The organism is Spirosoma jeollabukense, assembly GCF_054777855.1.
Genome location: NZ_BAAHAD010000014.1, coordinates 1 through 57,671 on the forward strand (window position 1 = coordinate 1; position 57,671 = coordinate 57,671).

General features: G+C 49.5%; 50 protein-coding genes, 2 tRNA genes and 1 other RNA gene (1 of these 53 running past the window's edge). 12 read left to right on the forward strand and 41 right to left on the reverse strand.

Features of this window, described 5'->3' with window-relative positions:
- On the forward strand, nt 1-200 hold a 200-nt coding region (locus ACYVEA_RS30335), incomplete at its 5' end, for a hypothetical protein (protein WP_461117128.1).
- Between the two features lie 472 nt (nt 201-672).
- Here the strand turns inward: ACYVEA_RS30335 and ssrA are convergent.
- Nucleotides 673-1,046: a transfer-messenger RNA gene (gene ssrA / locus ACYVEA_RS30340) on the reverse strand.
- Nucleotides 1,047-1,220: 174 nt separating this feature from the next.
- Between ssrA and ACYVEA_RS30345 the strand changes: the two genes are divergently transcribed.
- Nucleotides 1,221-1,862, forward strand: a complete 642-nt coding sequence (locus tag ACYVEA_RS30345) for a hypothetical protein (RefSeq protein WP_461117129.1) — start codon at nt 1,221-1,223, stop codon at nt 1,860-1,862.
- A 68-nt stretch (nt 1,863-1,930) separates the two neighbouring features.
- Here ACYVEA_RS30345 and ACYVEA_RS30350 read toward each other — a convergent pair whose 3' ends face one another.
- The 7 genes from ACYVEA_RS30350 to ACYVEA_RS30380 all read right to left on the reverse strand — a co-directional run bounded on the left by ACYVEA_RS30350 (nt 1,931) and on the right by ACYVEA_RS30380 (nt 9,308).
- Entirely contained in the window at nt 1,931-2,908 is a 978-nt protein-coding gene (locus ACYVEA_RS30350; protein WP_461117130.1) for an alpha/beta hydrolase family protein, read from the reverse strand.
- 83 nt (nt 2,909-2,991) lie between these two features.
- Entirely contained in the window at nt 2,992-3,957 is a 966-nt protein-coding gene (locus tag ACYVEA_RS30355; RefSeq protein WP_461117131.1) for an alpha/beta hydrolase family protein, read from the reverse strand.
- Nucleotides 3,958-3,976: 19 nt separating this feature from the next.
- Nucleotides 3,977-4,639 (reverse strand): SdpI family protein, encoded by a 663-nt coding sequence (locus ACYVEA_RS30360; RefSeq protein ID WP_461117132.1) that lies wholly within the window; start codon nt 4,637-4,639, stop codon nt 3,977-3,979.
- Nucleotides 4,640-4,654: 15 nt separating this feature from the next.
- Nucleotides 4,655-4,954 carry an autorepressor SdpR family transcription factor gene (locus ACYVEA_RS30365; protein WP_461117133.1) on the reverse strand — a complete coding sequence of 100 codons (300 nt, stop codon included), beginning with the start codon at nt 4,952-4,954 and terminating at the stop codon, nt 4,655-4,657.
- A gap of 125 nt (nt 4,955-5,079) precedes the next feature.
- Nucleotides 5,080-5,577, reverse strand: coding sequence for a DUF421 domain-containing protein (locus ACYVEA_RS30370; protein WP_461117134.1), 498 nt, complete (start codon nt 5,575-5,577; stop codon nt 5,080-5,082).
- A 205-nt stretch (nt 5,578-5,782) separates the two neighbouring features.
- Nucleotides 5,783-8,416 carry an MGH1-like glycoside hydrolase domain-containing protein gene (locus ACYVEA_RS30375; protein WP_461117135.1) on the reverse strand — a complete coding sequence of 878 codons (2,634 nt, stop codon included), beginning with the start codon at nt 8,414-8,416 and terminating at the stop codon, nt 5,783-5,785.
- 82 nt (nt 8,417-8,498) lie between these two features.
- The gene (locus ACYVEA_RS30380) at nt 8,499-9,308 is read right to left on the reverse strand and encodes an SDR family oxidoreductase (protein WP_461117136.1); all 810 of its coding nucleotides are present in this window, start codon (nt 9,306-9,308) and stop codon (nt 8,499-8,501) included.
- 317 nt (nt 9,309-9,625) lie between these two features.
- Here ACYVEA_RS30380 and ACYVEA_RS30385 point away from each other — a divergent pair, with 317 nt between their 5' ends.
- Together ACYVEA_RS30385 and ACYVEA_RS30390 are read left to right on the forward strand one after the other, a co-directional pair.
- A complete protein-coding gene (locus ACYVEA_RS30385) occupies nt 9,626-10,639 on the forward strand; it encodes a bestrophin family protein (RefSeq protein WP_461117137.1) in 1,014 nt (337 codons plus the stop codon).
- A 442-nt stretch (nt 10,640-11,081) separates the two neighbouring features.
- On the forward strand, nt 11,082-11,687 hold the full coding sequence (locus tag ACYVEA_RS30390) for a T9SS C-terminal target domain-containing protein (protein ID WP_461117138.1): 606 nt from the start codon (nt 11,082-11,084) through the stop codon (nt 11,685-11,687).
- A 263-nt stretch (nt 11,688-11,950) separates the two neighbouring features.
- Here the strand turns inward: ACYVEA_RS30390 and ACYVEA_RS30395 are convergent, their stop codons facing one another.
- Both ACYVEA_RS30395 and ACYVEA_RS30400 read right to left on the reverse strand, forming a co-directional pair.
- Nucleotides 11,951-12,364, reverse strand: coding sequence for a LytR/AlgR family response regulator transcription factor (locus tag ACYVEA_RS30395; RefSeq protein WP_461117139.1), 414 nt, complete (start codon nt 12,362-12,364; stop codon nt 11,951-11,953).
- Nucleotides 12,365-12,510: 146 nt separating this feature from the next.
- Nucleotides 12,511-14,046, reverse strand: coding sequence for a TolB family protein (locus ACYVEA_RS30400; RefSeq protein ID WP_461117140.1), 1,536 nt, complete (start codon nt 14,044-14,046; stop codon nt 12,511-12,513).
- A gap of 270 nt (nt 14,047-14,316) precedes the next feature.
- Here ACYVEA_RS30400 and ACYVEA_RS30405 point away from each other — a divergent pair, with 270 nt between their 5' ends.
- From ACYVEA_RS30405 to ACYVEA_RS30415, 3 genes are all read left to right on the forward strand, one after another.
- Nucleotides 14,317-15,099, forward strand: a complete 783-nt coding sequence (locus ACYVEA_RS30405; protein ID WP_461117141.1) for a hypothetical protein — start codon at nt 14,317-14,319, stop codon at nt 15,097-15,099.
- 135 nt (nt 15,100-15,234) lie between these two features.
- Nucleotides 15,235-15,849, forward strand: coding sequence for a cysteine hydrolase family protein (locus ACYVEA_RS30410; RefSeq protein ID WP_461117142.1), 615 nt, complete (start codon nt 15,235-15,237; stop codon nt 15,847-15,849).
- A 30-nt stretch (nt 15,850-15,879) separates the two neighbouring features.
- Nucleotides 15,880-18,072, forward strand: a complete 2,193-nt coding sequence (locus ACYVEA_RS30415) for an alpha-galactosidase (protein WP_461117143.1) — start codon at nt 15,880-15,882, stop codon at nt 18,070-18,072.
- A gap of 147 nt (nt 18,073-18,219) precedes the next feature.
- Here the strand turns inward: ACYVEA_RS30415 and ACYVEA_RS30420 are convergent, their stop codons facing one another.
- Nucleotides 18,220-20,976, reverse strand: coding sequence for a PQQ-dependent sugar dehydrogenase (locus ACYVEA_RS30420; RefSeq protein ID WP_461117144.1), 2,757 nt, complete (start codon nt 20,974-20,976; stop codon nt 18,220-18,222).
- A 132-nt stretch (nt 20,977-21,108) separates the two neighbouring features.
- Complete coding sequence (locus ACYVEA_RS30425) at nt 21,109-21,987, reverse strand: TraB/GumN family protein (protein ID WP_461117145.1); 879 nt, start codon at nt 21,985-21,987, stop codon at nt 21,109-21,111.
- Between the two features lie 155 nt (nt 21,988-22,142).
- On the opposite strand from ACYVEA_RS30425, the gene ACYVEA_RS30430 reads away from it, so the two are divergent.
- Nucleotides 22,143-25,571 carry a methylmalonyl-CoA mutase family protein gene (locus ACYVEA_RS30430; RefSeq protein ID WP_461117146.1) on the forward strand — a complete coding sequence of 1,143 codons (3,429 nt, stop codon included), beginning with the start codon at nt 22,143-22,145 and terminating at the stop codon, nt 25,569-25,571.
- A gap of 191 nt (nt 25,572-25,762) precedes the next feature.
- Entirely contained in the window at nt 25,763-26,770 is a 1,008-nt protein-coding gene (locus ACYVEA_RS30435; RefSeq protein ID WP_461117147.1) for an SDR family oxidoreductase, read from the forward strand.
- 275 nt (nt 26,771-27,045) lie between these two features.
- On the opposite strand, the gene ACYVEA_RS30440 is transcribed toward ACYVEA_RS30435, so the two are convergent.
- The 4 genes from ACYVEA_RS30440 to dnaK form a co-directional block, all read right to left on the reverse strand.
- The gene (locus tag ACYVEA_RS30440) at nt 27,046-28,191 is read right to left on the reverse strand and encodes an LLM class flavin-dependent oxidoreductase (protein WP_461117148.1); all 1,146 of its coding nucleotides are present in this window, start codon (nt 28,189-28,191) and stop codon (nt 27,046-27,048) included.
- A gap of 73 nt (nt 28,192-28,264) precedes the next feature.
- Nucleotides 28,265-29,575 (reverse strand): APC family permease, encoded by a 1,311-nt coding sequence (locus tag ACYVEA_RS30445; protein ID WP_461117149.1) that lies wholly within the window; start codon nt 29,573-29,575, stop codon nt 28,265-28,267.
- A 97-nt stretch (nt 29,576-29,672) separates the two neighbouring features.
- Nucleotides 29,673-30,110 carry an RrF2 family transcriptional regulator gene (locus ACYVEA_RS30450; RefSeq protein WP_461117150.1) on the reverse strand — a complete coding sequence of 146 codons (438 nt, stop codon included), beginning with the start codon at nt 30,108-30,110 and terminating at the stop codon, nt 29,673-29,675.
- Between the two features lie 190 nt (nt 30,111-30,300).
- The gene (gene dnaK / locus ACYVEA_RS30455; RefSeq protein WP_461117151.1) at nt 30,301-32,238 is read right to left on the reverse strand and encodes a molecular chaperone DnaK; all 1,938 of its coding nucleotides are present in this window, start codon (nt 32,236-32,238) and stop codon (nt 30,301-30,303) included.
- A 164-nt stretch (nt 32,239-32,402) separates the two neighbouring features.
- Here dnaK and ACYVEA_RS30460 point away from each other — a divergent pair, with 164 nt between their 5' ends.
- Nucleotides 32,403-32,597, forward strand: coding sequence for a hypothetical protein (locus tag ACYVEA_RS30460; RefSeq protein ID WP_461117152.1), 195 nt, complete (start codon nt 32,403-32,405; stop codon nt 32,595-32,597).
- A gap of 11 nt (nt 32,598-32,608) precedes the next feature.
- On the opposite strand, the gene ACYVEA_RS30465 is transcribed toward ACYVEA_RS30460, so the two are convergent.
- Nucleotides 32,609-33,148 carry a hypothetical protein gene (locus ACYVEA_RS30465; protein WP_461117153.1) on the reverse strand — a complete coding sequence of 180 codons (540 nt, stop codon included), beginning with the start codon at nt 33,146-33,148 and terminating at the stop codon, nt 32,609-32,611.
- 118 nt (nt 33,149-33,266) lie between these two features.
- Between ACYVEA_RS30465 and ACYVEA_RS30470 the strand changes: the two genes are divergently transcribed.
- Nucleotides 33,267-33,707, forward strand: coding sequence for a nuclease A inhibitor family protein (locus ACYVEA_RS30470; RefSeq protein ID WP_461117154.1), 441 nt, complete (start codon nt 33,267-33,269; stop codon nt 33,705-33,707).
- Between the two features lie 79 nt (nt 33,708-33,786).
- Here ACYVEA_RS30470 and rplT read toward each other — a convergent pair whose 3' ends face one another.
- From rplT to ACYVEA_RS30590, 24 genes are all read right to left on the reverse strand, one after another.
- Entirely contained in the window at nt 33,787-34,131 is a 345-nt protein-coding gene (gene rplT, locus ACYVEA_RS30475; RefSeq protein WP_461117155.1) for a 50S ribosomal protein L20, read from the reverse strand.
- Nucleotides 34,132-34,344: 213 nt separating this feature from the next.
- Nucleotides 34,345-34,539 carry a 50S ribosomal protein L35 gene (rpmI, locus tag ACYVEA_RS30480; protein WP_093832769.1) on the reverse strand — a complete coding sequence of 65 codons (195 nt, stop codon included), beginning with the start codon at nt 34,537-34,539 and terminating at the stop codon, nt 34,345-34,347.
- A 249-nt stretch (nt 34,540-34,788) separates the two neighbouring features.
- The gene (gene infC, locus ACYVEA_RS30485; protein ID WP_093832765.1) at nt 34,789-35,346 is read right to left on the reverse strand and encodes a translation initiation factor IF-3; all 558 of its coding nucleotides are present in this window, start codon (nt 35,344-35,346) and stop codon (nt 34,789-34,791) included.
- 184 nt (nt 35,347-35,530) lie between these two features.
- Nucleotides 35,531-37,474: a threonine--tRNA ligase gene (gene thrS, locus ACYVEA_RS30490; protein ID WP_461117156.1), complete on the reverse strand. Its 1,944-nt coding sequence runs from the start codon at nt 37,472-37,474 to the stop codon at nt 35,531-35,533.
- Nucleotides 37,475-37,586: 112 nt separating this feature from the next.
- Nucleotides 37,587-38,912 carry a tetratricopeptide repeat protein gene (locus tag ACYVEA_RS30495; RefSeq protein WP_461117157.1) on the reverse strand — a complete coding sequence of 442 codons (1,326 nt, stop codon included), beginning with the start codon at nt 38,910-38,912 and terminating at the stop codon, nt 37,587-37,589.
- Nucleotides 38,831-39,730, reverse strand: a complete 900-nt coding sequence (locus ACYVEA_RS30500) for a class I SAM-dependent methyltransferase (RefSeq protein ID WP_461117158.1) — start codon at nt 39,728-39,730, stop codon at nt 38,831-38,833. Before ACYVEA_RS30500 ends, ACYVEA_RS30495 begins: the two co-directional genes overlap by 82 nt.
- Before the next feature lie 65 nt (nt 39,731-39,795).
- Nucleotides 39,796-40,236, reverse strand: a complete 441-nt coding sequence (locus ACYVEA_RS30505; RefSeq protein WP_461117159.1) for an EVE domain-containing protein — start codon at nt 40,234-40,236, stop codon at nt 39,796-39,798.
- Nucleotides 40,237-40,322: 86 nt separating this feature from the next.
- On the reverse strand, nt 40,323-40,895 hold the full coding sequence (locus tag ACYVEA_RS30510; RefSeq protein WP_461117160.1) for a DinB family protein: 573 nt from the start codon (nt 40,893-40,895) through the stop codon (nt 40,323-40,325).
- A 198-nt stretch (nt 40,896-41,093) separates the two neighbouring features.
- On the reverse strand, nt 41,094-41,789 hold the full coding sequence (locus tag ACYVEA_RS30515) for a SanA/YdcF family protein (RefSeq protein WP_461117161.1): 696 nt from the start codon (nt 41,787-41,789) through the stop codon (nt 41,094-41,096).
- A 4-nt stretch (nt 41,790-41,793) separates the two neighbouring features.
- Nucleotides 41,794-42,156 (reverse strand): VOC family protein, encoded by a 363-nt coding sequence (locus ACYVEA_RS30520; RefSeq protein ID WP_461117162.1) that lies wholly within the window; start codon nt 42,154-42,156, stop codon nt 41,794-41,796.
- A gap of 31 nt (nt 42,157-42,187) precedes the next feature.
- A complete protein-coding gene (locus tag ACYVEA_RS30525) occupies nt 42,188-44,902 on the reverse strand; it encodes a DNA gyrase/topoisomerase IV subunit A (protein WP_461117163.1) in 2,715 nt (904 codons plus the stop codon).
- Nucleotides 44,903-45,057: 155 nt separating this feature from the next.
- Nucleotides 45,058-46,005, reverse strand: coding sequence for a D-2-hydroxyacid dehydrogenase (locus tag ACYVEA_RS30530; protein WP_461117164.1), 948 nt, complete (start codon nt 46,003-46,005; stop codon nt 45,058-45,060).
- Between the two features lie 194 nt (nt 46,006-46,199).
- Nucleotides 46,200-47,495: an acetylxylan esterase gene (locus ACYVEA_RS30535; RefSeq protein WP_461117165.1), complete on the reverse strand. Its 1,296-nt coding sequence runs from the start codon at nt 47,493-47,495 to the stop codon at nt 46,200-46,202.
- A 121-nt stretch (nt 47,496-47,616) separates the two neighbouring features.
- Nucleotides 47,617-48,915 carry an Lnb N-terminal periplasmic domain-containing protein gene (locus ACYVEA_RS30540; RefSeq protein ID WP_461117166.1) on the reverse strand — a complete coding sequence of 433 codons (1,299 nt, stop codon included), beginning with the start codon at nt 48,913-48,915 and terminating at the stop codon, nt 47,617-47,619.
- Nucleotides 48,878-49,609 (reverse strand): 16S rRNA (cytidine(1402)-2'-O)-methyltransferase, encoded by a 732-nt coding sequence (gene rsmI / locus ACYVEA_RS30545; protein ID WP_461117167.1) that lies wholly within the window; start codon nt 49,607-49,609, stop codon nt 48,878-48,880. Before rsmI ends, ACYVEA_RS30540 begins: the two co-directional genes overlap by 38 nt.
- Nucleotides 49,610-49,685: 76 nt before the next feature.
- Nucleotides 49,686-49,919 (reverse strand): 4a-hydroxytetrahydrobiopterin dehydratase, encoded by a 234-nt coding sequence (locus ACYVEA_RS30550; protein WP_461117168.1) that lies wholly within the window; start codon nt 49,917-49,919, stop codon nt 49,686-49,688.
- 115 nt (nt 49,920-50,034) lie between these two features.
- Nucleotides 50,035-50,124 (reverse strand) — tRNA-Ser (locus tag ACYVEA_RS30555).
- Between the two features lie 34 nt (nt 50,125-50,158).
- A tRNA-Ser gene (locus ACYVEA_RS30560) sits at nt 50,159-50,245 on the reverse strand.
- Between the two features lie 1,076 nt (nt 50,246-51,321).
- The gene (locus tag ACYVEA_RS30565; protein WP_461117169.1) at nt 51,322-52,434 is read right to left on the reverse strand and encodes an asparaginase; all 1,113 of its coding nucleotides are present in this window, start codon (nt 52,432-52,434) and stop codon (nt 51,322-51,324) included.
- Nucleotides 52,435-52,516: 82 nt separating this feature from the next.
- The gene (locus tag ACYVEA_RS30570; RefSeq protein ID WP_461117170.1) at nt 52,517-53,323 is read right to left on the reverse strand and encodes a TatD family hydrolase; all 807 of its coding nucleotides are present in this window, start codon (nt 53,321-53,323) and stop codon (nt 52,517-52,519) included.
- Nucleotides 53,324-53,533: 210 nt separating this feature from the next.
- The gene (locus ACYVEA_RS30575; protein ID WP_461117171.1) at nt 53,534-54,565 is read right to left on the reverse strand and encodes a glycosyltransferase family 2 protein; all 1,032 of its coding nucleotides are present in this window, start codon (nt 54,563-54,565) and stop codon (nt 53,534-53,536) included.
- Nucleotides 54,552-55,199, reverse strand: coding sequence for a polysaccharide deacetylase family protein (locus ACYVEA_RS30580; protein ID WP_461117172.1), 648 nt, complete (start codon nt 55,197-55,199; stop codon nt 54,552-54,554). The genes ACYVEA_RS30575 and ACYVEA_RS30580 overlap by 14 nt, the downstream gene beginning before the upstream one ends.
- A gap of 79 nt (nt 55,200-55,278) precedes the next feature.
- Complete coding sequence (locus ACYVEA_RS30585) at nt 55,279-56,400, reverse strand: glycosyltransferase (RefSeq protein ID WP_461117173.1); 1,122 nt, start codon at nt 56,398-56,400, stop codon at nt 55,279-55,281.
- A 76-nt stretch (nt 56,401-56,476) separates the two neighbouring features.
- Nucleotides 56,477-57,436 carry a lysylphosphatidylglycerol synthase transmembrane domain-containing protein gene (locus tag ACYVEA_RS30590; protein ID WP_461117174.1) on the reverse strand — a complete coding sequence of 320 codons (960 nt, stop codon included), beginning with the start codon at nt 57,434-57,436 and terminating at the stop codon, nt 56,477-56,479.
- A 52-nt stretch (nt 57,437-57,488) separates the two neighbouring features.
- Between ACYVEA_RS30590 and ruvC the strand changes: the two genes are divergently transcribed.
- On the forward strand, nt 57,489-57,671 hold the 5' end (the start) of the coding sequence (ruvC, locus tag ACYVEA_RS30595; RefSeq protein WP_461117175.1) for a crossover junction endodeoxyribonuclease RuvC. The gene runs 408 nt beyond the window's last position; 183 of the gene's 591 nt are visible here — the first part of the coding sequence; the start codon lies at nt 57,489-57,491; its stop codon lies beyond the right edge, outside the window.

A 57,671-nucleotide genomic window follows, 5' to 3' on the forward strand; every position in this document is an offset into this window, starting at 1 on the left:
CAGCAGAAGTTGAGGAGTGGTCCGCTGAACGTTTTGGTTGGGATTTGACTGATTTGGACATAACTAAGGTGGTTTGGGTGAAACAATTTAGAAAATTGTCTCTTCCCATTTTCACCCTATTTGTCCACTTTTACTTGACGACGTACAGTTTAAAGTGCGAAGACAATCTGCTTGGGCTCTCCCGGCTGCTTTTTTTCTAGTACTTGCTTTTGAAGTGGTCAGGTTCAGAGACACGGATGACCTTGCAAGACTTGTTTTCCTCTCTTTCATTTTTCTACTTTTTCTTCTTATCGTTTCCTTATTTTCCGTCTTTACATATTTGAAGCTTACTCGTGTTGTAACAACCTATTTTTATGATCAAAATTTCAATTGTTGGCATTTCACTACTTATTTAGGAACAAGTATTGTAGCCAATAATGATGTAGTAGAAAGACAAGGAGAGTTATCATATATAAACACTCGATTCAAATCTAAATTATTCATAATCAAAGGAAAAGAATTTTATTTCCCACTGGAAAAATTAGAATAGTCGAATAATACAAGTTTAGAGATATAGTACCTCTGGAAATAGATAATTCACTGACTATCAAATATTTTCACCAAAATTAGTAGCCTTAATTTTTTAGTGGTACCAAAAAAAATCCCCATAAGTGATTGACTTACAGGGATTTATAGTGGAGACGGAGAGATTCGAACTCTCGTCCAGTCAAGGAAACCAACGCGCTTTCTACATGCTTAGGTACACTTGGGATTGTCGGGAATCGGCCCGGTGTATACCAGACCAAGCGTCATCCGTAGGTGCTTGTGTCTCACTCAGCCGTTAACACCATAAACTGAGCCAGCGCTGCGAGTCGATGCCTCCTGATCCAGCCAGCAGCACGTAGGCCGGGGAGACAATGGCTATTGCTTAATCCTCCGGATTAGGCAGCCATGGCGTAGTTATATTCGCCAGTTATTGTTTTGACGATTTGTTTGGGCGGGAAATTCCGTCAACTCCCGGCATGCTTACACGCGACCTCAGCAAGCTGTCAATTCCGGTCGTCCCCAAATTAACGGCCCCGTTTCCGGGCGTGTATTGTAACTAACCTCGCCAAACCACATTTAGTTCGACAAGTATGGCTCATTAATTATAATTTTTCAATGAATTTTAATAACTTATTTACCCTGAAATTAGTTATGCGTTATATAGAACGCGGCCTATAGATTAGCTTGACTCAGCAATGACCATAACCCCTTTTGAAACAAATCTGTATCAGCAATTAACGCCGTTTTTTACGGGGCATCAGTTCCTGTTGCTTCCCGAAAAGAAACAGTTCCGGCGTGTCATTGACAACGGGTTCCAGAACATCATTCTGTCGTCGGTATTCTATAGTGAAGACACGAAACTGGAGGTTAATTTTGGGTGTCGGAACGATCAGGTTGAGCAGGTTGCCCAGCAGTTTCTAAATAATCTGCCCGATTACCGACCCGATGCGAATACGCTTATCGTTTCCATCGGTCGGTTTAGCGGTTTTCAATACTTCCGCTACAGAATTCATTCGCCAGACGAACTAGCCGATGTTTGTGCACAAATTGAGCAGTTCTTCGAGACACAGGGGTTCAATTTTCTGAACGCAGCTTCTACTTTACCAACGCTCGACCGACTGCTGAATGAACATCCCGGCCAGCCTTGCCAATACGTTTATAACCAGACCCATCGGTGCTACAAAGGCCTGATTGCGGCTCGCTTGAACCATAATCCTCACTTCGACGGGCTGGTGGACAGTTACCGACATATGCTCATTCGGATGACGCAGAATCCCTACGAGCAACTTCATTTCGAGCGACTGATTTCGTATTTGCAGCACTACTCAGCCAATTAACGTATCGTCGGCCTAAGTATGTTGATACGTGTTACTCTTGCTATCCGGCCTGAAGGCCGACGGTACGTTTACTGCTTCACAAATTGCGCAATGGCAGTGGCCAGTCCAGGCGTAAGCGGCAAATCCGGGTTAACGTAGGTTTTCAGATTCGCCAGTTGATCGTCGGAGGCTACATCTTTCAATACGTGGGTCATATTCTCGAACAGCATCATTTTGTCTTTCGGCCGTTCAGCTTTCAGTTTTTCAGCATCCGTTACCGTTACCTGCAAATCCCGTTTTCCCTGTATAATGAGCACCGGTACGTTCAGCAATGCAATTTGATCGGTTGGATCGTAGCGCATCCAGGAAATCATGTAAGGCTGCACGCTGGGCCGGAACAGTTGCTGAACGGAAGGTATTTTTGTCGGCAACGTACCTAACGTATTGCCGGCCCGCAACGTATCGAGCGAAGCAAAAACGGCCTGACGATCGGCTTCAGCCAGTTGTGGTCCCAATTGCGCCCGCAACGTATTGGCAATGTCCTCACCCGGCCCGGCCAGCGACACAAACGCGTCGGCGTCGGCCTGTCGGGCGGCAATCATGCCAATTAGCGATCCTTCGCTGTGCCCTACTACGACAACTTTCGAGAAACGTGGATCAGCCTTAAGTTCTTTGATGTACCCGACCGCATCGGCAATGTAGGTTTCAAAACGCAGGTCTATTTCCTTCGCCGTTACATCAATGCTTTTGCCCGAAAACCGTTTATCATACCGTAGCACAGCGATTCCCTGCTTCACCAGGCTGTCGCTAAGCATCCGCAACGAAGCGGCTTTCGGCGTGCCCAGGGCACCTACAGGCACGGGGCTGTTTCCATCCCGATCCGTCGGACCAGACCCGGCAATCAACAACACGACCGGCAGTGGACCCGTGGTATTGCCGGGCAACGTCAAGGTACCATCGAGAGTCAGTGCATCTGAAACGAGCAACATGGGCTCCTCTGTCTGTGCCCGTGAAACCAGCGGAATTGATGTTAGCAACAAGGCGGAGAATAAAACGCTACGTATCATATCGATGGGGCAGAAAACGGAATGAACGGTTGATGATGGACTGGGTTTGGAACCCTGCTTTAATCCAGTGGCAGTTGGGTTGGTCAATGTGGGGTAGGCTTCACAAATTGCGCAATGGCAGGCGCCAGCCCTGGGCTAAGGGACTGCGTAACAGCGGTATATGTTTTTGCATTTTCATTTTGCTCCTTTCCTTCATAGGTTCTGAGCATGTGTGTCATGTTAGGAATAAGAACGAGTCGGGCGTCGGGTCGGGCAGCGTTTAAGAGCTCTGCTTCCTTTACGGCTACTTGAAAATCATTGGTTCCCTGAATAATAAGCACCGGCCCGCGATAAGCTTTTATATCAGTGACCGGGTCGTGTTTCATCCACGAAATCAGGTACGTTTGCGAACTGGGCCTGAATACTTTCATCAGGGCTGGACTGGTCGTGGAAACGGCATGGCCCGCTTTTAGCGATTCCAGGATCCGGTATGATTCGGGTTTAAGCGAATCGGGCATCGCATAGGCAAACTGACTTTTCATAACATCAGCAATGTTACGGCCAATGCCCGCAATCGAAACAAAACCCGAAGCATTGGCTGCCTGTGCCGCAATCATGCCTACCTGTGATCCCTCGCTATGGCCCACCACGAAAACTTTCGAGAACCGTTTGTCGCCCTGCAACAGGCGAATGAAACCAACGGCATCCTCAATTACTGCATCAAACAACCGATCGGCTGGCGTTACTTTTTTAACGTCTGTTGCTTTACTTTTCCCGGCGCCCCGTTTATCGTAGCGCGCTACTGCCATGCCGCGACTGACTAAACTATCAGCCAGCATCTTGTGCACGTTCGTGATCAGGCCAAGCCCACTGTTCCCATCCCGATCGGTGGGACCAGAACCCGCTAACAACAACACTGCAGGTATGGGTCCTGTTGTATTAACAGGCAATGTCAACGTACCATCCAACAGGAAGGCGTCCGTCTTAAGTTGGATCGGCTCGTCCGTTTGAGCCAATACAGCCGGGCACATAGCCAGCAGAAAAAAGGTGAAGAGAATAATGCGGTTCATCGGCGTAGAAGGCTAACCCTTAATTAAGTTGATGTGCTTTTTCCTGCTGGAAATAGATGTAGGAGTAAACGACCGGAACGAGCGATGTGAGTAAAATAACACCGACCACACTAACTTCAGTATACGGCGTCGGCACAACCAGGGCTAACACCGCACTCAACAGGCCACCCACTACCATCAACCGGCCGCCCATGCGGTGCGTTTTGCGCCAGACGGTTTCGTTTTGCAGCGTCCAGGGCGTGCGAATGCCTATAAACCAGTTTGGCTTTACGGTAGTCATGTAGTTTCCGATACCAGCCAGCAGTAGCCCAATAATGGCTAACATAACAGCATACGATTGCCGCTCATTGGCCTGATGGCCAGCCATGTACCACATCCAGCCCAGTATGGCGGCAAAGCCAAGCGTAATGACGAAACGAAGTTTTTGATAATTCGACGACTGCAAACGGCCTTTGGGATCAATGCTGGGCAGGTAACGTAGCACCAGATACAGAATAACCGACGCAATGCCTACGAGTAAAGTGGCTTCCCCTTTTGGCATCCATCCGTCAGCATGACCATGCACATCAAAGTGCGTTGCGATCTCTGCTGGCAGTTGGTGCCAGAGCAATCCCACGTACACAAAAGGAGCTATCAGCACTGTAACTATCAGAATTTCGGCAGATGTGTTCGTTGTTTTCATAAGTGTTAAGGAAGTTTAACGGGTTGGTTGGGAGGTTTTTGTTTCGGCAGATGGGTCTTCGGTTTTCTGGAAACTCAAGAGCCAGGCAAGCAGCTCATCGAGGACGGTGGTATTGAGCGAGTAGTTGATAAACTGTCCCTGCTTCACCGACTCAACCAGGCCAGCCTGACGTAGCAAATCGAGATGGTGCGAAATGCTGGGCTTTGTCATATCGAATCGCTCGGCAATATCACCGGCGTTCAAATCACCCCCGCGCAGCAGGTCCAGTATCTGCCGACGGGTCGGATCGTTCAGGGCTTTAAAGAGGTTGTTCATCACCAGATCATTAAACGGTTAGACAAATATCTAATTAATCATTTAGACAATTATCTAATTAATAGGAATGGTCATTTTTAAGGATGATCGGCAATATAGGTTGATGGATGGAAGTTTGAACCAGATTATTTTTGAACGACACTGATATTACCACTTCCTTCAATATAGCAAGTCTTAACATCGCCTATTTGATCGATGCCCTGTTGTCGCAACATACCCATCAATTCTGAGGTTGTAATCAGCTCCTTTTTCATGTTTTGCCGCTGTAGAACCCCGTTTTTGATGAGCAGCACGGGATCGGGCTCCCCTATTTTGCTGAAGAATACCGACCGAAAGCCCAGCCAATTGATGGCATAATCCCAGAATACCAGCACACCCACAAGCAGGCAACCTTCTGTCACCGACGTATACTCACCCGCCATGGCATTTTGCGCGGCATCTGAAATCAACGTAATGAGCAGCAAATCCCCGATGCCTAATTGCCCGGCCCCGCGCCTGAAAAACCGGATATAAAGAAAACAAAACCAGTACGTTAATGAACCCCGAATCATAACTTCCCAGAGCGACATGCTGGGAACAAACATTTTATGCCAATCGATATCGGCAAGCAGCAAGGCATTCATAGACATTCAGGTTAACGTAACAGGTAGGTATGAACCAAATTCAGCCGGTATAATTTGGGATTCACTACTTCTTATTAGGAACGTATCGACAAGCCTCGTAACTCCTATATCCCCTGAAGGGGACTTTAGTCGAGCGTAGGCAAAATCCATTCAGGGGCGGTCCGACGGTTCGGTTCAGGAATATAGCTTCCAATTGCTTTTTTTATTACACAAAGCTATCGTATTTCCGATCGATCAACTCCGCCACTAATCCTGTCCAGCCGGTCTGGTGGCTGGCACCCACTCCCCTCCCATTGTCGCCATCAAAGTACTCGTAGAAAAGCACATAATCTTTGAAATGTGGGTCCTGATACTTTGGATGCTCACCAAATACGGGCCGCTTCCCAGTTGCATCGCGTGTAAAGATACTTATCAGGCGATTCGTGAGTTCGTGCGCAACGGCCTTAAGCGTAATCTGCTTACCCGATCCAATGGGGTATTCAACCGTAAACTCATCGCCAAAGTAGTCGTAGAACCGATCCAGGCTTTCGATCAGCAAATAATTAATGGGCATCCAGACGGGACCACGCCAGTTGCTGTTTCCCCCAAACATATCGCTATCACTTTCAGCCGGGGTATAAGCCAGTTGGAACGTAGTGTTTTCCAGGGTAAAATCATATGGGTGATCCTGATACACTTTCGATACCCCCCGGATACCATGCGGACTCAGGAACTCGGTTTCGTCCAGCACTTTACTGAGCAACGCTTTTAGCCGAAACCCACGCAGTAAACTTAGCAGCCGCTTTTCGCCGACGCCTTTTTCGGTGTAGCGCGACACCTGGTTGTATAAATCAGGCCGGTGTCCCTGAAACCAGATCATCCGTTGCAGAAACGGCGTATTGGCCTTGAGTAATTCATTGTCCAGAATCTCCACGGCAAACATCGGAATTAAGCCTACAATCGTCCGCACGCGCAACCGCAGCACGTTCCCATCATCAAGACGTAGCTGATCGTAGAAGAACGCATCCTCCTCGTCCCACAAGCCAATATTGGTTTGCCCAATGTTGGTGATGGCCCCGGCGATGTATAGAAAATGGTCGAAAAACTTGGTGGCCATTTCGTCATACACACAGTCGTGCTGCGCCAACTCAAGCGCAATACGCATCATATTCAGCGCGTACATGGCCATCCAGCTCGTCCCGTCGGCCTGCTCCAGATGACTACCATCGGGAAATAACGTGTTCCGGTCAAAGACGCCAATGTTGTCTAAACCCAGAAAACCGCCCTCAAAAATATTATTCCCCGATTGATCTTTGCGGTTCACCCACCAGGTGAAGTTGAGCATGAGCTTATGAAAAATACCCCGTAAAAAGGTCAGATCTTCTTCGCCGGGCGGTTTTCGCTCCAGTTCCAGGTGATATATCCGCCACGCGGCCCACGCCTGAACCGGCGGATTCACATCGCTGAACGCCCACTCATAAGCAGGCAGTTGCCCGTTGGGGTGCATAAACCATTCATTCGTGAGCAGCATCAGTTGCTGCTTGGCAAAATCGGGGTCAATGACCGCCAGGGCCACGCAGTGAAAGGCCCAGTCCCAGGCCGCATACCAGGGATATTCCCATTTATCGGGCATGGAAATAACACCCGCGTTAATGAGTTGCAGCCATGTATGGTTGCGCCCCTGCAATCGTTCGGGTGGTGGCGGTGGACTATTCGGATCACCCGCCAGCCAGCGCGATACGTCATAGTAATAGTATTGCTTGCTCCACAGCATCCCGGCAAACGCCTGCCGTTGCACGAGTTTTTCGTCGGCAGTCGCTTTTTTAGGCTGGAGGTGTTTATAGAATTCGTCGGCTTCCCCTTTTCGCTGCGCGACAATCGCATCGAAATCGTCCATGGGCTTCGCCAGTCCAGCCGATTCAAGCCGCACCCGAATTGTAGACGACGCTCCGGCGTCAATGTTGAGGACGTAGTGGGCGGCTGCCTTCGTACCCGTCTGGGCAGGGTTGACGGTAGCCGCGCCATGAATCACATGATCGTTGATACCGTCTTTAGGATACCGTGACCCGTTATGCGTATTGTACAGCCGGGCCAGGTTCGATTCGTTTTCGCAGAACAGCCATTCCGGGCTCCCGTCGGCACTCAATACGTAGTGGCCTACATCCGAATCCTCAACGGAGACCGTTTTATTGGGCTGTAAAACAAGCTGGGGATAATAGTTGGGCACGCCATCGGTATCGTCGCCAAACCCCCACGTATTCCTGAACCAGAGCGTGGGCAACACATGAAGGCTGGCAGCTTCGGGACCGCGATTATGGACGGTTATGGTCATCAGGATATCCTTGGGACCTGCTTTAGCGTATTCAACAAAGACATCGAAATAGCGATCGTCATCAAACAGGCCCGTGTCGAGCAGCTCAAACTCCGGATCATGGCGCGTCCGACGGCCGTTTTCGTCAATGAGCCACTGGTACGGGTAGGCGGTTTGCGGGTATTTATACAGCATTCGCTGGTACGAATGCGTTGGCGTGTTATCTATGTAATAATAGAGTTCTTTAACATCTTCGCCGTGATTGCCCTGGTGGTTAGTCAAGCCAAAATAGCGCTCCTTCAAAATAGGATCCTGACCGTTCCAGAGCGACAGGGCCAGGCAAAGCTGCTGTTTCTCGTCGCAGAAGCCCGCAATGCCCTCTTCGCCCCAGCGGTACGTATAGCTACGCGCCATGTCGTGCGTTGTGTAGTTCCAGGCATCGCCATTTGAGCTATAATCTTCCCGCACAGTTCCCCACTGGCGATCAGAAACATAAGGCCCCCACCTCCGCCAGGCAGGGTCGTCTAATCGTTGTTGTTCGGCAGTCATACTTATGTACGATACAGGATGTAGGAAGTAGGATATACAACTGAATTCGCCTATATCATACACCATACATCCTATATCTTTCTCATCCGTTTGTAGAAAATCCTTCGAACACCGTCATGCCGCCGTCGATGAAGATGCTGGCGCCCGTAATGTAGTCTGACTGGTCGGAGGATAAGAAAACGGCGAGATTACCAATGTCCTGAGGCTGACCGATGCGGTTGTAGGGCACAAGCGTCATCAGGCTGTTCAAGGCTTCGGGGGTTTCCCAGGCGGCCCGGTTGATGGGTGTTTGAATAGCACCCGGACATATGCTGTTAACGCGAATCTTACGGTCGCCGTATTCCTGCGCCAGCGACTGCATCAGCATTTTGATGCCCCCTTTGGACGTAGCATAGTTGACATGGCCGCCCCAGGGGATCAGTTCGTGGACTGAACTCATGCAAATTATTTTTCCGGTAGCTGCCGATACGTCCGGACGCGGTCCCCGGCGCAAAAACTCCCGAATGGCTTCGCGGGCACACAGAAACTGCCCTGTCAAATTAACGCTAATGACCGTGTTCCATTGGTCGAGGGTCATTTCGTGAAATTTGGAATCACGTTGCAGGCCCGCATTGTTGATCAGAATATCGACCGTACCGTAAGCCGCCACTACGTCGGCAAACATCTTGATCACCTCATCTTCCTTGCTGACGTCGCACTGGGCTACCATACCCGCACCACCGGCATCCGTAATTTCTTTCAATACAGCATCGGCCGCTGGCTTTGTCCCCTCAACCGGGTAGTTTATTACTACGGTAGCACCGGCAGCCGCCAGCGACTTTGCGACACCCGCACCAATGCCACTACTGGCCCCGGTGATCAGTGCAATTTGTCCTTTCAATAGTTGATCCATAAAGTTTACGAAGCGTTTTTTTAGTGGCATGGCCTTTACCAAATCTGTAAATGAGCCATTATTCCTTTGTTTGTTGCTGCAAAGTACAGACTCCCCATCGGTCGCACAATAAATTAACCAACTGTTAATTTTCTGGACTTTCACCTGGAGCCGTGCCACCGGTTGTCTTGAACGTACTTAGGAACCGTGGCACGGCGCTAAGCCAAAGTCCAGACTGTTGAAAAAGTCTATAGATAACGCATCAGGCTTTTTCTAAAATTTATCGGCTATTTTAGGGCTTCTGCCTTCAAATCTTTCCACTAGTATACAACTTCCTCATGTTCACTACAAAACGTGTTCCGTTCCACATAATTTTTCCCTTTGCCTGGCGATCTGTCCTAATCTTCTTCGGGTATTCAACCCTTATTTGTATAGGTTACAAGGTCCTGGACTGGACATTTCTTGCCATTCCTTTCGTTCCGATTGCCACAATTGGAACAGCCGTTGCTTTTTATGTCGGCTTTAAAAATAACTCTTCCTATGACCGGCTTTGGGAGGCCCGCCGGATTTGGGGAAGTATCACCAACGCCAGTCGGTCATGGGCCATTATGGTACTCGACTACGTGAAAGAACATCCAGCGACTCAACCGCTTCCTGATACAGACTTAGCGCACATTCGACAGCAGCTACTTTACCGGCATCTGGCCTACATAACCGCTCTGCGCGTACAGCTTCGGCAAAAACTCGTCTGGGAACAACATTTCAACACGGCACATGAGCTTGTTGAACGTATTGATGCGTTCCGGCAATGCAGTCTGGATGTTGAGTTAAGCCGTTTTTTGCCTAAAGACGAAGTAGAAGCAATTATAAAGCACCCGAATCCAGCCACGAATCTGCTCCGGGAGCAGTCGGCGCTACTGGCCCAGCTACGCGACAGCGGGTACATGAGTGATTATTACCACGTAGAACTGGAACGAATGCTAGCCGAATTTTATAATCAGCAGGGAGCCTGTGAGCGCATAAAATCGTTTCCGTTCCCGCGTCAGTACGCCTATTTCAGCTTTGTCTTCACCTGGCTGTTTATCATTGTACTACCCTATGGCCTACTAACCGAAATGGCCCGTGTCAGTGGCTGGCATGTCTGGTTAACTATTCCGTTCTATACGGTTATTGCCTGGATTTTCAATACGATGGAAGTGATTGGCGACACCAGCGAAAATCCGTTTGAGAATAGTATCAACGACGTACCCATGACAGCAATCTGCCGCACTATTGAAATCGACCTGCGTGATATGCTGGGGGAATCAGAACTTCCCAAACGTGTGCAGGCTGTAGATAATATTTTGATGTAGTTAGGACGATTTTGCCGCACGTGACGCCTGATCAATGTGTAGAAAAGTAATTTGACAAACCGGCTTGACCCGTTACAAAGTCCTTACTAATCAACTGGAAACTTAAGCGAGATCGCGCAAATACGTCCCTAATGAGTACATATAGCTGGCCATTTACACTGATCCGTAAATGGCCATTTTTTATAGAATTGGATTATTAGCATGAAAACTAGGTGTATAAAAAAATAAAGTCCTAAAAATTAGGATTATTAGAAAAATACAATTCATAAGTCAAAAATAGGGACTTGCTGTACTTTTCCAATAATCACCCCATTATACTGATAGCGAATTGTCTTTTTAGAAGAATATTCATCGAAACGAGGCCATATGAGCCTTATGGTGTTGCATTAAACCGAGTTTAGGCCACACCTTTGTCCCGGTAAAACATAAATTTCAATCCAACATGAAACAGTTCCGTTTATCAATCGCCGTACTATTATCAGTATGGAGTCTGGCAGGCACAGGAGTGGTCATCGCCGACAATGGTGCAGGAGCGAATGGGGTGAAAGTTGAGAAGTCCGAACAAAAGAAAGTACGCATTTATACACAGCCGGGCGCAGCGGTTGACGTGGCACTTATTGATGCCGACGGCAACGTACTCTACCGGGGAGTCATTTCCAAAAACAGCAAAAAGGCGACTGCATTCAATCTGAATAATCTACCCGATGGTCAGTATTATCTGACAGCCGGCAACAATGCCTGGTGGATGTCGCAGGGAATTTCGATCAAAGCAAACGCACTCAGCATCGATGATCGTAACATTCAACAAGTGATGGAACCAACGTTGACGGCCTACGAAAAGAACAAAATCGAAGTGTCGCTTCCTAATAAGAACCTCGCTGAAGCGAACGTAGCGATCTATGATGCTCAGAACGTACTGGTTCAAACCGACTCGTTCAAAGGCTCGACCCGCCGGTTCGATTTATCGGGCCTTCCCGATGGCGCCTACACGTTTGTGGTTGGCCCAAACCAGAAGCAATTTACAACACGCGTAAACATTCGGCACTAGGTTGCTGTACTGTGATTCGCTAGCCTTCGGGCGTGTTTAATTACACATTCTCAACTCAATGCGGTTAGGCTTTTCGGACAAGCCCTGCCGCCCATTCAACTCCCAGCCTGCTGCGTTCTTACGATCGCAGCAGGCTTTTTTTAGGTGTTTTACAGAAAACGGCGTGCCACGGTTTAAAACCGTGGCACGCCGTTTTTACGTATCTACGGGCTTTAGCCCGTGTTTGAGTTGATATGAAACACGGGCTAAAGCCCGTAGATACCTTAGTTTGCCATCACTTTCTGATGCTGGTTGTATTGAGTACGTGTAGGAGTCAGTCGTCGGCGGGCAATGGTGAGTGTCTTGCCGCCAGCCAATTCAATGAAGGCATTCATCCCAAAAGCAATACGCTTTACATACGCCAGATTCACTACGTGTGATTTATGGATACGGGCAAAGGGCGCATTGCTCAATTCCATTTCAAAACTTTTCAGCGTTTTTGCCATCAGGTACCGCCGTTTGTCACGGGTATGGATAAACGTGTAGTTCCCTGAACCTTCCAGCCAGACAATGTCTTCACTGGCAATCACGATGGATCGATTTTGACAGAAAAGCGTAATGCGATGCGTTGCTGGTGAATAGACAGCTGAGTCGGGTGCATGAACCGGGCTTACGGGTAGTGGTGCTAAAGTAGTCATTGGAAGAGGGGGTAAGATTGCCGTGCTTAATATTGAGAACAAACCTAGCTGTCACGCCCCCTCCGTTCAATTATAAGTGCGTCAAACGGTACAGAAGACCGTATGAATCGTATAAAAGAGCACTTAAACTGTTTTGCTAATTTTAACTATTTGTCTACCGGGCTAATGCTGCTCTCGACCGAATTGCTGATGAAGGCGACTCGCTTGCTATCGGGCGACCAGGAAGGCGTATTGATCGTACCCTGACCCCCGTAGATATAGGCTACCACTTTAGGTTGCCCAACACCCGAGATGGGGAGCATCCGCAGGTAAACGTGCTTGTAAAACGGGTGATCGTCGGGCTTCACCTCTTCTTTCAAAAAGGAAATGAACAGCAGCCACTTCCCATCGGGCGAAATGTGCGGAAACCAGTCGTGAAACTCGCCGGTCGTTGTGACGGCTTCCTGCTGACTGCCATCGGGTTTCATTCGCCAGATTTGCATGGTTCCGGTTCGGTTGGAGTTAAAATAAATGTACTGGCCATCGGGTGTGAATTCCGGACCGTCATCCAGGCCTTTGGCATCGGTTAACCGAACCTCTTCTCCACCGGCGGCAGGCACGCTGTAAATGTCGAATTCATTATTCCGCTGTCCCGTAAAGATCAATGTCTTCTTATCCACCGACCAGCTGTGCAGGTACGAGGGACCTTTGGGCGTAATCTGTTTCGGATTCCCACCCGTTACCGGAACGGTGTAAATAATGGAGCCGCCTAACTCTTTGACACCACTGCTCAGACCCAGCATCTTTCCATCGAAAGACAGTACGTGGTCATTATTATTGTTTTTTACCTCACCCGTATTCAGTACTGTAGGCTTACGTTTGGCCAGGTTGAAGATATACATCAGCCCATCGCTGTTGTATAGCAGGGTTTTACCATCGGGCGTCCAGTTGGGTGCCTGAATTGACTTGGGCGAATTGAAAATCACCTGCCGGTCCCCGGTTGTTACGTCCAGAATCTCCAGATTGCTGGCCAGATATTCGCGGTAAGGCACCAGTCCGTCGGGCGCGGGCGCACTGATCCGTACATCGCGGAAGACGCCCCGTTCTACTACGTCTTTGTTGTGCGAGCCAACAAATAAACCAACATACACCTCCTCGCCAAGCGGAAGGTCAGCCACCTGTTCGGTTACAAAAGGCTCCCCGAACTTGGCCACGCGCATCGTGTAGGTATTCCCTTTCCGTTCCAGTTGGATAACGTCGGCACCCGTTATTTTTGATTTAATCTCCTCTGTATTAGCCCCGGCAGTACGCCGAAATTGCAATGACGTCAACCCATCACCATGTTCAACGGCATTAATGTGGGGCGATTTACCATCCAGACTGCTCCGAACCATCCAGCCCACTTTCCGATGCGGATCAACGCCTTTTCCTACTAACGCAGCCCGGGTATAAAGGATAAAATCACCTTTCAGGCGTTTCCACATAAAATGAAACTCGTCGTGATCGAACCAGACGTTGTAGCCCGAACCGGATAGTTCATAAGTACGCGTCCTGGGATTATAACTGGCAGAACCGGGTTTCAGCACGGCACCAACGTCACCATGTCCCTCAAAGATGCCTATCTTTTGCGCCTGAACGGTAACGTTGGTTGTCAAAAATAAACTGCCTAAACAGGCAAAAAAGATCAATTTAAGGTTTTTCATCAGGGTCTTACTTTGTGTAATCAGATTGGAAGTTGCTATTTCGTAGCAAGGCGTTAGTCTTGACATTCTACCGATTAAGGGATCATTAAATATCTAATCTAACACAGCGAACTCGCGGAGAACACAGGCCCGCTGTCGTTTATGTCCGTTAATCCTTCCTGTTCTTTGTGTTAGAAAAAGCCTTTTTGGTTAGATTCCTGCATAAAATCCCTTACCTGGCTGTATCTATACGATGCTTCATACAAATCTGTCTCAAACACTATCTTTTTCATGGTCCTCTTCTTGCCATCGTCCCTTCGTAAAATAGCCTTGCTGAGTCTTTTTATGGCTTACGCTTTTAACACATTGGCTCAGACAAAACCTAAAACCTTTACGTTTCTCATTTACCACAAACTGAATCCCGGACTCACCGTTCAGGACGCGCTGTCTGTTGAACGGGAATGGCGCAAAGTCAATCAGGCCGCCGTTGACGAGGGTAAGCTCGAAGGCTGGTATATGACCGTCAAGCAGTTTACGTCGAACCCAAACCAGACGGAGTATGACTACGTAACGAAAATTGTTACGTCGGAAATGGCCATCAAAGGAGCTTCACCGGAGGCTATGGCCCGAATGTATGGCGACAGTGTAAAAACAAAAATGGCGGATCTGGGACGCCGTGACCGCGCCACAGCACCCGTTGTTAAAATGGAAATCTGGGAAAATACGGATGCCTCGTTTGACCCCAAATTTGCCCCCGACGGCACACAGCTCATGGTGGTTGACCGGCTTCAACGACGAAACCCACTGGCCACTGTTGACCTGGGCCCGTTGAAACGCCTGAGTGATGAACGTATCAGGAAAAACACGCTTCTCGGCTGGGACTTCTCGGCGTTGGCGGTTCCCAACGGCAGCGAGAAGGGCTATGAGTATACTAGCACGCAATACGTATCGAACATGAGCGCCCTGGCCGATCCGGCCTATAAGCAGTTCCGTACCCAAATTAATCAGACGTTCGACGTAGTGCGGCAGGAAATTTACCGGTTTCAGGAGTTTACGGTTAAACCTGGCAAATAAAAAATGAGTACCACAGAGGTCATGGAGTAAACATAGAGATTCACGGAGTAAGAGATAAATGAAGTTCTCTGTGAATCTCCGTGTTTACTCCATGACCTCTGTGGTATAACTTTAAATAACTTTCTCAACCACGTTATGAACGGAAAGAGTGACGATTTACACGGTAATGCTCCCGATAAATCTCCGGTAGCCCTGCTGATTATTGATATGATCAACGATCTGGAGTTTCCCGGAGGAGATCTGTTAGAAGAAACAGCCCGCGCGGCAGCCGACCGCATTGCGACCCTAAAAGGCAAAGCCAAAACGCTGAACATTCCGGTTGTGTATGTCAATGATAACTTTGGCCGCTGGCAATCCAATTTCAATGACGTACTGGAACACGTACTGACGGATGGCGTTCGGGGCCAGCCATTGGCCGAAATCCTCAAGCCCGACCCTGATGATTATTTTGTGCTTAAGCCAAAAAACTCGGCCTTCTATGCCACCACGCTCGATACGCTGCTAACCTACCTGAACGCAAAACACCTGATTCTAACCGGACTCAGTACTGATTCGTGCGTGTTGTTTACGGCCAACGATGCCTATATGCGCGACTTAAAACTCAGCGTTCCCTCCGACTGCGTTGCGTCCATTAAACCTACGCACACGACGGATGCGCTGGCTTATATGAAGCGGGTTCTGAATGCCGACACAACGCCATCCACCCAGATTGACCTGGCGGCCATGAGCCGGAATCTGTCTCTGGCTTAGCCAATTACCCCCATTTTTTACTACTTACGAATGAAACGATTCTGCCTGTACCTACCTCTTTTTCTATTGATACCCTTTCTAACCAAAGCCGCACCGGGCGATGTGCATATTGCGATTGAGACCCAGCAGACAGCCCTGGTAATCAGGGTCGACAAAGAACAAACGCCTACCATTGTCCACCTGGGTCCGAAGCTACGTAACGCGGCCGAATATGCCGCCATTCCGGGGAATGGCAAGCGGGGGGAGGATTATACAGGCATCTACAATTCGGCCTATACCCCCGCCGGTAGCCGCAATTTGCTGGAACCCGCCATTCAGGTTACCCATGCCGACGGCAACCCGTCACTTGATCTCAAATACGTTCGGCATGAAACGCAACATGTGGCGGATGGCGTCGTGCTAACGAAGGTATATTTGAAAGACCCGCAGTACCCGTTTGAGGTGACGCTGTATTACAAAGCGTACCGGAATGAAGATGTAATAGAGCAGTGGTCATCGATTCGGCACACCGAAAAAAAGCCGGTCGTATTGCAGAAATATGCATCGGCGAACCTCTATCTTCCGGCTCAGCAGTACTACCTAACGCATTTTCACGGCGACTGGGCCAATGAAATGAATCCTTCTGAAATACCGCTCACAGAAGGCATCAAAATCCTGGATTCCAAGTTGGGCACACGCGCCGATTTATTTCAGCCACCGTCGTTTCTGGTATCCCTCAATCAACCCGCCGACGAAGACAAGGGCGAAGTTATTGCCGGTACGCTGGCCTGGTCGGGCAATTACCAACTGGCGTTTGAGGTTGATCCGCTGCACAACCTACGTATCATTCCCGGCATCAATCCATACGCGTCAGCTTATTCCCTGGCGCCCAACACTGACTTTACTACGCCTGCTTTTCTGTTCACCTACTCGCAGCAAGGCACGGGTGGCGCCAGCCGGAGTTTGCACCGCTGGGCGCGAAAACACCGCATTCCGCAGGGGCAGGGCAATCGGCTGACGCTACTGAACAACTGGGAAGCTACGTATTTCGATTTCAACGAGGAAAAACTGTCGACGCTCATTAAAGACGGCAAAAAACTTGGCGTCGATCTGTTTCTCCTCGACGATGGCTGGTTTGGCAATAAATATCCCCGCAACGACGATCATACCTCACTGGGCGACTGGCAGGAGAATACCAAAAAGTTACCGCATGGGCTGGGTTATCTGGTGAAAGAAGCCGAGAGCGCAGGGATTAAATTCGGCATCTGGCTGGAGCCCGAAATGGTCAGCCCCAAAAGTGAACTCTACGAAAAACACCCCGACTGGGTTATCAAGCTGCCAAACCGTCAGGAGTATTATTTCCGAAATCAACTGGTGCTGGACCTGTCGAATCCTAAAGTGCAGGATTTTGTCTATGAGGTCGTGAACGGCATCATGACGAAGAACCCAACGCTGAGCTACATCAAATGGGATTGCAATGCCGTCATTTACAATGCGTACTCAGCCACCAACCCGAACCAGTCGAACCTCTTTGTCGACTACGTTCAGGGTCTATACAACGTAGTGGAACGGATCCGGACCAAGTACCCAACGCTGCCCATGATGCTGTGTTCAGGGGGCGGTGGGCGCGTCGATTATGGAGCGCTACGGTACTTCACCGAATACTGGCCCAGCGACAACACCGATGCCCTGGAACGAGTGTTTATTCAGTGGAATTACTCGTATTTCTTCCCATCCATCGCGAGTTGCAACCACGTAACGGACTGGGGCAAACAGTCCATCAAGTTCCGCACCGACGTAGCGATGATGGGCAAACTAGGGTACGATATTGTCGTCAGCAAACTCACCGAACCCGAACTGCAATTCAGCCAACAGGCGCTGAAGGATTACGAACGTATCAAACCCGTCATCTGGCAGGGTGACCAGTTTCGACTATCATCTCCCTACACAAACGATGTAGCGTCGGTGCTCTACGTGAGTGAAGCCAAAGACAGGGCAATGTGGTTTACGTACCTGGCCAGGAACCGCTACAAAACGGGCAGCCTAACGCCTATCAAACTGAAAGGGCTCGACCCCGACAAAAAATATACGATTCAAGAGCTTAACGTCTATCCGGGCACCAAATCAGCAATCAACACATCCACCGCGACCTATTCGGGTAACTACCTGATGACCATCGGCTTCAACCCCCAGGTGAGCACCCGTCAGGAAAGCGTGGTGCTGGAAGTGAGTGCAGCCAAGTAAACGTTCGTTTTTTGTCCCGTTGTTCGGCGTAGTCTCTGACTACGTCGCAGTGTTATCCGGTCTCCGACCGGTATGCATAACGCTGGTCAGAGACCAAATAACGCAACGGCGTAGTCAGAGACTACGCCGAACAACGGAGCACTTCAACTACTTCCCATCGGCCTTCGCATTCATCGTGTTGGCAGCGTCCTTGCGTTGGAACGCTACCCATTCCAGGGCAAGCAGATTCTTGCCGTCGGGTTTGACGAACACGAAATATAGATCGTGTTTGCCACCGGGATTCTGAACTGACGTGCTCACATCCGTAAACTTCCGCCGGTCGCCGGTTGGCGTGGTATTCGCTGTGCTGATCACGGGTCCCGTTGGTGAGTCGGTATGCACTTCGATGGTGGCAGTCTGGTCCAGCGACGCATAATGATATGTTAACTGGTCGATGCTTTTCAGATCTATCGCCTTCAGCACGAAGTAGGATTGATTATTGATGTTGCCTAACCGTCTCCCCTGCTTCGCCATCTCATGGATTTCGTCGGCATCGCCCGCCAGCACCCTGGTCGTCCGAAGCACCAAGGCATCGCTTTTCATTAACGCCAGTTTGGGTTGTGATCCGCCAACGCTTCCCTTGTCGGTATACGTAGCGGTCAGGATGTAGCGGCTCTGCTCATCGGTACCAACATGATCTTTCAGCACCAGACTCCCCTGTTGCGGCAGATGATTGTCGGCAGGTTGCATGCCTAACGAGAAAATGTATTTCACCATTTCGGTCGTTTCCTCCCGCGAGAGCTGCGGGTGCGCACTCATGGCATGTTCGCCCCAGACACCCCCACCCCCAATGATGATCTTGTTCGCCAGCTTGGCCGTAGCGGTCTTGTCACTCTGGTATTTTTTGGCGATTTCGGTGAACGACGGCCCAACGGATTTGGCCGCAACCTGGTGACAGGCTTTGCAATCGCTGCCCGCAATCAGCGATTTTCCTAAATTGTACGAGGCTGAGATTCGCTGGTGGCCAATCTGTTGATCATTACCGGCTACTTTCGGGATGAAGGTCAGCGCCACTTTCACTTTATTTTTATCAATCACTTTATCTTCCTTATCGCTCACGGCCACCGAATACCGGAAAGGCGTCTCATTCGGAAAGAAAAACGTGCTGTTGTCAGTGGTGGCAATCGCTACCGAAGGGGTGGTGTTCCCCACCTTGATGGTCAGCGTGTCGGTAGTTGCCTGACCCGCCGGGTCCGTTACGGTCAGCGTCGCTTTGTAAATCCCATTTTTACGGAACGTATGGGTTGGCTTGGCCTCGGTTGATGCAACCTGACTCCCTTCAAATCGCCACTGGTAGTTTAACTGATCCGACTTGTCATAATCGTAACTCGTGTTGCCAAAAGCCACCGTCAGCGGAGCCAGACCGATGGTATCTTTTGCCGTTATCTGCGCCACTGGTGCGCGGTTACCCGGGTTGAAGTCGATACGTACCAAACGGGCGTCATCGTTGTCGATGCCATAGACCGAACCATATTCGAGCATGTAAATAGACCCTTCCGGTCCAATTTCCATATCCACCGGACGCCGAAAATCGCCCGTAACAGGCATGAACCGTTCCATGTACTGATAATTCTGCTGGTCATCCAAACGTACCGCAAAGACCCAGTTCCGCATCCAGTCATACATAAATAGCGCCTTATCGTAGTAAGCCGGCATTTTGGTTTTCGACTGAAGCGATGCGTTGTAATGATACACGGGTCCACCCATTGCACACCGGCCACCAACGCCCAGTTCCGGAAATTCGTCGGACTTATTGTACGGATACCAGACCATTGGCTTGTTGGTCGGCGGCAATTGTTTTGCGCCCGTATTATTGGGTGAGTTGTTGATTGGCGCATTCGGGTCAAACAACGTACCAACAGCTTTGGTGGCAAAATCGTATTGGTGATACGGCTTGCTGTCGCCTACAAAGAAAGGCCAGCCATAATTGCCTGCTTTTTTTGCCTGATTGAATTCATCGTAACCACGCGGCCCCTGCGGTCCGTCGGTGCCCGAATCTGGCCCAATTTCACCCCAATACACAATCGACGTAGCGGGATCAACCGAAATACGATACGGATTTCGGCACCCCATTACATAAATTTCGGGTCGTGTTCCACCCGTGCCTTTTGGAAAAAGATTACCATCGGGAATGGTGTAGGAGCCATCCGGTTCAACATGAATACGTAGTATTTTACCCCGCAAATCATTCGGGTTGCCTGCCGACCGAGCCGCATCGAATGTCAGCCGACCTTCGCGCCAATCGGTCGGCGAAAACCCGCTCGACTCAAATGGAACTGTATTATCACCGGTCGAAATGAAGAGGTTGCCATGTGTGTCCCAGGCCATCGAACCGCCTGTATGCGCACTCACTTCCAGATCGATCGGAAATTCGATAATGGACTTTTCACTGGCTAAATCCAGCGTATTGTCTTTCGTGATGACAAAGCGGGCAATACGTTGTCTGGTCTGTTCTTTGTCCTGAATCGTGTAGAAAAAGTAGAGGTAATGGTTCTGATTGAAATTCGGGTCGATGGTCATGCCCAGCAGCCCATTCAGGTATTTCTCGACGGCTTTCACCGGAAAATCGTGCAGCAATCGGGTTTTCTTCTGCACCGGATCGTACATGTAAAACTTACCATGACGTTCCACAAAAAATACGCGGCCATCGGGCGCAACGGCCAGCTCCATCGGCTCGTTGAGGTCATTCGACAGCACCGTTTTCGTAAACCGATTTTCGGCAGGCCGGTTGGTGGTGTCTATCGTAGCTTCGGCCGTTAATGATTTTATGGGCGTCTCATCGTGATGAACCGTGCCAGTCAACGTAGCAAGCGTACCCAGCAGGGCGCTACCCAGCGACAAATAAGTAAACAGGGAGAAGGACATGGTTTTAAGGATGATATGTTTCTATGGATTAGGAAAATCTGAACCTCTACCCATACTATCACCAAAGCATGACCAACTCCTTGTCTAACCATACATGACCGGCTAAACTAACTGAAACATAGTCTTTTCCACCTACTCCACGGCCTTCACGGTATAGCCTTTTTTGCGCAACATATTGATGATACCTTTTTCGTTACCCAAGTGCCCGGCTCCGAAGGCAAAAAACGTCGGCTTTTCTTTGGCAGCTTTCTCGATCACCGGAATCCAGCTGGTGTTACGTTCGGTCAGTAAACTTTCTTCGTACTGCGAAAAGTCGCCCCCACTGAACTCGCTGGCTTCCATTGCACTCATCAGTTTATTAATGTCGTGGGTTTTATACAAGGCAATGAAATCTGAAAACTCCTTTTTTGCAGCTTCAGGCTTTCTGGCTATATCGACCAATCCTTTCAGCTGATCCTGCATGGGTATTTTGTCCATCGCATTCAGTTGCGTCGATAAGTTTTCCAGGCCCAGTACTTCTTTTTTTTCGCTGGCCGCCATCTCAGAAAATTTCAGATCATACGACACAGGCTGGCACGGCAGAATCGTCATATACATCATCGAAAGCAGGGCAATGGGTTTAAGCATTCCCATCTGCGCCAGTCCAACGTGCATTTTCTCATTCAGGTACTTATCCAGTATCGTATACTCCTCAGGTTTAAGTAGTTCCTTTACAGTCTTACCGGCTGGCATCATCATCGCTTTCTGCATGTCGGCCATCATCGTGGGGTCGTCCATATCAAGTTCCAGATACACTTGCTGGCTTTCACCCACGGCTTTTTTCATAGCATCGGTAATGATCAAATCCGTTGGACAAACGAGGTGGAATGTACCGTAGAGGTACGACGGTTTCGCCAGACCCGGACCCGTTACTTCGTATAGCAACGCTTTATCCTGCGCCTGCGTGGTGAGCAGCGCACCCGCGGCCAATAAGCCAGTCAGTACGTATTGGATGGCCTTTATTTTCTTCATAATTGTCATTAGTTGGGTAGTATAATTTACTCTTCGCCGGGTTTAAAACTAAGCAGAATGGTCGACAAATCTACAACTTTGTGTCCCAAAGTCACATTCGGTTTTGCTTCGTAACTTTGATTTTGCCGATCCTGCTTAACAGACGCCCTGACCCCATGATTGCACAACAACTCAAACCCGAACGCCCCCAGACAAAGGCTTTTACGAACAAGATTCGCCTTGTTACGGCGGCTTCACTGTTCGACGGCCATGATGCGGCTATCAACCTGATGCGTCGGCTGATGCAGGCGTCGGGTGCGGAAGTGATTCACCTGGGACACAACCGTTCAGTAGCCGAAATCGTGGATTGTGCCATTCAGGAAGATGTCCAGGGCATTGCCGTAACGAGCTATCAGGGTGGGCATCTGGAGTTTTTCAAATACATGTATGACCTGCTTCAGGAGCGTGGGGCGGGCCATATCAAAATCTTTGGGGGCGGTGGCGGTACGATTCTCCCCGCCGAGATCGATCAACTTCACGCCTACGGCATCGCACGGATTTATTCGCCCGACGATGGCCGTTCGATGGGCTTGCAGGGTATGATTGACGATTTGCTACGTCAATGCGATTTTACCTTACCCCCAGCCCCCCGCATCGGCGGACCGCCCCTGTTTTCAGGGGCGGGGGGAAATATGTCCCCGGACGATGTCGATGTAATCGCCCGGCTCATCACCACCGCCGAAAATCACCCGGATCAATACCATGCTCCTGCCTCCACACACCACGTTCCCGTCCTTGGTATTACCGGGACGGGGGGTGCGGGTAAATCATCGCTGGTGGATGAACTGGTGCTACGTTTCCTGCGAACGTATCCGGATAAAACACTGGCCATCATCTCGGTAGACCCATCGAAGCGCAAGACGGGCGGAGCGTTGTTAGGGGATCGCATTCGCATGAACGCGATCAATTCTCCGCGTGTATACATGCGGTCACTGGCGACACGGCAGTCGAATCTGGCCCTGAGTCGCCATGTTCAGGATGCGATCGATATTTGTAAAGCCGCTCAGTTCGATCTGATTATCGTCGAAACATCGGGCATTGGTCAGTCGGATACGGAAATTACCGAACATGCCGATCAAACGCTCTATGTGATGACGGCCGAATATGGCGCAGCCACGCAGTTAGAAAAAATCGACATGCTCGATTTCGCCGATGTCATTGCCATCAACAAATTTGATAAACGAGGCTCGCTGGACGCCCTGCGCGATGTCAGGAAACAGTACCGGCGCAATTACAATCTCTGGGACGTAGCGGATGATGAATTACCCATTTTGGGAACCGTTGCCGCCCAGTTCAACGATCCGGGCATGAACGCGCTGTTCGAGCGACTGATGTCAGTATTCGGTTTACGGTTTTCAGTGGCTGACGCACGCCAATCCGAATACCGTAAACCGAATACCGTAAACCCCACACCCATTATCCCCCCAGACCGAGTGCGGTATCTGGCCGAAATTGTGGAAGAAAGCCGACGTTATGATACGTTCGTTCAGGAGCAAACAACGCTGGCAAGGCAGCTTTATCAACTCGATGGAACACTGAAGTTGCTATCCCAATCCCTCCCCTTAAACCAAAGGGAGGGGGGCAATCCACTGCAGGAAGAGTTAAAAGCCCTTTACGCTACCTTCAACGTTCAGCTCCACCCAATTTGCCGAACCCTGCTCCAACAGTGGCCTGAGATGCAGAAACGCTACGTAGCAGACTTTTACGAGTTTAACGTTCGGGGTAAAGTTATCCGGCAGCCGTTGTATTCTGAAACCCTTTCCCATCTAAAAATCCCCAAAGTCAGTCTGCCGAAGTACCACGATTGGGGTGATGTTCTGCGCTGGCTCCTGACGGAGAACGTACCGGGAGAGTTTCCATATACGGCTGGTGTTTTCCCCCTAAAACGAGAGGGCGAAGATCCAACACGCATGTTTGCGGGCGAAGGTGGACCTGAACGGACCAATCGCCGGTTTCACTACGTATCAAAGGGCTTACCCGCCAAGCGCCTGTCAACCGCCTTTGACTCCGTGACACTCTATGGGGAAGACCCGGCGCTACGTCCCGATATTTTCGGAAAAGTCGGCAACTCCGGGGTGAGCATCTGCACACTCGATGATGCCAAGAAACTCTATTCCGGCTTCGACCTCTGCGACCCTGCGACGTCGGTATCCATGACCATCAACGGGCCCGCGCCCATGCTCCTTGGCTATTTCCTGAACGCAGCCATTGATCAGCAGTGCGAAAAATGGCTACGCCAGCAGGGGGCAGGGAGCGAGGAGCAGGGAGCTGCTGATACGCTCTTTTCCCTTCCTCCGAGCCCCGTGCCCCCTGCTCTGCGCTACCAAGGGCCTCTGCCCGATGGCAATGATGGGCTGGGCTTGCTGCTGCTTGGGACAACGGGCGATAAAGTACTGCCACCAGAAATTTACGAGCAAATCAAAGCCGATACGTTGCGTAAGGTGCGCGGAACGGTGCAGGCGGATATTTTAAAAGAAGATCAGGCCCAGAATACCTGCATTTTCTCGACGGAGTTTGCCCTCAAAATGATGGGTGATATCCAGCAGTATTTCACCAACAACCGGGTGCAGAATTTTTACTCGGTGTCGATTTCAGGCTATCACATCGCCGAAGCTGGCGCCAACCCGATTTCGCAACTGGCCTTTACGCTGTCCAATGGGTTTACATTCGTGGAATATTACCTCAGCCGGGGTATGCACGTAGATGACTTTGCCCCAAACCTCTCGTTCTTTTTTTCGAACGGAATGGACCCGGAATACACCGTTCTGGGGCGGGTGGCCCGACGTATCTGGGCGAAGGCGATGCGCAACAAATACAACGCCAACGACCGATCCCAGAAACTCAAATACCATATTCAAACCTCTGGCCGAAGTCTCCACGCCCAGGAAATCGGGTTCAACGACATTCGCACTACGTTACAAGCCTTGCTGGCCATCTATGACAACTGCAACTCGCTTCATACCAACGCCTACGACGAAGCTATTACGACACCAACCGAAGAATCTGTCCGGCGGGCGATGGCCATTCAGCTTATTATCAACCGGGAGTTTGGCCTGACGAAAAACGAGAATCCGTTGCAGGGTGCTTTCGTTGTGGAAGAGTTAACTGATCTGGTAGAAGAAGCGGTATATCAGGAATTTATGGCCCTCAACGAGCGCGGGGGTGTCCTGGGCGCGATGGAACGCATGTACCAACGCAGCAAAATTCAGGAAGAATCGATGCAGTACGAAACGATGAAACACAACGGTGATTTGCCGATTGTTGGCGTCAATACGTTCCTCGATCCGGCTGGTTCGCCAACCATCGTTCCCACCGAAGTCATCCGCTCAACCGACGACGAAAAACGCTACGCGGTTGAATCCTGTCAGGCATTTCAGGCGGCTCACCACGATGAAGCCGCAATAGCCCTGGCAAACCTACAGGCTACAGCCCTGGCCAATGGCAATATTTTCGAGAGTTTGATGGAAGCAACCAAAGTGTGTTCACTTGGCCAACTAGCCAACGCGCTCTACGAAGTGGGCGGGCAGTACCGGCGAAACATGTGAGGAGATTGCCCAACATCAGGTTCAGCCAGGTTTTTCAACGTTGTTCCTGCGGATTAGTCTTGTTCCCTACTCGTACCGCATTAAATCTTAAGAAAATCTAACCTTAACACTACACCGTTCGTTAAGGGGAGTATCCTATGGATATAGTATAGTACAAACAAACACGTACTCAACGCCAGCATACAACCATTATGAATGAAAATCAATTAAACAGACGCCAGGTTATTGGCGGCCTTGGTAGTGGTCTTGCCGCTACCCTAATGGCATCTCCAGTGTTTGCAGATTCGGACCCTCAACTTACCGAGGGAGCTGCTCCGGCAGCACTTGTCGATCCGACCACAAAATATCCCAAGCCTCCTTTTAAGCCCCAGCCTCAACCCTGGCCAGGCCTGGCCAGTAAAATGGACCCCCGGCCCGATCATGGCGAGACCAGCTACAAAGGATCGGGACGTTTACAGGGTCGTAAAGCCTTGATTACCGGCGGTGATTCAGGGATGGGTCGAGCGGCCGCAATCGCCTATGCGCGTGAAGGAGCTGATGTAGCCATTAACTACCTGCCCGCTGAGGAACCCGATGCCAAAGAAGTAATTGACCTGATCAAAAAAGAAGGCCGAAAAGCGATTGCCATTCCCGGCGATATCCGCGACGAAGCTTTTTGCAAACGACTGGTCGATGAAGCGGTGAAAGGATTAGGTGGCCTGGATATTCTGGTCAGCAATGCCGCCCGCCAGCAAAGCCGTGAATCCATTCTCGACGTATCTTCGGAGGATTTCGACGCGACCATGAAGACGAACATTTATGCGCCTTTCTGGATTATTAAAGCCGCTTTGCCGCATATGCCAGCCGGATCGTCCATCATTGGTACGACATCGGAACAGGCCTATGACCCTTCACCCAATTTATATGACTATGCCCAAACCAAAGCAGCCACGATGAATTTTGTCAAGTCGCTGGCAAAACAGCTTGGTCCCAAAGGCATACGGGTGAATGGCGTAGCGCCGGGGCCTATCTGGACGCCCTTGCAACCCAGTGGTGGTGCCACGCAGGAAAAACTAAAAACCTTTGGGGGAAATACGCCCCTGGGTCGACCTGGCCAACCCGCCGAACTAGCGTCTATTTACGTTCAACTGGCTGCCAACGATGGTAGTTATGCCACGGGACAGGTGTATGGAGCCGCTGGTGGGGGTGGACAGCCTTAGTGGCGTTATTATGCGAAAAATGAGGTAAGGTTACCCTGAAGCCATACGTATCGAAGCGCACAAAATGGAGCTTTTGCTACCATGTTTAGGCTGATATAGAGACCTGGATGGCTGAAAATTATTTGACAGGCTAAGTTGCTGTTGGTCAAGGCTTGTATGTTCACTTTGGCAATATAAGCCCTGATTAACAGTAACTTATCTTAACCGCTACGGGACAATGTTATTAGCCTGTGCCGTGAAGTGGATAAGCTAATGTCCCGGACCACAGAAAAATTCTATACTGGTAAAGAAGGCTTCGCTGGAATTCGTTCCTGCAACCGGGCTAGGGAAGCATTCGGCAATCTAGACAGAACTAAGCGTGCAAACCACTCAGCCTCTTCTATCAGGGGATACCCCGAGAAAATAAAGGCTCGTATGCCCATGTCCATATACCGATTAATTTTTTCTACGATCTGATCGGCGCTACCGACTAGAGCACCACCCGCTCCCGAACGGGCTTTCCCAATATCGGTCCATAGCAATGGCTCCACAAAGCCATCGTTATCGGCACCTTTACGCAGTTCATTTTGCCGCTGAACACCCAATGACCACGAACTTTGGGAGGCATTTTTCAGCGCTGCACCCCGTACCGGATCAAACTTCGACATGATGTGCCGGGACCAGGCCCTGGCTTCATCCTCCGTTTCCCGCACGATTATGTGAATACGCAACCCGAAATCGATCTGTCGACCGTAGCGGGCTGCCCGTTCTGCTACGTCCTGCATGTTGCCATACAACAACTCCTCGGTTTCGGGCCACATCAGAAAGACATCGCAGTAACGGGCGCATACGTCCCGCGCGCCATCCGACATACCGCCGAAATAGAGCAGTGGTCCGCCGTTTTGCTGATAGGGTTTTACCGGCTCAGTCGCTAAACTGATTTTACCATATACAGGGCCATTGTGTTCAATTCGGTCCTGTGTCCAGGCCTGTTTCAGAATCTGAATGGTTTCGGCGCAGCGCTGGTAACGCAGGTGAGCGTCTTCACGATAACCGGGTAAGTCAGAGTTGATAATGTTGATCGTCAATCGCCCCTCCAGCATCTGATCGAGGGAGGCCAACGTACGAGCCAGCATTGGTGGGTGCATTTCTCCACAGCGGATGGCCGTTAGTAAACTAATTCTCTGTAAGTCAGGAGCCACTCCCGCTGCAAAGGGAATCACCTCCTGACCCGTCATGTATGACGTGGGCAATAATAAATTACTGAATCCCAGCCGTTCGGCAGCCAGAGCGACGTTCCGGCAATGGGCAAATGTACTGCGGGCGGGATCGCGAACGCTCAGAAATTCGGTATCCTCTCCGCAGAGGTCAGAAAACCAGGACACTTCGCAAACGCGCCCGGTTGTTCGTACAGGGACAGACTCAATTGGCTGTTGAAGCATGGACAATCTGATTGGTAGCCATAAGCAAACTTGATAGACTAGAACATATTACCTTCATTCCGGGCGGAGTTAGTCATCCGTTATGGGCGGTCTTAGCCCGTCGATACCGATTGACACCAAAAATGACTAACCCCACTCCCCCGGCAATCGCTACGTCGCGGGCTTCCCGTCCAGCGCTGTTGCTGAGCAACCAGGCACAAAGTAACACCGCCAATGCCGAAACGACCAGCCCACCTGCTACCTGAAACTGCGCCATTGGCACGTCAGTACGAAGACGCAGTATGGGGACAGCCGCACAAGTCAGGGCAAAATAGGCGAGTCGAATCAGCGTACTGAGCGTCAGCGCGTATAGAAACGTACCTGTTATAGCCAGTAGGAGTTGCAACGCAGCCGTTAGGAGAATCGCTACGTAGGGCGTTCGAAAACGGGGATGTGTCTGGGCTAACCAGTCCGGCAATTGTTTTTGTTCGGCCATTGCAAACAGCAGGCGAGGCCCCGTCAGCATCAGCGCATGAAGCGTGCCCATCGCCGTAATCAACGCTACTATCGTGATAAACAAAGCCCCACCCGGTCCAATAAAGTGACCGGCGGCATCGGCGAGTGGACGTTCGGAATGGGTTAGATCGGGTAATGTGCCAATGCAGACAAGCTGTACAGCGATAAACAGCACAGCTACGGTTCCGATGGAAACCAGCAACGACAAGGGTACTGTCCGCTGGGGTTGCTGGACCTCCCCCGCCGGTATGGCCGCGACATCGAAACCCGAAAATGTGAAAATAAGGAGCAATACCGCCTGTGAAAAGGAGGTATACCCAGGAAATTCGGGAAACGTAAAGGCAGCCGTATCGATAAAAAATAAGCCCACAATGGCGAAAAGACCAATCGTCAGTAATTTGCTGACGGTAAACACGGTATTCACCCGCGCCGACCGCTGCACACCCACGTAGTTTATACCGGTTACACCAACAATAAGCCCCGTTATCAGACTTGCCCGCTCCCAGCCGCCCGCCAATTGGGGTCTGAAAAGGGCTGCGTAACTAACGAACAGGTTGCAAATAGACGCAAAGGCCGCCATGCGCGATAGCCAGAACAACCAGCCGACCTCAAAGCCAACCAGCGGTCCGAAGGCAACCCGAGCATACAGATACGGACCGCCCGTAGCACTGAATCGACTGCTCACCTCGGCAAAACAAAGGATAATCAGGATCACGACCGTCGCACTGACAACGTAAGCGAGTAAACTCCAGACACCAATCAGCGCATATAGTTTCGCAGGCAACCCCAGGATACCCGCGCCAATGGTGATGTTGATAATGAGCGCGATGAAATCGAACCGGTTGATACCCCGGAGTAGTCGGGAAGATGAATCCGTCGTGTGTGCCACCCCTATGTTGATTTAATCGATTGGTTCATCTACCGGAACTCTGCTGCTTCATTGAACAAAAGCACTCCAGGTTTTGTGGCTAACCTACGAAAAAGTCTTATAAAGTCGGTTTGGCATACACGCTATGTTCAATCAACATAGGTAACGTCGTGTTCTCATACACCGATAAATTCGCATCGCGAACCTGTAACATAATGGGTCGGATGGTACACGTTTCTTCATCTGCACAATCATCGCAGCGAACGTAGAAATTCAGCGAGACGCAGGCTGTTGGCGCAATCGGTCCATCGATAATGCGCACGACCTGTGCCAAATTAACCCGTCCCGGATCAACACGTAGCAGATACCCGCCCCCTTTTCCCTTCTGACTCTGGAGGATACCATGATTACGCAGTTCCAGCAGGATAGCCTCTAAAAACTTTTTAGGTATATTTTCTTTGGCTGAAATGAAGGAAATCAACACTGGCCCTTTCCCATATTCTTCGGTAAGAACTTTTAAGGCTTTAATCGCGTATTTAGCTTTTTTCGAAATCATAGTATTGATCTAGCTTCCAGATGCAGTAGATGGGACGTAAAAGGCCAAATATAAGCTACTTTTCTATAACTCTCCTACTTCTATAGATATTATTCTCATAAAGACTATCCACTCTCTAAATACGAAAGCCCCTACCGTTTCCGACAGGGGCTTTCATATATAAATTAAAGTATTCCGGTAAATCCCGGTCTTACTTCACTTCTTCGTACGGTACATCCGATACGTTGTCACCGGCTGGCTGGCCCTGGCCGTTGGCCGAACCATTGCCGTTGCCGCCAAAACCAGCTCCGTCCGTTGGGTTGGCACTGGCGCCATCTGCGGCACCGGCGCTATACATTTCGGTCGAGGCCGTTGCCCAGGCAGCGTTCAACGCTTCGAGGGCTGTGTCGATGGCAGTTATATCGCGGGCACCGTGTGCCGTGCGAAGTTTAGCCAGCGCATCTTCAATCGCCGTCTTGTTACCAGCCGACAGTTTATCGCCGTATTCTTTCAGCTGCTTCTCGGTCTGGAACACCATTGAGTCGGCCGCGTTGACTTTCTCAACCGTTTCGCGTTCCTTCTTATCCGCTTCTTCGTTGGCTTTGGCTTCTTCGCGCATCCGGGTGATTTCAGCGTCGGTCAAGCCGCTCGATGCTTCGATCCGGATTTTCTGCTCTTTACCCGTGCCTTTATCTTTGGCCGTTACGTGCAGAATACCGTTGGCATCTACGTCGAACGTTACTTCAATCTGAGGAACACCTCGTGGTGCTGGTGGAATATCGGACAGGATAAACCGACCTAATTGACGGTTCTGAGCTGCCATTGGGCGCTCACCCTGCAGGATGTTAATTTCCACGCTTGGCTGATTGTCCGAAGCTGTTGAATAAACTTCAACTTTCTTGCTTGGGATCGTCGTGTTAGCGTCCACCATTTTGGTAAATACGCCACCCATCGTTTCGATACCCAGCGATAGCGGAATCACGTCGAGCAACAGTACGTCCTTCACTTCACCCGTCAGTACACCACCTTGAATAGCAGCACCAATGGCTACGGCTTCATCAGGGTTAACGGCTTTCGAAGGCTTCCGGCCGAACAGTTTTTCAACTTCTTCCTGCACTTTCGGAATCCGGGTCGAACCACCCACTAGAATAACTTCGTCGATCTGGCTAGCCGACAGACCGGCGTTTTTCAGGGCACGACGGCAAGGTTCCAGGCTCCGCTGAATCAGCGAATCGGCTAATTGCTCGAACTTGGCCCGGCTCAATGTCCGTACTAAGTGCTTGGGAATACCATTCACCGGCATGATATACGGCAGGTTGATTTCCGTCGAGTTCGAGCTCGATAGTTCAACTTTTGCCTTTTCAGCGGCTTCTTTTAAGCGTTGCAGGGCCATTGGGTCCTGACGCAAATCTATTGCTTCGTCTTTCTTGAACTCATCGGCAAGCCAGTCGATGATCACCTGGTCGAAGTCATCACCGCCGAGGTGCGTATCACCATCGGTCGATTTTACTTCAAACACCCCATCACCCAATTCTAGAATCGAAATATCAAACGTACCGCCACCAAGGTCAAATACGGCAATTTTCTGATCGTGGTTGGTTTTATCCAGACCATAGGCTAAAGCAGCAGCGGTTGGCTCATTGATGATCCGTTTTACATCCAGACCGGCAATCGCACCCGCTTCTTTAGTAGCCTGACGCTCCGCATCATTAAAGTAGGCAGGAACCGTGATAACGGCTTCTGTAACCGTTTGGCCAAGGTAGTCTTCAGCCGTCTGCTTCATCTTTTGCAGAATCAGCGCGGAAATCTCCTGGGGTGTATATTGACGATCACCGATACGTACACGGGGTGTACTGTTCGGACCGTTTTCTACGTCGTAAGCGACATTTTTAATTTCGTTCGTTACTTCACTATAGCGTTTACCCATGAAACGCTTAATCGAAGAAATCGTATTTTTTGGGTTGGTGATGGCCTGGCGTTTGGCGGGTGCACCGACTTTACGTTCGCCGTTGCCGTTGTCCATAAACGCGACCACAGACGGTGTAGTCCGGGCTCCTTCGGAGTTGGGGATTACAACCGGCTCGTTGCCTTCCATCACGGCCACGCACGAGTTCGTGGTGCCTAAGTCAATACCAATAATCTTTCCCATAACTTGGTTTAGTTTCTTGTATGCTGTGGTTAAAACTGACAGACATGTTCTATCTAACAATACAGATGCCAGCCCGAAAAATTGATTGATTTGCTGTCAGATTGGCAGAAGATACGTTACAAAGGGCCATATTGGCGCGTAATGTAAACTTATAGCACAAATACATGACAAATCTCGCCGACTGGCATTCATTATGGAAAGGCCAGGCAACGAGACGCCATACTATTACGGCAATCAACTCTTTATGTTCGTCCCTGAACGATAAGCGTGGCGAACGGAAAAGTCCCGTCGTAATCACCTACCTACTACTGGGTGATTACGACGGGACTACGTACTATTTCTACAAAGAATTTATTTGACGTGTGCGGGATTACTTGCCAAACAAGCCACCCAGCATACCGCCAAGACCACCTCCGCCACCAGTCTGTTGACCAGCAACCCGCATCAGGTCGTTCATATCCAGTTTGCCATCTGCCATAGCAGAACCGGCCATACCCATCCAGTCAACGCCTTGCTGACCCGTTGCGGCTCCCATAATCGAATTACCATCGACACTGGAATCATTCGGATCAGCCGCTTTGTGCATCAGTTTACTCAATACCATCGGCACCACGGCACTTGCGACCGACATAGCTACCTGGGGCGAAATACCCAGTTTCTCCATTAGGTTTTGTTCAACATGCTGCTGAACGCCCTGTGTTACGGAGCTTTGCTGCACATTGCCACCATTAACGACCATCCCAAGCAAATTACCAAGACCACCACCCTGCGCCTGTTGCCCCAGGCCACTCATGATGCTGCTGGCAACCGTTTGCATGACACTGTCATTTTGTGCATTAGGAATAGCGGGATTATTGATTACCGCCTGGCCCGCGTGTTGCTTGACCAGATTCATTAAGGTTTCTAACATGATAATAAAGGTTTGTATTGAGTTTAACGGATAAGAATTGTAACAATCCGCACTAAAATGATATTGATTACATACTTAACCCATAATTGGTTAATTTGTCTTGAATCTGCCGGTATATATGACGAACGAAGAACCTAGAAGTAGCGATCCTATTGCAGATACTACGTCCTTTAGCGAACAAATCAGCCCCTTTCTAACGGGATTACTCTACCCAAGTGAATCCGACGAACCCCTGGCACCCATAACCTGCTATCTCAAACAGGCTGAGCCCTTGACGGTTAGCCAAATTAAAGATTGGCAGATGCTGCCGCCTTCCATATACGTGGAAGAAATGCCAGAAAATGACTTTTGGGAGCCAGTTACCAATGAACAGGATTGGTATACGGATGAGGAGAAAACCCGAACGGCCAAATTCCAACAACTCAAGCAGTTTTTAGAAAAAGAATTGACCGTGCGGCAGGTGTTCCTGGTGGGCGAGACGGAACTGGACGCCTATTTGCTGGGCCGCCAGGCTGATGGCGAACGGGTAGGGATCAAGACAAAAATCGTGCAGACGTAGTGCGGTTTTCCGTATACGGTACTGCTTTAAAACAACAAAACCCCGGCTCATCACCGGGGTTTTATATAGTCAGTTCTGTTTACTTCACTTGTTCAACAACAGCGGCAAAGGCTTCCGGGTGGTTCATGGCTAGATCGGCCAATACTTTCCGGTTTAGTTCGATGCCTGATTTATTCAGTGCACCCATAAATGCCGAATACGATAGACCGTGAATCCGGGCACCAGCGTTGATTCGTTGAATCCAGAGACCCCGGAAATCACGCTTTTTGGCTTTTCGGTCACGATAAGCGTATCCTAAGCCTTTTTCGACGGCGTTCTTGGCAACCGTCCAAACATTTTTACGCCGACCAAAGTAGCCCTTGGCCAACTTCATTACTTTTTTTCTACGTGCCCGTGAGGCTACGTGATTGACTGAACGTGGCATTGTTTGTTACTTGTTTTTTGACGACGGGCGGAAGAAGAACGTAGCGTGTAGAATAAATAGTGACGAGTAATCTTTTCGTTAACTACCATTCATCATGCATCATTCATCAGTCTCTTTTTAGCCCGGCCTCGGGTGAAACGTGAAACCAGGACGCAACTGCGTCCTTTGCGATGCTACACAACAAGTTTCATTGTGCTCATCTTTTAATGCTGACTAGATGTTCAACAGCGCTTTGATACGACGCTCATCAGGGGCAGCAACCAGCGTGTCGTGCACTAAATTGCGCTTCTGCTTGGTTCCTTTTTTCGTCAGGATGTGACTGTGGAAGGCGTGCTTCCGTTTGATTTTTCCGGTGCCAGTCAGCTTGAAACGCTTCTTGGCAGCCGAGTTTGTTTTTACTTTTGGCATTGCAGTAACCCGCTTTGTACGGAAATTTAAGTAAACAGGGCGCAAAGATACAAAAAAAAGCTCATAATCAGCAGATCATTGTTATTCGTATAAAATGTTACAGATACCTAGTTGGGCTGATGACAAAGGCTATAAACCAACGTCAAAAACCCTGTTCCGATTTTCGCTGGAACGAATCGAAACAGGGTTATAAAATGAGGTAGTCGAGCAGAAGCAACGCTTGTTTTAGCGCTGCCAGTGGCTCATAGGTTATTTTTTAGGAACAACCACTTTCGGCGACAGGAACATACTCATGCGCTTGCCTTCGAGTTTGGGTTCGGCTTCAATCTTGCCGTAGTCTTCCAGTCCTTTAGAGAAGCGCTCCAGCAGTTGAAAGCCCCGGTCTTTAAAGACAATGGCCCGGCCAACAAACTGAACGTAGGCTTTCACCTTCGCCCCTTCTTTAAGGAAGTTAATAGCATGTTTAAGCTTAAAATCGAAGTCGTGATCGTCGGTGTTGGGACCGAAACGAATCTCTTTAATAACAACCTTTGTGGCGTTAGCCTTGATCTCTTTCTGCTTTTTCTTCTGCTCATATTTGAACTTGGAGTAGTCCACAATACGACAGACGGGCGGAACAGCATTGGGCGACACCTCAACCAAGTCGAGGTTTTGCGCTTTGGCCATTGCCTGCGCCTTACTTATTTCGTAGATTCCCTGCTCTACATTTTCACCGACCACCCGCACTTCGCGGGCCAGTATGCGCTCATTGACTTTGTAGGGTTCTTCAACCACGCGACGGGGTGGTCTGCGCTGGGGTAATGCCATAAATTGTGTTTAGCGTAACAAATGTTTGAAACTGACGTTTTAAGGTCGTTTGGATAACGTACCCACGTCTAAAAAGTTCGGAAAACTATTTAAAATACTGGTTATAATCAATAGTAATCCGCCGATAGTTGATCGAATGAATACGTCATAATCAACTATCGACGGACGACTGATAATTAAATCCTTACATCTTCACTTCAGCTTTGAACGTATTGATAAACTCATCTACGCTCATACTTCCCAAATCGCCCTGGCCTTTTCGCCGGATCGATACTTTGCCATCGGCGGCTTCCTTCTCACCAACAATCAACATATAAGGCACTTTATTCACTTCGGCATCGCGGATTTTACGACCAATTTTCTCGTCGCGCAAATCGACAAACCCGCGAATGTCCTGCTCCTGTAAGGTAAAAAACAGATCATTTGCGTAGCTTTCATATTTTTCCGAAATCGGCAGGATGGCAATTTGATCCGGTGAAAGCCAGAGGGGGAAATTACCGCCCGAATTCTCAATCAAAATCGCGATGAACCGCTCCATCGAACCAAAAGGTGCCCGGTGAATCATTACAGGGCGATGCTTTTGATTATCAGCACCAATATATTCTAACTCAAAGCGATTCGGCAGGTTATAATCCACCTGTATCGTACCCAACTGCCATTTCCGGCCCAGGGCATCACGAACCATGAAATCAAGCTTGGGACCATAGAAAGCCGCTTCGCCCAACTCCGTTACCGTGCGCAGGCCTTTTTCAGCGGCTGCTTCAATAATAGCCGACTCCGCTTTTTCCCACAACTCATCGGAACCGATGTACTTCGTGTTATTCTCCGGGTCACGTAGCGAAATCTGAGCGCTGTAGTCATCAAATCCAAGTGATTTAAAGACATAAAGCACCAGGTCGATCACCTTCATGAACTCGTCTTTAACCTGATCGGGGCGACAGAATATGTGCGCGTCATCCTGGGTGAAGCCCCGTACGCGCGTTAACCCATGCAATTCACCCGACTGCTCATAACGATATACAGTCCCAAACTCAGCCAGCCGCAACGGCAGATCACGATACGAACGCGGCTTGGTTTTGTAGATCTCGCAGTGATGCGGGCAATTCATGGGTTTCAGCAAAAACTCCTCGTTCGGATCGGGCGTTTTGATTGGCTGGAACGAATCTTCGCCATATTTTTCCCAGTGACCCGATGTGACATACAGTTGTTTACTACCAATGTGGGGTGTAACAACCTGCAAATAACCCGCCCGCGATTGTGCTTTTCGCAGAAAATTCTCCAGCCGCTCACGCAACATTGTGCCTTTCGGTAGCCATAAAGGAAGCCCGGCTCCTACTTTCTCCGAAAACGCGAACAGTTCCAGCTCTTTACCCAACTTACGGTGGTCCCGCTTTTTAGCTTCTTCGAGCAGGTACAGGTATTCGTCGAGTTCTTTTTGTTTAGGATACGTAACGGCGTAAATCCGGGTCAGCTGCTTATTTTTTTCATTACCGCGCCAATAAGCGCCGGCTACGTTCATCAGCTTAGCGGCCTTGATAAAACCCGTGTTTGGGATGTGTGGCCCGCGGCATAAATCGGTAAAGTCGCCCTGGGTGTAGAACGTAATGGTTCCATCGTCCAGACCTTCGAGCAGGTCGAGTTTATAGGGATCGCCTTTCTCCTCAAAATAGGCGACCGCATCGGCTTTGCTCATTGGCTTGCGGATGTATTGCTGTTTCTGACGGGCCAGTTCGAGCATTTTGTCCTCTACTTTCTTGAAGTCTTCCTGCGAAAATGGCTGTCCGCCGAGGTCGACATCGTAGTAAAAGCCCGTTTCAATAGCCGGTCCAATACCGAACTTCGTGCCGGGGTACAAGGCTTCGAGCGCTTCAGCCAACAAGTGAGCTGATGAATGCCAGAAGGTGGCTTTCCCTTCGGCATCATTCCACGTCAGAAGCTGCACATTGGCGTCCTCATCAATGGGTCGAGTAGCATCCTGGACGACGCCGTTCACTTTGGCAGCCAGTACGTTACGAGCCAGCCCTTCGCTAATTTGGGTAGCAATATCCAACCCGGTACTACCTTTGGGATATTGCCGAACGCTACCGTCGGGCAGCGTCACGCGGATTTGTTCGTCCTGCGCAATCATACTTGTACTTATTTATTTGTGGGCACCCGCAGCTTACCTACAACTGTAAGCCACTTACTTTTTGATATATAATGTAATGAATAGACATACATCATGTATCCTACTTTATACATCAATTCAACGGTTTTACGGTTCGCCGAAGCGAATCGCCTGACCTGGATGTAACCTTTGTTTTCGGCTGGATCGTCATAATACGAACACGGGTCGTATCTATTTCGGTTCGCTTTCTGGCTGTCTGCACCTGTTCGTCAGGCGCATCCGGCAAAAGTAATGAGTTATATGAATTTTGCGCGTATTGTCGCCGTCTCGAGCGCCATAAACCTGCGGCAGCCTGCCGATCCGCTACGTTCTGCTGGGTCGCTTTCGTATAGGCAGCAATGGCCTGATCATACTGGGCCATTTGCTCAAAGCAATAGCCAATATACGTAAAGATACGTGGAAACTGGGGGCGCAGTTGCTGCACTCGCTGATAATTGGCCTGAGCGGCATCATACCGGCGGTATTTCTGGTTGATCAGTCCCATCTGAAAAAAAGCCTGGTAGTAATTCGGCTGTACCTGTACGGTTTGCTGGTATGAAGCAATCGCACTATCAAGCTTGCCTTCTACGTGGTAAATCAAGCCCCGTCCGTAGTAGAGTCTGGGATTATTAGGGAAATACTGCAAGGCTTGCCTGTTGTAAATAAGCGCCGAATTTGGGTCGCGCAATACGCGATAAATGGAGGCTAGCTGATTGTACGTCTCCAGATAGCGGGGCTTAAGCCGAAGCGACTGCTGATAAAGGGCGAGCGCCTGTAATGTATCACCCTGGCGAGCAGCCATCAGCCCTTTAAAAAAATACGCTTCACCATCGTATGGTGCCATTTGAAGGGCTTTTGCTACGTATAACTTCGCCTTGTCGAACTGATTCTGTTGCTGCAGCAAATCACCCTGCAATGTGTATAATTCAGGGGTATCAACACCCAGAATTTCAGCGCGCTGTGCATTCTGAAGCGCTCTATCGGGTTGGTTCAACGCCCGCAGAATCTGCGCGCGGGTCAGGTAATAGAACCCGGCATTATCATTTCGGCTAATGGCTTCGTCGATATCGGCAAGGGCATCAGTTATCCTTCCCATCGATAACAGGATAATGGCCCGTTTAGCGTAGGCCGACGCAGGTGACGATTGATTTATAGCGTGCGTTAACGCGCGCAACGCCCCTTCCGTACGACTGCTGTCGCCGGGCTTCGGGAAATCCGGTATGCTGGCAGTCTGCCGATTATCGCTCCCACAGGAAAATAGTAAAAGCGAGAGAGTGAATGAGCAAAAGAGCGAACGAAACTTACGCCAACCTTCCGCCCAAACGGGTTTTTGCGCTTTCATAAACTCGACGCGAACCGATAAAATACGCCCAAAGGTAATCGTTTGTGTGCCTGATCGGCCACGAACAGCTCGCCCCATTCGGAGTTCGGTACGTTGCCAAACGTTTGCTGCATGAGGTTCTCTAAAATGAGCGATGAGAACCCGAGTGAGTACAGATTTATGATGAAGAAAAAATCGGTGCGGTCGAGTAAATCAGCACAGGATTTGAGCAGCTCATTGAGCTGTTCTTCAAGTACCCACTTTTCCCCATCGGGACCACGGCCGTAGGCGGGTGGGTCCAGAATGATGCCGTTATACTTGTTACCCCGCCGAACCTCGCGTCGAACGAATTTTACGGCATCTTCAACCACCCAGCGAATGTTATCCAACTCGCTATGATCCATGTTTTCCCGCGCCCAGCTAATCACAGGCTTCACGGCATCAACGTGGGTTACGTCGGCTCCTGCCTGACGAGCCGCCAGCGACGCCCCGCCCGTGTAGGCAAACAGATTTAATACTTTTGGCCGGGGTACATTCTCCGAAATGGTTTTTATTCTGTCGTGGATAAAAACCCAGTTGTCAGCCTGCTCAGGAAACAAACCTACGTGCTTAAACGTCGTTAGTGCCAGTTTAAACTTAAGGTTTAAGCCATCCTGCTGAAATTTAACGTACCATGGATCGCGCATATCAGGCGTCGTTTGCCAGTCACCTCGTTCTGGCGACTGCCGGTCGCGCCGAAAAATGGCATGCGCCTGGCGTTCCCAATCCGAATCAGACAGCGATTTGTCCCAGATAGCCTGTGGTTCTGGCCGGGCCAGGATAAACTCACCAAAACGTTCGAGTTTCTGAAAATTACCCGAGTCGATCAGTTCATATTGAGACCAAATCCTGGGCGTAATTAATTGAATGTCATCCATATGCTTCTAATTATGAATGATAAATTATGAATTATTTTTTAGCATACTAATTCATAATTTATCATTCATAATTCATAATTCTCTTTCTGTCCCATTTTTAAAATCAGCTCAAATTCATCGGGACGGACAGGCATGACTGACAACCGCGACTGCCGGATAAGGCTAATGTTTGCCAGCAGCGGCTCCGCTTTAATAAGAGCGAGTGGAACAGGTTTGTCGAAGACCATTATCGGTTCAAGATCAACAACCACCCATCCAAATTTGGCTTGTGCCGGATCATTGGTTACCGTAGGATCGGGATAGGCTTCCTGTACTACTTTCGCCAACCCAATAACACCAGGTTTGATAACACTGTGATAAAACAAGACCTGATCGCCCAGTTGCATGGCTTTCAGATTATTACGTGCCTGGTAGTTACGAACGCCTTCCCAGATGGCGCGCCCTTGTTCAATAAAGTGATGCCACCCGTAATGATCGGGTTCAGATTTGACGAGCCAGTAGTTCAAACTAAGCGAAAAATGTAGAGTGAAAAGTGAAGAATAAGGTAGAGAAGCTATTTTTCACTATTCACTCTACATTATTCACTGTTTTTTCAATAATAATCGTCGTGTTCCTGACTGCTGCCGAACGGTGAGCCATATTCATCGGTATCATCGTCGTAGCGGGAAACAATTCCTTTCGACGCCAGTGCTTTCTGAAGGATCATAATCTGACCCGTATGATACATGTCGTGATTGATGATCCCATGCAACATGTCGTAGTACGTATAGTCACGACCGGGTACTACATCCTCCAGGAACTCGTCGTCGTCGCGCTTATCCAACTCGTTAATAAGTTCTTCCTGACTTAAACTCAGTTCCATTTCGAGAGCTTCCCACTCAAAATCATCAATTTTATCGGGTAATGCCCCAAAATTTTTATCGGGCGTCGTAATATCAAATTTTTCATCGCCCTGCATTTTCTTAACGCAGAAAATGCGCCAGCTGGTCATGTGAAAAACCAGCTCGGCAATGCTGTGGGTATTGGGAGAAATCCGTCGTCCGGCCATATCGGGCGTTACTCCCCGCAACACGTCAACGACGGAGGGACCATGCCAGGCTTCCTCTCCTTCGTATGTTGTGTTTAAAAGATCTATAATGCGGATTAGTTCGTCGTTGGGAATCATAAGTGAGTATGAATAAAGCGCAAAGGTAAATCAATATTGACAGGCTTCCGAAAAAAAAGCCACGGAAACGCTTTCTCTACTGCCGCCAAAACGACTATAACCTTGGGGTAAAAACAAAAATAGAGGAGCCTGTTTTCACGGTAAATGAGTCATACACATCGCCAGTTATATAACAAACAGCACCCCCAGAATAGCAGTTTACCTCCGCTCCAAATTACCTTTTTCTGGCTGCGGGCGGACAACATACACGTCGAGCAACGCGTAGGGACGAGCCAGATACTCCCGAATAAGGGTACGTAGTGAATAGCCATCGGGGACATCCTGAGCAGCAAAGGCGATGGCTTCCATCCCTTCATGATTGCCGATGTAGAGCGCGCGGGCGTTGTGGAAATTTTGGGAGATGATCGTAATTTTCTCCTGATTGAAAACGTCCTTACAACGTACTACTGAATCAAACGTGCGGTAACCCGCATAATCGAGCGTCATGACCGATGCAGGGACCCCAAGTTTCACCAATGCGCGCTGCATGTCTACCGGTTCATTATAATACTCTGAATCATTATTCCCACTCAGAATCAGGTACTTCACCTTGCCCTCTTTCCAGAGCCGGGCCGTAGCTTCCATCCGGTACCGGAAAAACAGATTTTCTTTACCAGTCCTGACAAATTTGCTGGTACCTAATACCAGACCAACCTCATTGGATGGTAATTCGCTAACGTTGAAATAGATTTGATTGCGTGTACTGCTAACCACCCACCAGTTGCAAATAAGCACGACCGTTGCCCCAATAAACAGGCATACAATACCGATTTTGATGGTCAGCTTGACCACCCGGACTCCCACAGCTTCCTGGGGCGGATCGTCGCTGTACTTAGTGGCCAAGGTCGTGTTCATTCATTTACAAGCTAAAATGCGGATTTTCGATTAGCCCAACCACATTACCAAAGGGATCTCTGATGGTTGCGGTCTTAATTCCATCGCCCACATCCTGAATGTCGGTGTGGGCAGTGGCACCTAAACTCATAAAGTGTTGCAAACCAGTTTCGATATTGGCAACACCCCAATACGTGATTGTACTGCCATCAGCAATTTGTGCAGCAGGATCGAGCCCCAACTCATAGCCTCCCACGTTAAATCCTACGTAGAATGGCTGGTCGAAGTAAGGTTCAATGCCTAATGCCTTCGCATACCACTCTTTTGTGCTACTAAGATCCGGAGCCGCGTAAAGTACCGTTCGTAATCCTAACAAGGGTTTATCCATCACGTAGTAAGCGTTTACTGCCTTATTTCTCTCAAGAAAACAAGCCTAACTGTACAGACTCCTTAGCCTCTGATTCCGTTGCAACTTCACCAATGGGTTCAATAATCAACGGAGCTTTAACCGACTCTTTGACCACCTTGGGCGCCAGTAGTTTAACTTCTTTCACTTTAACATAGGGAAGTTTGGTCCCCAAGGCTTTCCAGCCTCGTACATCAATGAAGCCTTCCGGTTCCAACACCATTTTCTCCAGGGGTCCCCGGTCTTTCACCTGGTGCTGAAGTTCAATACGTGGATGACTGTCAGCCGTTACGGCTAAAGCCTTCGACCCTTTTGTGTCGCCAATGAAGCTGAATTTCTTATCGATCGTTGTCGTCTCGACTTTAAACCGCTTCACATACCAGGCCTTCTGCGCAGCTTCGTAATATACCGCAGAGATCACCGTTTCAGGATCAAACTTCTGCAAAACAGCAATCTCATTCGGCTCGTATCGATTCGTAAGGTCAAAACTGGTCAATTCGTACTGGCCTTCTTTATACACCACTAAAATACTGTCTTTAGCGTCGAAGTTACCCAGTAATTTACCTCGCTCGTCCCGGTTAAGTCGTCCTAGGTGCTCGTCGTACCAGATATCGACACCACCAAGCGTCGATACGCCACCCGTTTTCTGCGTAATTTTCCGAACCGGATATTTCGTCAGAATATTACCCTGTGCCGACCGGTTTTTGATCGCAATGGACGCAAAATCAAAGTCGAACTGTTTGATCTTGGCCGAACTCTGCGCCGTCAGATTTACGGTAATGACTTCGGCTTCGCCGTTATCGTTCGCACTGAAATATGTCAGTTTCGATTTGGGGTTGCCCATCGTCAGATCGTACTCGCGGTCACGCGTAACGCCCGTGACGGGGAATCGCTTGGCCATCGAAATGCCCGACTTCCCGTCCAGATAAATCATATTATAAATCTTACGCTCGTCATTTTTCTTGAATACCGCTACGTAGACAATGTCCTTTCCGACAAACACCTTATCGGCCACTTTCACGACCATGCACTTGCCATCGCGCCGGAACACGATAATGTCATCAATATCCGAGCAATCGCTAACGTACTCATCTTTCTTCAGACCTGAACCGATGAAACCCCCTTCGCGGTCAACATACAGTTTCTGGTTAGCAGCCGCCACAACGCTCGCGGCAATGGTGTTAAACGCCCGGATCTCGGTTTTGCGTTCGCGGCCTTTGCCATACTTCTTTTGCAGATCTTTGTAATACGCAATGGCATAGCGCGTGATGTTAGCCAGATTATCTTCCGTCTCGGCCAGTTCCTGCTCCAGCCGACGCATTAACTCTTCCGCCTTGAAGCCATCGAACTTGGAAATCCGCTTGATTTTAATTTCTGTCAGGCGGATAAGATCATCCTGAACGATAGTCCGGTAAAACTGCTTTTTGAATGGTTTAAGCGCTTTATCAATCGTTTCAAGAACGGCCTCGAACGTTTCGCACTCTTCAATTTTACGATAAATCCGATTCTCGATGAAAATCTTTTCGAGCGAACTGTACAACAGCCGCTCCAATAACTCACTACGTCGAATTTCCAGCTCACGTTGCAGCAACTGCACCGTTTGATGGGTATTGACCCGCAGAATCTGCGAGACGCTGACAAAGTGGGGTTTGTCGCCGATGATCACGCAGGCGTTGGGCGAAATGGACACCTCGCAGTCGGTAAAGGCGTAGAGCGCATCAATCGTTACGTCGGGTGAGACACCGGGTTGCAAATGCACCAGAATCTCGACGTCCTTGGCGGTATTATCGACCACAGCTGCTACGTTCCGGCTCGGCGCTTTGATCCGTATTTTTCCTACCTCAGCCGCCTTCACAATCGAATCGATCAATTGTGAGGTCGTTATGCCATAAGGCACATCGCGAATGGCGAGGGTCTTCTTGTCAATTTCCTCAATTTTGGCCCGTACCCGCACTTTGCCACCCCGATGCCCATCGTTGTAATTACTGACATCGATATGGCCTCCGGTCTGAAAATCGGGGAACAGCGAGATCGGTTTATCCTTGAGAATATTGATCGAGGCCTCAATCAGTTCATTAAAGTTGTGCGGCAGGATTTTGGTTGAAAGCCCAACGGCAATACCTTCTACACCCTGTGCCAGCAGCAGCGGAAACTTAACGGGCAACGTAACGGGCTCTCGTTTCCGGCCGTCGTAGGAAAGTTGCCATTCTGTGGTTTTGTCGTTGTAAACAGCATCCTGAGCGAACTTGGAGAGCCGTACTTCAATGTAACGCGGAGCAGCCGCGCCATCGCCCGTCCGGACATCGCCCCAGCTTCCCTGGGTATCGAACAGGAGTTCTTTTTGACCAATATTGACCAGCGCTTCACCAATGGACGCATCGCCGTGCGGGTGAAACTGCATCGTTTGCCCGATCACGTTGGCCACTTTATTAAAGCGTCCATCGTCCATCTCTTTCAGAGCGTGCAGAATCCGGCGCTGAACGGGCTTCAGCCCGTCTTCTACAGCCGGTACGGCCCGTTCGAGAATAACGTAGGATGCGTAATCGAGAAAGTAATTTTCATATAGGCCCGACACGACCGTCTGATCATGCAGGGCCTGGGTAGGTGGTTCACTTGAGGCATCATTCAGCTCAACGGCGTCGGTCGGTACAGTTTCGTCGGCAGTTAACTCCGCGTCGGGCTGCAATTGATCGTCGTCCATTGGTAGTTCATTTTCTTCGTTTGTCATCGACTTGTTGCAGGAACTATTCCACTAGATTTATTGGCGGATGTGGAGAACGTTACGTATAGCGTTCGACTCCTTAAATATACAAAGAAAAGTTGAAAAAACAGGCACCAAAGGCTCAAAAAGGCCAATTTCGCTGACTACGTAGTTTCGTTGGTTTAATAGCCCCGTCCCAACTCTACTGCATTTTCCAACGGTTCCCCGGCGCGCAAACGACTGAAATTGCGCAGGAACTGCGTCACCTTCCCGGCATCTTCATGGGGCTGCCCTCCGCCCGTATGCTGCGTCAGCAAAACGTTCGGCAATGTCCAGAGCGGATTATCGGCCGGAATGGGTTCTTTAGCCGTTACGTCGAGTACAGCGCCGGCTAGTTTCCCCGCTTGCAAGGCCCTGATTAGGGCCGGCTCATCGGTGGTGGTGCCCCGCCCTACATTGGCATACAGGCTACCGGGTTTCATCGCCCCGATCAGATCAGCCGAATAGAACCCCACTGCCGTACCAGGCAGGCAATTGATAACAATATCCGTTTGCGGTAACACGGCCTTCAGTTGATCCGCCGTGTGTAAATCAGCATGGAGATCAGTACGGGCCAGCATCTTTATCTCGCAATTGAAGCCTCTCAGCATTTGGCGCATGGCCTGCCCAATGGTACCCGTCCCCAGAATAACCACCTCCTTATGACGTAGTGAATCCATACGCTCACGGATGGGGGCACCCACCCATTCGGACCGACTTTGCAGCACTGCCAATTCAGGAATACGCCGGTACATGGCTAAAATTCCCGCCAGCATGGTTTCAGCACAGGGCCAGGCAAAGTAATCGCCCATGTTGGCAATGGACGCCGTTAGCTGCACATGTTTGTAGCCATCGAACCCGGCCGAATCCAACTGCCAGAATTTCAGATTCGGCACAGGGTCGGTAAACCAGGCGGCAGGTGGATTACCCAGCACCATCTCCGCCGATTGAAACTCGGCCTGCTGCTGGTCGACGGGAAGATCATGCCGAAAAACGATCGTTATGGGTTCGGCGTCCTGATCAATTGAAAGTTGTTGCCGAAGTTCGGCTTTAAGCGAATCGTTGAGCGCACTATTAACAAAGAGTTTCATTCTATTTCTACGAAAAATCCACCAGTTTGGTTGCGTTTATTACTTTTGATTCCCGCCGGGTTAAAACCCAGCGCAATTGATAGTTGCCTGACATTAATCAATTGCTAACTCATACTAGCAATTTTTCAATGACAATCTAATTTGGCAACTGCGCCGGGTTAAAACCCGACGAGAATGAAAACCTATTATTCAGCTCATTTCCCTCCTTTCAGTTGGCCCAGCAGCCAGGCGGTCATCTTTTCGGTTTGTTCCGGATAGGTCCAGTGACCGGTGTCTTTGTAAGTAACGTCCAGCATCTTGGGGCCAGGGATGACGTTATAGGCCGCGTACATGGATGTGGGCGGGCAGGTTTCATCATTGAAGCCCCACGAATAATAACCCGGTACGTTCACGAAACGCGCAAAGTTCACTACGTCATAATAACCCGTCGTTTTGATACGGTCGGGTTTGTTATTATAATCCAGTTCTTTACCCGCGAACAAATGCGGCCAGCCCCCTGCCCGACCGTTGAGGTAACCCGTTACGTCGCATAGAGCCGGGTAATAAGCGCCCAGCCACTTGATGCGGGAATCAAGTCCGGCGGTAACGATACTCAGCGCGCCCCCCTGACTTCCGCCCGTAACCGCCATATTCTGGCCATCATATTGCGGTAGGCTGGCCAGGAAATCTACGGCCCGTACGCAACCTAAATAAACCCGTTTGTAGTAATACCGGTCACGGTCGTCGAGGTTAGCCGCTGGATAGCCATTCAAAGGTCCCCGGCTGAGGTTTTCATAAACAACGGGGTCCATCGTAACCGGCACACCATGAATACCGACTTCGAGCGTGATGAAGCCCTTTTCCGCTTCGGCAATCATACCATTGTAGGGCCGAACACCAGCGCCCGGCACACGCAAAATGGCGGGGTATTTTCCTTCTTTTTTCGGAACGCACAAAATTCCGTAGAAGCGGGAATTATTGATATTTTGTAAATTAAGGTGATACACGTTGGTGAGTTCGGTGCAGCGTTCCGGTAGCAACGTCATCCGCGCATCCACTGGAATCTTGGCCAGGTCCGCTTTGGCATTATCCCAGAATGCCTTAAAATCGGTGGGGTTAGCAACAGTTGGCTTTATGACCTGTGGGTCAAATCCCGCGGTTGTCAGCCCCCGATACTCTTTACCATCCAACTCGACGGTAGCAATGCAGCGCAGAAAACCCGCCGTCTTCATGGTGCCGCCGTCTAGCGCGACTATACCGTCGGGCAACGTAACCGTTTCTTTTTTGGCAGGCGGCATCTTCTCGGGTCCAATCTCGTAGCGTAGTTTAGCGCCCTTCAGCAATACGTTGTTTCGGTAGACTGATACGTTGAATTTAACCGGCTCACCCGTTTTATACACCCAGTCGGCATGGTCGGGCGTGACAATAACTTTAACGAAACGTTCGACAGGTTGAGCCAGCACCTGACTAACCCAGATCAGCAGCAAACTGGGGAAAAGTAGTTTTTTCATGGAATGAGAGGGACGATTTGTTCTTCATTCAGAGAAAGCAACTTCCGTCGAAATTATAATCAGCCGTAGAAATCTGCTTTTGATCTGACTGGGATCAATGCCGGTGCAGATCAAACGCAGCTCAGTCAATCAGTGCTGGGGTTTGAACGCGTCGGTTCAGTTGTATATTCACCATGCACCGAATAAGTAACGTCAGGGGGAAGACCACATCGAAACCGCCGGGTATGTTCGATAAAAAAATCCCGAGCAGAATCAGAACCGACGTAATGCCAAAATACAGAGTCCGGCGCCGGGCGGTAGCTTTCGAACTGGTTGCCCAGTAAATCAGGGGCAGGTGCAGCGGCATTAAGTAGAGTAACGTTGGATTCCAGCCCGTAACACCGTCGTCCCGAATCATCCACAGCAGGAACAGAAACCAGCCCAGAAAGCCTACGGTGCCGAACAGAAGGCGGTCGAACCAGCGATCGACTTTTCCGGCCACCATATACCGCCGAATCGTAAATAGTGCGACAATAATGCCCAGGATCGTGAAGACCACATCGGGATCGAAAAAGAAGGGAACCTGTTGACGAAATAATTTTTGAGCCGCAAAAATCGTTTGTTCGCTCTGGACCAGCGGAACCGATTGTCCATTGGCCTGCCGCAACGTTGCCCGGGCGAGCTGGTCATGCAATTCATTGGGGAGGTACATGGCCCGCCAGCCATCGGTCTGCTCATCGGCGGGTTGTCCAATCGCCAGGTTCATGCCTAATTGATACCAGGGGCGCTCATTCAGGTACTCATTCATCAGATCGCGGTACGACTTGCCGGTCATACGCGACCGGGATGGAATGGTCAGGCTATCACCACAGGCATCGACAATCATGTCGCGGGGACGAGTCGAGCAGTTGTCATAATAGAACTTATACCGGTATTCGCGATTCTCGGGTAAATAATTCTTTTCCAGAGCCGCAAACAACCGTTGCCGCTGGGCAGGGGAAAGATTCAGCGACTGTTCCCGAATACTCCGGTTCGTCTGCTGATAGTAATACATGACCTGGTAGATGTTGTAAACCGCGACATGATAGGGCAACGTACCCCGTAAGAATTTAAGAATAAACCCGTCAGCATTGTAGTCGAAGCCGCCATAGCTGTAATCCCGATCAATGCCAAGTGCCGGATCAACAAGCCGAATTTCGGTATGGCCAAACACCGACGAAATGTCATCATCACCGGGGCCATACGTAATCAGGCTCATCCGCGCAGCAGGCGACAGCGTTTGGCTAACGGGTGCACTTTGGGCGACTGGTGAATGAGAAGTGAAGACTGATAGACCAAGGAAAAGTAGTAAAATGGAAAACCACTTCGTTGCCCTATGCCTCTTGCCCCTTACCCCTACCCAATTACTCATCGTCTTCATTGTCATCACTGTCGTTGTCATACACTCGTTTAGCTTTTCCCCGGCTCGGTTCTTTTCCCTGTACACAAACGACAAGTTCACCTTTTATCGTTTTTTGAGCAAAGTACGTAATAAGCTCCGACAACGGACCCCGTTGATTCTCTTCAAACTTCTTGGTCAATTCGCGGGATACGCTGGCGGGGCGTTCAGCTCCGAACGTATCCGCAAACTGTTGAAGGGTTTTGAGTAATCGGTGGGGCGATTCGTAGAAAACCATGGTTCGCTCCTCCCCTGCCAGTTCGCCCAGTCGCGCCTGACGACCTTTTTTGTGCGGCAGAAATCCCTCGAACGTAAACCGATCATTGGGTAAGCCCGAATTAACAAGGGCTGGTACAAAGGCTGTTGGGCCGGGCAGGCATTCTACCTGAATATCATTTTTGATACATTCGCGTACCAGTAAAAAACCAGGATCTGAGATTCCCGGCGTTCCTGCGTCTGACACCAACGCCAACGTTTTCCCTTCTTTCAACTGGGCCACCAATCGCTGTACGGTCTGATGTTCGTTGAAGATATGGTAGCTATGTAGCGGCTTACTGATGTTCAGATGACGTAGCAACACGCCCGACGTACGGGTATCTTCGGCCAGAATCGCGTCTACGCTTTGCAGAATTTTAATGGCCCGTAGTGTAATGTCGTCAAGATTACCGATGGGCGTCGGCACGAGGTACAATTTCATGACGCAAAACTAGTCAATAGTCGTCAGTCATTGGTACGGAGAATACGCCTATTGACTAATCACTAACAGCCGTTGACTAACCAATCAAGGAATCAATCACGGCGGCCAGTTTACGGTCTTTTTCAGTCACTACGTTACCGGCATCGTGGGTAGACAGTTTAATCGTCACCTGATTATACACATTCGACCACCAGGGATGATGATCCATCTTCTCGGCAGCGAGGGCCACTCGGGTCATAAAGGCAAAAGCCTCACTAAAATTGGCAAACGTAAACTCGCGGGTGAGTTGATTGTCCTGTTCCTGCCACATAAAAATAGTCGTTAGTCAATGGTTAGGAGTCAACAGTGAAGTGAAGAGCCTTGTTAACTACCAGATTAAATAAAAATGCGTAACCAACTTACATTAAGTTGGTTACGCATCAGTTTGGCAGAGAGCGAGGGATTCGAACCCCCGGTACCCTTGCGAGTACTTCTGATTTCGAATCAGACCCATTCGACCACTCTGGCAGCTCTCTATTTTGTTGGTCGTACGTCCGCTTATGAGCGGTGCAGAGAGGAAGAGATTCGAACTCTCGATACAGTTTCCCGCATACACACTTTCCAGGCGTGCTCCTTCAACCACTCGGACACCTCTCTAGTAAAACCACCTATTTGGTTGATAAACAGGCAGTTGATTATTTCTATTTGCGCGTTTTTGTAGACCGTTTATTCGTAGATCACTGAAAAATACGAACGTAATCGCAAACCGGAACGCGAAATAACAAGAAGAGAAGTAGAAAAGCAAGAACTAGCCTGGAAGAAAAAAAGCAGTTGGTAGTAACTTGTTGGAACTGAGTAGATAAAAGAAAGACTACTCAACCGGCAAATGTCCACATTTATTAAAAAAGTACCCTACAATGGAAGCTTTATTAATTTGATGCCAAATGAGCTTAGTTAGATCCACCCTGAAAGTAGCTCAGGATCACCACTGATGAAGTATGACTGTTAAAACAAGTTTATAATATACTGGACGATTAAAACAAATACCGCAAAGCCTAGAGCCATTACTATCGTCCAGGGACCGGGGAGTGAAATTTTTTTAGTAAGCATAGGAATGGAAGTGAAATAGACCCAATATACGCTTACCACAAACTATGAGGATTTATACTTAAGTAATTTTAATATTATTTTAATATAAACGAAACTAATCAGGGAGTGAAACTAGAAAGGATACACGCTTAGAATAAACGCAAAATTCCCCGAACAAGTAGAAAGAAGACAGTTGCGCTAATTAGGATAATAAGCGTCCAGGGACCGGGGATAGGAAGAAGAGTCTTCTTTTTCATGGTTGTTGAAGCACACGATAAATAAAACTCAAAGGTAACCATCAACAACCAGACACGAAATGTTACTGATATAATATTTTAATAAATATCATTACCTACCGGTAGATTAAGCCAAATAACGACGGCAAAGAGTAAGATGCAAATGAGAAAAAAAGCAAAATCCGACAGTTATAACCGGTTGTCGCGAAGATTCGAGAGGACTGTAATTAGGCTTAGTAATAACCAGAGTGTACTCACGATGAGCAGGAATATAAGTACTTCCATGAATCTCGAACTGGCATAGAAGTGGATAGTTCAAGTCCAAAAAGGCTCGGCGTAATCCAAATCGTTTTTTTATAAGGCCGTTCTATGAAGTTTTCAGTAAACTGACTTTTCTATAATACTGCTTCATTGGTCTGCCATTTCCCCACTTTGAGACTGGGCTAGTCGTGTTCGCAACGCCGATGGATTGCTTTCATTACCCAGAAACACCATGAGTTTGGTAATAGCGGCTTCTGTTGTAATGTCGGCTCCGCTTACAACGCCGATTTGCTGAAGTTCTTTGCTGGTCTGGTATTGACCCTGCGTAACGCGGCCACCCTCGCACTGCGATACGTTGAACACCATGACTCCACGGTCGATCGCGTCTTTGATCGTGTCCAGAAACCACCTGTCTGTAGGCGCATTTCCAGCGCCAAAGGTTTCAAGTACCAACCCCCGCAGGTTTTTAATGGTAACAATGGATTCTACCACCGGTTGCGTAATGCCTGGAAAGAGCTTTAGAATCGTTACGTTCGTATCCAGCGTAGTACGTAGTGTCAGGGACTGTTCAGGTTGATACGGCCGAATGAATGGCCGGTTGTAGTCGATACTGACACCCGCAGTGGCCAGATGTGGATAGTTTTCCGAAGTAAACGCATTAAACTGGACGCTCTCGTGCTTGGTGGAACGGTTACCTCGCAGTAGAAATGAATTGAAATACACGCAAACCTCCGGAACAATCGGGCGGCCATTTTTCTGGTCTCCAGTGGCGGCCGAATCCACGGCGGCAGCGTCCACTGCGGCAGCAATTTCAAGTGCCGTAATAAAATTTTCGCGGGCGTCGCTACGGGCCACTCCAATGGGTAATTGCGCGCCCGTCAGAATAACCGGTTTATTCAGACCAACCAGCATAAAACTCAGCGCCGACGCCGTATACGCCATCGTATCAGTACCGTGTAGAATGACAAAGCTGTCATATTGCTCGTAATTCTGTTGAATGATTTGTGCCAACTCGACCCAGATCGTCGGTTTCATGTTGGACGAATCAATGATTTCGGGCAACGTGAGCATGGTAATCTCAAAATCCAGCCGGTGCAATTCGGGTAGGCGATCCAGCACACGCTCGAAATCGAAGGGAATGAGTTGGCTGGTTTTCTGGTCATACACCATGCCAAACGTACCACCGGTGTAAATAACCAAAACCGAGGCACGTGGACGATTCAGAATACTGGGGTTAATATAAACTGTTTTGTAAGGCATATTGTATCGACGGACTTCAGCCCGTAGTTTTTGTCAAAAGCAATACGGACTGACGCCGAATGCGGCCTGGCAATTAGCTATGTCAACCCGGCAATAAATTAGCGTAAAGGGCTGGCAGTAAGGACAGTGCGTTAGCGGTTGTGTGGCGAGCCACATCATCCAGGCTAATCTGTTTCAGGTCGGCAATACGTTGGGCTATGATTTGTACGTAAGAAGGTTCGTTACGTTTACCCCGGTATGGAACTGGCGCGAGGTAAGGCGCATCCGTTTCAAGCACCAGATGCGCCAGGTCAACGTGCGGTAGTACGTTGTGTAATCCCCCGTTTTTGAATGTACTAACCCCGCCAATACCGAGTTTAAACCCTAGCTCAATGGCTCGATTAGCCTCGTCGAGCGTGCCAACGAAGCAGTGAAAAATACCGGTCAGCCCGGGTAGTGCTAATTTCTCGATGAGATCAGCGGCTTCGGCAAAGGCGTTTCGATCGTGACCGGAACGGGTATGCATCGAAACGGGTAACTTCTGTGCTGCGGCCCATCGCAACTGCGTTTCGAAGGCAACGAACTGCTGATCTACGTAGCTCATATCCCAATAAAAATCCAGGCCTATTTCGCCAACGGCCATAAACGCATGGCGATTCAGTTGGTCTTCTACATGAGCCAACTCATCCTCAAACGTACTGGTAACGTAGGCTGGATGCAGGCCCATCATCGGCAGGCAACGTTCGGGGTATGTTTCGGCGAGTGCCATCATGCCGGGCACAGTTTCGCGGGCGCAGTTGGGCATCCAGATCTGGCTTACCAGTTGGTTTTCAGCACGATGCAGCATTGCCTCCCGATCTTCATCAAACTGGTCGTCGTAAATGTGGGCGTGGGTGTCAATAAATGTCATAAGAAGCTGTTTGAAACCCCCTCAATCCCCTGAAGGGGACTTTGTTAGAGAGGGAGAAAAGTCCCCTTCAGGGGATTGAGGGGGTTTCAGACCAAGTAAGAAATAATTTTCAGATAGTTTCTAAGTAAATTTAGTCGTAAGTCGGAGAGTCGTAAGGCATAAGCATTCTTACTGTAATCTACTTATGCCTTACGACTCTCCGACTTACAACTAGCTATATTTCCTTCCTTTCCAATTAATGGGCGTGGGTGATAAGTAAAAAATAACCGATAGCGGTCCGATAATGAGTTGATAAATCTCAAATAGCAACGCGTAAGGCCATAAGTTGGTTTGCCGCAGCCGACCTAATCCAAATGAAATGACCAGCGTTTGAATAAACAGTTTCACTACGTATAGAGCAACAGCCAGCGCGGGTGAGAACCAGGCGAGCAGCACCAAAAGCGGCAGCGTCAGGTATTGTGCATACAGTGAAATAACCATCCAGACAGGTAAGCTCATAGCACCCCGCATCCAGCGTTTACGTTGTTGCAGGAACGCCCGGAACGTATCAACAGGCTTTGTGTGAGCCAGCACCTGTTCACTTAGCAAATTGCGAAAGTCGTAACCTTTGGCCACAACTGCCTGAAACAGCGTGTAATCCTCAACTACCGAAAACGGCAGTGATTCATACCCGCCAACGGCCTCGTAAGCCACCCGGCTGACAGCCATATTGTTGCCCATAGCAGTAACGGGAACGCCCACACTACTCATCAAATGCGTCAGGGTGAGGTTGTAAAGCCAGTCGATGGTCTGAAGTTTGTGAAAGAGTTTCGGGCCCGTGGGCAACGTAATACCCGTAATGATACCCACCGATTGCGTAAACTGACGGCTCATGTCGGGGAGCCATTCGGGCGGCACTCGCGTATCGGCATCTGTAAAAAAGAGAAACTGGCCACGCGCCATGCGTGCTAACTGGGCCAGTACATTGGCTTTCCCAACCAAACCTGCCCTATTTTCGATTATGGTAACGAGCTGAAAATTTGCTTTATCAGCGATAAAGTCGGCGACAACCGATCCAGTTCGGTCGGTAGACTGGTCATTGCCAATCAGCACTTCAACAGCATCAGATGAGCAATCGAGTTGACTGATGGCTTTCAGGCAATCCAGAATCGTTGCTTCTTCATTGCGGGCGGCAATCAGGATACTAATCTGCGGATAATTCGGGCCTGACCGGTGCGCGGCTGATTGATCAGTAGCCAGCATAAGTAGGCTGCGGAACAGACCGAAAAGAGTAACCGCGATCCGAAAAATAAGCCAGCATCCGGGGCAGCACGTAGCGCATCGTCGGCCAGGCTTTCAGACTATCGTGGAAGACGACGATGGAACCCGGTTCGGTATATTGAATGGTTTTACGCAGACACACATCGGCGGGCAATTTGCGATCAAAATCACCGGTCAATACGTCCCACATGAGGATCGAATAATTTTCCAGCACCTCCGCCACCTGCGACTTTCTGATCCGCCCATAAGGTGGGCGGAACAGAGCCGTTTCAACGCCTAATTGCACCTGGCATTTTTGGATATTTTCCAGATAGGTCGCATCATCCGTTTTCCAGCCGTTCAGGTGATTAAACGTGTGATTGCCGACCATATGCCCCGCTTCCAGTACTTTGTAGAGAATGTCCCGGTGTTTCTGGACATTATCGCCAATGCAGAAAAACGTAGCCTGTGCCGCAAATTTATCCAGTTGCTCCAGCACAAACTCCGTCACAACCGGAATTGGCCCATCATCGAACGTCAGATAAATCGTTGGTTCGACCCTATCTTCGATCTTCCACCAGAACTCGGGGTATACCGTTCTGAGCAAAAAATTAGACTTATGCAGAAAGAATGACAAAGGGATGTATGATTTATGATATAGGATGTATGAAATATGATGTACTCAAAGGCATACATCCTATAGCATACACCATACATCAGTTAAGATTTCGTCCTTTCCAAATATAGCCTTTTCCCTGAGCCGCCAGCCCGAAGAAAAGCACATAGAGCGGATAGATCAATTGGGTCAATGGAATGACGCCTACCGATGATTTTTTTTGTAAAAAAACAAGAACTTGGCGTAAAAACAAAAACTCCGGTATGGCTTTCAGGCCAATAACGAAAAGAGCCATATTTCCGTTTAAAAATCCTAGTAACCAACCCGCCACTGCTACGACCGGAGCCACATTACTCAGGAAAACAAACACCGCCAGCAGCGAGGGCAAATAGCTATCGTAAGCCTTCCACTTACTGGCCCATCGTTTCCGCTGATTGTAGAAGGCCACCCAGGATTGGTGCGCCTGCGTTCGGACAATAGCGTCGGCGTTTTTCAAAAATTGAACGCCATCCGGATAGCGCGCAGCAATTTTATGCATCAGAAACTCATCGTCGCCCGACGCCAGATGATCGACGCCAGCAAAACCGCCCACTTCGCTAAATACTTCTTTTACGTAACAGAGGTTGGCCCCATTGCACATGGTTGGATAACCAAGGGCTAGCGTACAGGCACCGGTACCGATCAGGCTGGAAAATTCGACCGTTTGTAACGAATCAACGACGCTACGTTCGGTGGTAAAGGTGACTGGGGCCGAAATCAGTTTTGCCCCCGTTTTCTGGTAGAAAGCGGCCAGTGTAGCCAACCAACGGGGTTCCACCCGACAATCACCATCAGTCGTAACGATCAGATCACCAGTAGCTAGCGCGATACTTTGGGTGATTGCCCGCTTTTTGGGCGATGCCGTCCGCTCGTTGGTTAAGGGCAGAGGGTGAAGGGCAAAGGGAGCCTGTCCGGCGTATGCTGTAACGATACGTAGCGTATCATCCGTGGATGAATCGTCGGCCACAATGACCTCAAAACGCGCGTAAGTTTGCTGGCGGAGGTCATTCAATAGGTTTCCGATGTTATCAGCCTCGTTGCGAACAGGAATAATGACGGTGATGAATGGACCATTAGCTAAGCTTGACCCGGCCTGAAACCGGGGCATTCGCAACCAGGCGACCCAGAGTGTTAGCGTAAACAGCGCATAAAGCAGGCTAACTGCCAGTAAGAAAATCGTCATTAAAGTCATTACTATACAGTCATCGCTTCTTACTTAATAGCCTACCAGAATCCCACTATAGACGGTTGACTGACGACTATTGACTAATCTTCAGTTTCCAGACCCAGATAAGTCCGACAAGTACAGGCGTCAGGACGTTGGCGATCCAGAGCGTCAGCGTTGCCGTAATCAGCACTGGTGCTGGCACCCCAAACGGCGCAAATACCCATAGGGAAGCCGCTTCCCGAACGCCCAGATCACTCAGTAGATTGAACGCGGGCGTGATGGTTTTCGCCAGAAATACCAAGCCAATGCCCGACGCCGAACGATCCATTGGTAAGCGTATACCCACCAGCCGCATCGCCAGGTAAAATTGAATCGAAAAAACAACGTAGCGTATGGCGGCCATACTAAGTGCCAGACCAATTTCTTTATCCGAATAGCGTCCTGCTACGTTCCAGTAGTCAGCAAATCGGCTCAGGCCCGGACGTTTCCCCAACCACCGGACAAGCCGTTTCCGTACCAGTCCGAACCCCACACCACCCAACGATAGAATCGCCACTAAAATCAGCAACCATTGTCCAGTGGGTGTAGCGCGCTCAGGCGCCACGGTCAGGTGGTGCGCCCAGGCAATCGACCCAAAAACCAGTGCTACATAGAATTGCATGCCGCCCGATACCAGCGACGCACCCACGGCTTCAGCCCGGTGGTTACGTAGTGAAAGCACCCGGCCAGCCGTATCGCCCAACTGCGCCGGCAATGCAAACCCCAGCGATACGCCCGCCAGAACACCGCGGTAGGCATCCCAAAAGGTTGTTCTCTGAACGCGCTGGAGCAGGATTTGCCACTTCAAGGCCTCGAACCCCCAGTTTACAGGCGTGAGCAGGATAAGTCCCATGGCCCAACGCTCAGGCTGTTCGACCGTTTGAAGTTGCGTGCGCACCATTGTCCAGTCGAACGGCTGTTGGCGGAGCACATAGCCGATGTAGACAACAAGGCCAACAAAAACAGCAATTTTAGCCCAGACGATGATTTTTTTACCTGGTTTCAGCGACAAAACAGATGAGAACACGTTACTTTGTATAAGACCCTACTGCCCCACCCCAATTATGATTATCGCGCCAAATTTATCTGCCATCACCAAAGAAAAAATTATTCTCGGTGTCGATCCCGGAACCCAAGTTGCCGGTTACGGCATCATTGCGGTGAAAGGGGGCGTCATGAGCATGATGCAATACGGCGTCGTTCAGTTGACCAAATATAGTACGTATCAACTGAAGCTCCAGAAACTC

What these genes read in the sequence shown, in the direction of transcription:
- ACYVEA_RS30345 (WP_461117129.1), top strand. Translation starts at nt 1,221, where the DNA reads ATGACCATAACCCCTTTTGAAACAAATCTGTATCAGCAATTAACGCCG.
- ACYVEA_RS30350 (WP_461117130.1), bottom strand. Translation starts at nt 2,908, where the DNA reads ATGATACGTAGCGTTTTATTCTCCGCCTTGTTGCTAACATCAATTCCG.
- ACYVEA_RS30355 (WP_461117131.1), bottom strand. Translation starts at nt 3,957, where the DNA reads ATGAACCGCATTATTCTCTTCACCTTTTTTCTGCTGGCTATGTGCCCG.
- ACYVEA_RS30360 (WP_461117132.1), bottom strand. Translation starts at nt 4,639, where the DNA reads ATGAAAACAACGAACACATCTGCCGAAATTCTGATAGTTACAGTGCTG.
- ACYVEA_RS30365 (WP_461117133.1), bottom strand. Translation starts at nt 4,954, where the DNA reads ATGAACAACCTCTTTAAAGCCCTGAACGATCCGACCCGTCGGCAGATA.
- ACYVEA_RS30370 (WP_461117134.1), bottom strand. Translation starts at nt 5,577, where the DNA reads ATGAATGCCTTGCTGCTTGCCGATATCGATTGGCATAAAATGTTTGTT.
- ACYVEA_RS30375 (WP_461117135.1), bottom strand. Translation starts at nt 8,416, where the DNA reads ATGACTGCCGAACAACAACGATTAGACGACCCTGCCTGGCGGAGGTGG.
- ACYVEA_RS30380 (WP_461117136.1), bottom strand. Translation starts at nt 9,308, where the DNA reads ATGGATCAACTATTGAAAGGACAAATTGCACTGATCACCGGGGCCAGT.
- ACYVEA_RS30385 (WP_461117137.1), top strand. Translation starts at nt 9,626, where the DNA reads ATGTTCACTACAAAACGTGTTCCGTTCCACATAATTTTTCCCTTTGCC.
- ACYVEA_RS30390 (WP_461117138.1), top strand. Translation starts at nt 11,082, where the DNA reads ATGAAACAGTTCCGTTTATCAATCGCCGTACTATTATCAGTATGGAGT.
- ACYVEA_RS30395 (WP_461117139.1), bottom strand. Translation starts at nt 12,364, where the DNA reads ATGACTACTTTAGCACCACTACCCGTAAGCCCGGTTCATGCACCCGAC.
- ACYVEA_RS30400 (WP_461117140.1), bottom strand. Translation starts at nt 14,046, where the DNA reads ATGAAAAACCTTAAATTGATCTTTTTTGCCTGTTTAGGCAGTTTATTT.
- ACYVEA_RS30405 (WP_461117141.1), top strand. Translation starts at nt 14,317, where the DNA reads ATGGTCCTCTTCTTGCCATCGTCCCTTCGTAAAATAGCCTTGCTGAGT.
- ACYVEA_RS30410 (WP_461117142.1), top strand. Translation starts at nt 15,235, where the DNA reads ATGAACGGAAAGAGTGACGATTTACACGGTAATGCTCCCGATAAATCT.
- ACYVEA_RS30415 (WP_461117143.1), top strand. Translation starts at nt 15,880, where the DNA reads ATGAAACGATTCTGCCTGTACCTACCTCTTTTTCTATTGATACCCTTT.
- ACYVEA_RS30420 (WP_461117144.1), bottom strand. Translation starts at nt 20,976, where the DNA reads ATGTCCTTCTCCCTGTTTACTTATTTGTCGCTGGGTAGCGCCCTGCTG.
- ACYVEA_RS30425 (WP_461117145.1), bottom strand. Translation starts at nt 21,987, where the DNA reads ATGAAGAAAATAAAGGCCATCCAATACGTACTGACTGGCTTATTGGCC.
- ACYVEA_RS30430 (WP_461117146.1), top strand. Translation starts at nt 22,143, where the DNA reads ATGATTGCACAACAACTCAAACCCGAACGCCCCCAGACAAAGGCTTTT.
- ACYVEA_RS30435 (WP_461117147.1), top strand. Translation starts at nt 25,763, where the DNA reads ATGAATGAAAATCAATTAAACAGACGCCAGGTTATTGGCGGCCTTGGT.
- ACYVEA_RS30440 (WP_461117148.1), bottom strand. Translation starts at nt 28,191, where the DNA reads ATGCTTCAACAGCCAATTGAGTCTGTCCCTGTACGAACAACCGGGCGC.
- ACYVEA_RS30450 (WP_461117150.1), bottom strand. Translation starts at nt 30,110, where the DNA reads ATGATTTCGAAAAAAGCTAAATACGCGATTAAAGCCTTAAAAGTTCTT.
- dnaK (WP_461117151.1), bottom strand. Translation starts at nt 32,238, where the DNA reads ATGGGAAAGATTATTGGTATTGACTTAGGCACCACGAACTCGTGCGTG.
- ACYVEA_RS30460 (WP_461117152.1), top strand. Translation starts at nt 32,403, where the DNA reads ATGACAAATCTCGCCGACTGGCATTCATTATGGAAAGGCCAGGCAACG.
- ACYVEA_RS30465 (WP_461117153.1), bottom strand. Translation starts at nt 33,148, where the DNA reads ATGTTAGAAACCTTAATGAATCTGGTCAAGCAACACGCGGGCCAGGCG.
- ACYVEA_RS30470 (WP_461117154.1), top strand. Translation starts at nt 33,267, where the DNA reads ATGACGAACGAAGAACCTAGAAGTAGCGATCCTATTGCAGATACTACG.
- rplT (WP_461117155.1), bottom strand. Translation starts at nt 34,131, where the DNA reads ATGCCACGTTCAGTCAATCACGTAGCCTCACGGGCACGTAGAAAAAAA.
- rpmI (WP_093832769.1), bottom strand. Translation starts at nt 34,539, where the DNA reads ATGCCAAAAGTAAAAACAAACTCGGCTGCCAAGAAGCGTTTCAAGCTG.
- infC (WP_093832765.1), bottom strand. Translation starts at nt 35,346, where the DNA reads ATGGCATTACCCCAGCGCAGACCACCCCGTCGCGTGGTTGAAGAACCC.
- thrS (WP_461117156.1), bottom strand. Translation starts at nt 37,474, where the DNA reads ATGATTGCGCAGGACGAACAAATCCGCGTGACGCTGCCCGACGGTAGC.
- ACYVEA_RS30495 (WP_461117157.1), bottom strand. Translation starts at nt 38,912, where the DNA reads ATGGGGCGAGCTGTTCGTGGCCGATCAGGCACACAAACGATTACCTTT.
- ACYVEA_RS30500 (WP_461117158.1), bottom strand. Translation starts at nt 39,730, where the DNA reads ATGGATGACATTCAATTAATTACGCCCAGGATTTGGTCTCAATATGAA.
- ACYVEA_RS30510 (WP_461117160.1), bottom strand. Translation starts at nt 40,895, where the DNA reads ATGATTCCCAACGACGAACTAATCCGCATTATAGATCTTTTAAACACA.
- ACYVEA_RS30515 (WP_461117161.1), bottom strand. Translation starts at nt 41,789, where the DNA reads ATGAACACGACCTTGGCCACTAAGTACAGCGACGATCCGCCCCAGGAA.
- ACYVEA_RS30520 (WP_461117162.1), bottom strand. Translation starts at nt 42,156, where the DNA reads ATGGATAAACCCTTGTTAGGATTACGAACGGTACTTTACGCGGCTCCG.
- ACYVEA_RS30525 (WP_461117163.1), bottom strand. Translation starts at nt 44,902, where the DNA reads ATGACAAACGAAGAAAATGAACTACCAATGGACGACGATCAATTGCAG.
- ACYVEA_RS30530 (WP_461117164.1), bottom strand. Translation starts at nt 46,005, where the DNA reads ATGAAACTCTTTGTTAATAGTGCGCTCAACGATTCGCTTAAAGCCGAA.
- ACYVEA_RS30535 (WP_461117165.1), bottom strand. Translation starts at nt 47,495, where the DNA reads ATGAAAAAACTACTTTTCCCCAGTTTGCTGCTGATCTGGGTTAGTCAG.
- ACYVEA_RS30540 (WP_461117166.1), bottom strand. Translation starts at nt 48,915, where the DNA reads ATGACAACGACAGTGATGACAATGAAGACGATGAGTAATTGGGTAGGG.
- rsmI (WP_461117167.1), bottom strand. Translation starts at nt 49,609, where the DNA reads ATGAAATTGTACCTCGTGCCGACGCCCATCGGTAATCTTGACGACATT.
- ACYVEA_RS30550 (WP_461117168.1), bottom strand. Translation starts at nt 49,919, where the DNA reads ATGTGGCAGGAACAGGACAATCAACTCACCCGCGAGTTTACGTTTGCC.
- ACYVEA_RS30565 (WP_461117169.1), bottom strand. Translation starts at nt 52,434, where the DNA reads ATGCCTTACAAAACAGTTTATATTAACCCCAGTATTCTGAATCGTCCA.
- ACYVEA_RS30570 (WP_461117170.1), bottom strand. Translation starts at nt 53,323, where the DNA reads ATGACATTTATTGACACCCACGCCCACATTTACGACGACCAGTTTGAT.
- ACYVEA_RS30575 (WP_461117171.1), bottom strand. Translation starts at nt 54,565, where the DNA reads ATGCTGGCTACTGATCAATCAGCCGCGCACCGGTCAGGCCCGAATTAT.
- ACYVEA_RS30585 (WP_461117173.1), bottom strand. Translation starts at nt 56,400, where the DNA reads ATGACGATTTTCTTACTGGCAGTTAGCCTGCTTTATGCGCTGTTTACG.